This window comes from Roseibium sp. AWQ4_290, from assembly GCF_056160985.1.
This window is the reverse complement of the sequence record NZ_JBSWYG010000004.1, coordinates 115,344-173,014: the sequence shown is the minus strand read 5'-3', so window position 1 is coordinate 173,014 and position 57,671 is coordinate 115,344. Positions and strand designations below refer to the sequence as shown.

General features: G+C 61.0%; 43 protein-coding genes (2 of these 43 cut by a window edge). 23 read left to right on the top strand and 20 right to left on the bottom strand.

All coding sequences use genetic code 11. The features are described from left to right. Positions 1-845: the 5' portion of an NAD(P)H-quinone oxidoreductase gene (locus ACXAH0_RS05810; RefSeq protein ID WP_475189686.1), read on the bottom strand. It extends 160 nt beyond the left edge of the window; 845 of the gene's 1,005 nt are visible here — the first part of the coding sequence; the start codon lies at positions 843-845; its stop codon lies off the left edge, out of view. A 149-nt stretch (positions 846-994) separates the two neighbouring features. Here ACXAH0_RS05810 and ACXAH0_RS05805 point away from each other — a divergent pair, with 149 nt between their 5' ends. Both ACXAH0_RS05805 and rcdA read left to right on the top strand, forming a co-directional pair. Then, entirely contained in the window at positions 995-1,189 is a 195-nt protein-coding gene (locus tag ACXAH0_RS05805) for a DUF1192 domain-containing protein (protein ID WP_475189683.1), read from the top strand. A 416-nt stretch (positions 1,190-1,605) separates the two neighbouring features. Next, entirely contained in the window at positions 1,606-2,148 is a 543-nt protein-coding gene (rcdA, locus tag ACXAH0_RS05800; protein ID WP_475189682.1) for a protease adaptor protein RcdA, read from the top strand. 707 nt (positions 2,149-2,855) lie between these two features. Here rcdA and rpmE read toward each other — a convergent pair. Beyond that, positions 2,856-3,080 (bottom strand): 50S ribosomal protein L31, encoded by a 225-nt coding sequence (gene rpmE, locus ACXAH0_RS05795; protein WP_475173603.1) that lies wholly within the window; start codon positions 3,078-3,080, stop codon positions 2,856-2,858. 370 nt (positions 3,081-3,450) lie between these two features. Between rpmE and ACXAH0_RS05790 the strand changes: the two genes are divergently transcribed. After that, positions 3,451-5,283 carry an ABC transporter transmembrane domain-containing protein gene (locus tag ACXAH0_RS05790; protein WP_475173601.1) on the top strand — a complete coding sequence of 611 codons (1,833 nt, stop codon included), beginning with the start codon at positions 3,451-3,453 and terminating at the stop codon, positions 5,281-5,283. A 54-nt stretch (positions 5,284-5,337) separates the two neighbouring features. On the opposite strand, the gene ACXAH0_RS05785 is transcribed toward ACXAH0_RS05790, so the two are convergent. Both ACXAH0_RS05785 and ACXAH0_RS05780 read right to left on the bottom strand, forming a co-directional pair. After that, complete coding sequence (locus ACXAH0_RS05785) at positions 5,338-6,129, bottom strand: SDR family NAD(P)-dependent oxidoreductase (protein WP_475173599.1); 792 nt, start codon at positions 6,127-6,129, stop codon at positions 5,338-5,340. A 144-nt stretch (positions 6,130-6,273) separates the two neighbouring features. After that, entirely contained in the window at positions 6,274-8,181 is a 1,908-nt protein-coding gene (locus ACXAH0_RS05780; RefSeq protein ID WP_475189680.1) for a propionyl-CoA synthetase, read from the bottom strand. Positions 8,182-8,351: 170 nt separating this feature from the next. Between ACXAH0_RS05780 and ACXAH0_RS05775 the strand changes: the two genes are divergently transcribed. Together ACXAH0_RS05775 and ACXAH0_RS05770 are read left to right on the top strand one after the other, a co-directional pair. Continuing rightward, on the top strand, positions 8,352-9,116 hold the full coding sequence (locus ACXAH0_RS05775; RefSeq protein ID WP_475173594.1) for a sulfite exporter TauE/SafE family protein: 765 nt from the start codon (positions 8,352-8,354) through the stop codon (positions 9,114-9,116). Between the two features lie 106 nt (positions 9,117-9,222). Next, entirely contained in the window at positions 9,223-10,857 is a 1,635-nt protein-coding gene (locus ACXAH0_RS05770) for an acyl-CoA synthetase (RefSeq protein ID WP_475189678.1), read from the top strand. Between the two features lie 119 nt (positions 10,858-10,976). Here ACXAH0_RS05770 and ACXAH0_RS05765 read toward each other — a convergent pair whose 3' ends face one another. Further along, entirely contained in the window at positions 10,977-11,156 is a 180-nt protein-coding gene (locus tag ACXAH0_RS05765) for a YdcH family protein (protein WP_475173590.1), read from the bottom strand. A 364-nt stretch (positions 11,157-11,520) separates the two neighbouring features. Here ACXAH0_RS05765 and ACXAH0_RS05760 point away from each other — a divergent pair, with 364 nt between their 5' ends. From ACXAH0_RS05760 to ACXAH0_RS05750, 3 genes are all read left to right on the top strand, one after another. Continuing rightward, on the top strand, positions 11,521-11,718 hold the full coding sequence (locus tag ACXAH0_RS05760; RefSeq protein ID WP_475173588.1) for a YdcH family protein: 198 nt from the start codon (positions 11,521-11,523) through the stop codon (positions 11,716-11,718). 271 nt (positions 11,719-11,989) lie between these two features. Then, entirely contained in the window at positions 11,990-12,481 is a 492-nt protein-coding gene (gene purE, locus ACXAH0_RS05755) for a 5-(carboxyamino)imidazole ribonucleotide mutase (protein WP_475173586.1), read from the top strand. 23 nt (positions 12,482-12,504) lie between these two features. Then, positions 12,505-13,599, top strand: coding sequence for a 5-(carboxyamino)imidazole ribonucleotide synthase (locus ACXAH0_RS05750; protein WP_475189675.1), 1,095 nt, complete (start codon positions 12,505-12,507; stop codon positions 13,597-13,599). Between the two features lie 121 nt (positions 13,600-13,720). Here the strand turns inward: ACXAH0_RS05750 and ACXAH0_RS05745 are convergent, their stop codons facing one another. Continuing rightward, on the bottom strand, positions 13,721-15,118 hold the full coding sequence (locus ACXAH0_RS05745) for an MATE family efflux transporter (RefSeq protein WP_475173582.1): 1,398 nt from the start codon (positions 15,116-15,118) through the stop codon (positions 13,721-13,723). A gap of 394 nt (positions 15,119-15,512) precedes the next feature. Between ACXAH0_RS05745 and rpsU the strand changes: the two genes are divergently transcribed. Together rpsU and ACXAH0_RS05735 are read left to right on the top strand one after the other, a co-directional pair. After that, positions 15,513-15,740 (top strand): 30S ribosomal protein S21, encoded by a 228-nt coding sequence (gene rpsU / locus ACXAH0_RS05740; RefSeq protein ID WP_008188883.1) that lies wholly within the window; start codon positions 15,513-15,515, stop codon positions 15,738-15,740. Between the two features lie 219 nt (positions 15,741-15,959). Then, complete coding sequence (locus ACXAH0_RS05735; RefSeq protein WP_475173580.1) at positions 15,960-16,775, top strand: tetratricopeptide repeat protein; 816 nt, start codon at positions 15,960-15,962, stop codon at positions 16,773-16,775. Between the two features lie 40 nt (positions 16,776-16,815). Here ACXAH0_RS05735 and ACXAH0_RS05730 read toward each other — a convergent pair whose 3' ends face one another. From ACXAH0_RS05730 to ACXAH0_RS05710, 5 genes are all read right to left on the bottom strand, one after another. Next, positions 16,816-17,487, bottom strand: coding sequence for a pseudouridine synthase (locus tag ACXAH0_RS05730; RefSeq protein ID WP_475173577.1), 672 nt, complete (start codon positions 17,485-17,487; stop codon positions 16,816-16,818). A gap of 114 nt (positions 17,488-17,601) precedes the next feature. Then, a complete protein-coding gene (locus ACXAH0_RS05725; protein WP_475173575.1) occupies positions 17,602-17,883 on the bottom strand; it encodes an aa3-type cytochrome c oxidase subunit IV in 282 nt (93 codons plus the stop codon). Positions 17,884-18,023: 140 nt separating this feature from the next. After that, positions 18,024-19,403, bottom strand: coding sequence for an ABC1 kinase family protein (locus tag ACXAH0_RS05720; RefSeq protein ID WP_475189671.1), 1,380 nt, complete (start codon positions 19,401-19,403; stop codon positions 18,024-18,026). A gap of 110 nt (positions 19,404-19,513) precedes the next feature. Further along, on the bottom strand, positions 19,514-20,419 hold the full coding sequence (locus ACXAH0_RS05715; RefSeq protein WP_475189667.1) for a heme-dependent oxidative N-demethylase family protein: 906 nt from the start codon (positions 20,417-20,419) through the stop codon (positions 19,514-19,516). A 16-nt stretch (positions 20,420-20,435) separates the two neighbouring features. Next, positions 20,436-22,262 carry a M3 family oligoendopeptidase gene (locus tag ACXAH0_RS05710; RefSeq protein WP_475189663.1) on the bottom strand — a complete coding sequence of 609 codons (1,827 nt, stop codon included), beginning with the start codon at positions 22,260-22,262 and terminating at the stop codon, positions 20,436-20,438. Between the two features lie 188 nt (positions 22,263-22,450). Between ACXAH0_RS05710 and ACXAH0_RS05705 the strand changes: the two genes are divergently transcribed. The 7 genes from ACXAH0_RS05705 to ACXAH0_RS05675 all read left to right on the top strand — a co-directional run bounded on the left by ACXAH0_RS05705 (position 22,451) and on the right by ACXAH0_RS05675 (position 33,524). Continuing rightward, positions 22,451-24,106 carry a sigma-54-dependent transcriptional regulator gene (locus ACXAH0_RS05705; RefSeq protein WP_475173565.1) on the top strand — a complete coding sequence of 552 codons (1,656 nt, stop codon included), beginning with the start codon at positions 22,451-22,453 and terminating at the stop codon, positions 24,104-24,106. Positions 24,107-24,429: 323 nt separating this feature from the next. Then, the gene (locus tag ACXAH0_RS05700) at positions 24,430-26,265 is read left to right on the top strand and encodes a peptidoglycan L,D-endopeptidase MepK (RefSeq protein WP_475189771.1); all 1,836 of its coding nucleotides are present in this window, start codon (positions 24,430-24,432) and stop codon (positions 26,263-26,265) included. A 548-nt stretch (positions 26,266-26,813) separates the two neighbouring features. Beyond that, positions 26,814-27,656 carry a formate/nitrite transporter family protein gene (locus ACXAH0_RS05695; protein ID WP_475173563.1) on the top strand — a complete coding sequence of 281 codons (843 nt, stop codon included), beginning with the start codon at positions 26,814-26,816 and terminating at the stop codon, positions 27,654-27,656. Between the two features lie 68 nt (positions 27,657-27,724). After that, the gene (locus tag ACXAH0_RS05690; RefSeq protein ID WP_475189660.1) at positions 27,725-29,458 is read left to right on the top strand and encodes a bifunctional protein-serine/threonine kinase/phosphatase; all 1,734 of its coding nucleotides are present in this window, start codon (positions 27,725-27,727) and stop codon (positions 29,456-29,458) included. A gap of 9 nt (positions 29,459-29,467) precedes the next feature. Further along, entirely contained in the window at positions 29,468-29,917 is a 450-nt protein-coding gene (gene cynS / locus ACXAH0_RS05685; RefSeq protein ID WP_475173559.1) for a cyanase, read from the top strand. 70 nt (positions 29,918-29,987) lie between these two features. Next, positions 29,988-31,739, top strand: a complete 1,752-nt coding sequence (locus ACXAH0_RS05680) for a NirA family protein (RefSeq protein WP_475189656.1) — start codon at positions 29,988-29,990, stop codon at positions 31,737-31,739. A 27-nt stretch (positions 31,740-31,766) separates the two neighbouring features. Then, complete coding sequence (locus ACXAH0_RS05675) at positions 31,767-33,524, top strand: diflavin oxidoreductase (protein WP_475189654.1); 1,758 nt, start codon at positions 31,767-31,769, stop codon at positions 33,522-33,524. Here the strand turns inward: ACXAH0_RS05675 and ACXAH0_RS05670 are convergent, their stop codons facing one another. The 4 genes from ACXAH0_RS05670 to ACXAH0_RS05655 form a co-directional block, all read right to left on the bottom strand. Then, entirely contained in the window at positions 33,525-34,541 is a 1,017-nt protein-coding gene (locus ACXAH0_RS05670) for a ChuX/HutX family heme-like substrate-binding protein (RefSeq protein ID WP_475189769.1), read from the bottom strand. It lies immediately after the preceding gene. A 60-nt stretch (positions 34,542-34,601) separates the two neighbouring features. Then, positions 34,602-36,383 carry a diflavin oxidoreductase gene (locus ACXAH0_RS05665; protein ID WP_475189652.1) on the bottom strand — a complete coding sequence of 594 codons (1,782 nt, stop codon included), beginning with the start codon at positions 36,381-36,383 and terminating at the stop codon, positions 34,602-34,604. A gap of 15 nt (positions 36,384-36,398) precedes the next feature. Next, positions 36,399-41,900: a glutamate synthase-related protein gene (locus tag ACXAH0_RS05660; protein WP_475189648.1), complete on the bottom strand. Its 5,502-nt coding sequence runs from the start codon at positions 41,898-41,900 to the stop codon at positions 36,399-36,401. A gap of 188 nt (positions 41,901-42,088) precedes the next feature. After that, complete coding sequence (locus ACXAH0_RS05655) at positions 42,089-42,361, bottom strand: hypothetical protein (RefSeq protein WP_475173548.1); 273 nt, start codon at positions 42,359-42,361, stop codon at positions 42,089-42,091. Between the two features lie 809 nt (positions 42,362-43,170). Between ACXAH0_RS05655 and ACXAH0_RS05650 the strand changes: the two genes are divergently transcribed. From ACXAH0_RS05650 to ACXAH0_RS05625, 6 genes are all read left to right on the top strand, one after another. Next, on the top strand, positions 43,171-45,219 hold the full coding sequence (locus ACXAH0_RS05650) for a hypothetical protein (protein ID WP_475189645.1): 2,049 nt from the start codon (positions 43,171-43,173) through the stop codon (positions 45,217-45,219). Positions 45,220-45,285: 66 nt separating this feature from the next. After that, entirely contained in the window at positions 45,286-48,816 is a 3,531-nt protein-coding gene (locus tag ACXAH0_RS05645; RefSeq protein WP_475189644.1) for a hypothetical protein, read from the top strand. Further along, on the top strand, positions 48,813-49,634 hold the full coding sequence (locus ACXAH0_RS05640) for an FTR1 family iron permease (protein ID WP_475189642.1): 822 nt from the start codon (positions 48,813-48,815) through the stop codon (positions 49,632-49,634). The genes ACXAH0_RS05645 and ACXAH0_RS05640 overlap by 4 nt, the downstream gene beginning before the upstream one ends. 7 nt (positions 49,635-49,641) lie before the next feature. Further along, positions 49,642-51,072 carry an FAD-dependent oxidoreductase gene (locus ACXAH0_RS05635; RefSeq protein ID WP_475189640.1) on the top strand — a complete coding sequence of 477 codons (1,431 nt, stop codon included), beginning with the start codon at positions 49,642-49,644 and terminating at the stop codon, positions 51,070-51,072. Positions 51,073-51,097: 25 nt separating this feature from the next. Beyond that, positions 51,098-51,691, top strand: a complete 594-nt coding sequence (locus tag ACXAH0_RS05630) for a hypothetical protein (RefSeq protein WP_475189638.1) — start codon at positions 51,098-51,100, stop codon at positions 51,689-51,691. A gap of 74 nt (positions 51,692-51,765) precedes the next feature. Next, positions 51,766-53,154, top strand: a complete 1,389-nt coding sequence (locus ACXAH0_RS05625; RefSeq protein ID WP_475189635.1) for a hypothetical protein — start codon at positions 51,766-51,768, stop codon at positions 53,152-53,154. Between the two features lie 152 nt (positions 53,155-53,306). Here ACXAH0_RS05625 and ACXAH0_RS05620 read toward each other — a convergent pair whose 3' ends face one another. From ACXAH0_RS05620 to ACXAH0_RS05600, 5 genes are all read right to left on the bottom strand, one after another. Beyond that, entirely contained in the window at positions 53,307-54,173 is an 867-nt protein-coding gene (locus tag ACXAH0_RS05620) for a formyltransferase family protein (RefSeq protein WP_475189633.1), read from the bottom strand. Between the two features lie 598 nt (positions 54,174-54,771). Beyond that, positions 54,772-55,878: a hypothetical protein gene (locus ACXAH0_RS05615; protein ID WP_475189631.1), complete on the bottom strand. Its 1,107-nt coding sequence runs from the start codon at positions 55,876-55,878 to the stop codon at positions 54,772-54,774. Between the two features lie 519 nt (positions 55,879-56,397). Further along, a complete protein-coding gene (locus tag ACXAH0_RS05610; RefSeq protein WP_475173525.1) occupies positions 56,398-56,658 on the bottom strand; it encodes a DUF2312 domain-containing protein in 261 nt (86 codons plus the stop codon). Positions 56,659-56,838: 180 nt separating this feature from the next. Further along, a complete protein-coding gene (locus ACXAH0_RS05605; protein WP_475189628.1) occupies positions 56,839-57,135 on the bottom strand; it encodes a DUF1244 domain-containing protein in 297 nt (98 codons plus the stop codon). Positions 57,136-57,177: 42 nt separating this feature from the next. After that, a protein-coding gene (locus ACXAH0_RS05600) for an N-formylglutamate amidohydrolase (protein WP_475173521.1) crosses the window boundary here: on the bottom strand, positions 57,178-57,671 show its 3' portion. Its footprint extends 328 nt past the window's final position; the window shows 494 of its 822 coding nt (coding positions 329-822); its start codon lies off the right edge, out of view; it ends in the stop codon at positions 57,178-57,180.

The following is a 57,671-nucleotide window of genomic DNA, read 5'->3' as shown; positions in this document are numbered from 1 at the left end:
ATCGCTGTCTTGAAGGCATCGCTGCGCGGGCGCAGGGTTGAGCCCGTATGTACAAGCCGCTTCACCATGAGCCGGGAGAAATTGACGTTTTCAGAAACCCCGTTCAGCGTTGCAAGCTGACAGATACGCCCCTCCACGGCCGCGGCTTTCCAGTTCCGTTCCACATAGTCGCCCCCCACCATATCGAGGATCACGTCGACCCCTTTCCCGTCCGTGATCTCCAGAATACGTTTTTCAAACCTCTCTTTCCGGTAGTTGATCACATGATCGGCCCCTAGTGCCTTGACCGCCTCCGCCTTGTCTTCCGAGCCGACAGTGGTGAAAACCTCTGCCCCGAAGACCTTGGCCAGCTGGATGGCGGTTGTGCCGATCCCCGATGTGCCGCCGTGAACCAGAAAACGTTCGCCCGCGCTCAAGCCGCTCCGGTCAAAGACATTGGTCCAGACGGTGAAGAACGTTTCCGGGAGCGCTGCCGCCTCGATCAGGGACAGGCCTGCGGGAACCGGCAGTGCGTGCCCCTCCGGCATCTTGCAATAGGTGGCGTAGCCTCCCCCAGGGGTCAAAGCCGTCACCAGGTCCCCTGGCGCATAGCGGGTCACATGCGCCCCGCAGGCCACAACTTCCCCCGCCGCCTCAAGGCCCGGCAGATCGGACGCCCCGGCCGGAGGCGGATAGGCCCCTTTGCGCTGAAGCACATCCGGCCGGTTCACCCCGGCCGCCGCCACGCGGATCAAAATCTCCTCCGGCCCCAGGTCCGGCAGGGGCCGGATTTCCGGTTTCAAGACCTCCGGCCCCCCCGGTTCGGAAATCGCAAGTGCGGTCATGGTATCCGGCAGGTTTTGCATGGAGAGACATTCCTATGGTTCATTTTGGGACGGTCAGGCCCGCTCGCGCCTGATTTATGGTTAAGATATGGGCTGGTTTCCGAAAAGAAACCTTGCCATGGAAGGACACTTCGGTAGAGATGGGGTGTCACGCTTCAGGGAACGAGACAATGGGTCTTTTTGACGAAGATGTCCCCAAAAAATCCGGACCTGCAAAAATCAGCGTCGGAGACGATCTGTCGAGCCTGTCGGAAAACGAGCTTTCTGAACGGATCGCCGCCCTTGAAGCGGAAATTAACCGTACGCAGCAGGAACTGAAACAACGCAGCACTATTCGCGATGCAGCCAATTCCATTTTTAAATGAAGCCTTGTAAGTTGTTACATATTTTCTGAAAATCTACGTAAACTCCTTTTAACTTTCATGCTTCAAGTGGGTAAAATTTTACCTGTTTACCTACTGTTAATCTTTCCAAAGTATAAATGACCTCATCCAGACATCTGGATGTGAGTGGCTCCTGTCCACTCTGTTTGACGCCTCCCTGTTAAAGACTCAGAGCCGCATCTTCGCGGCTCTTTTTTTTGTCCGGGCGCCATAGTATCCTCACTTCATTCTGGTTAACCGCCTCCTCAGAAGCGGAACTGGCATACGGATTGCTCAACAATTGGCATGAAGACGCGCAGCGTTTCGAAACGGGACATTCGAGACAGAATGTTCCGGCCCGGGACAGAGTTTTAAAAATGCGCGGCACACCGGAAGACTAGTTTGAGGCGCAGTAACCCATGACGGAAGACATGAAAAAAGCCGGCGGCCCTGTAGACGCAGTTCACATTGCGCACCACCTCGCCAATTCGGACAACTTCCAGAACCTTTTTCAGGAAGGCATGTCGCTCGTTGAGGAAACCGCCATGTATCTGGATGGCGAGGGCCGCGAGGAAGCCAAGCACCTGCCCCGCCCCGCCTCCCTCGCCTACGCGACGGAATCCATGCGCCTGACCACCCGCCTGATGCAGCTGGCCTCCTGGCTGCTGCTGCAACGCGCGGTCAATGAGGGGGAAATGTCCCACGAGCAGGCTGGCAGCGAAAAGAACAAGGTGCGCCTGGACAAGCTCAGCAGTTCCATGGGCGGCCCCGCCTGGCAGGACCTGCCCGGCAACTTGAAGTCCCTGGTCGAACGCTCCACTCGTCTCCAGGAGCGCGTCGTGCACCTGGACAAGATGCTGTACCGCAAGGGCCTGGACGAGCATCCGGTCGAAGCGATCAATGACAACCCGGTCGCATCCCAGCTCAACCAGCTGCACGCCGCTTTCGGCAATCTCGGCTAGATCTAGCCCCACCTGCCAACCAGCTTCCAAGCCGCCCTCCGGGCGGCTTGTTGTGTTTAAAGGCAATCCATACCAAGCGCAGAACCCTGCGGAGATCCGGGACCAGCGCCCCTGCCTTCCCGGCCTTTTGCTCATACCAAGCGCACTTGATGATGACCTATTTGATGCCCCAATTCCGTTCAACGGCTAGGCGCATCGCGCGACCCGGTCTGGTTGACCGGACAAGCGGTGCAACGATGTCCGTTGGGCGGAATTGGGGCACCGGAGGCCGCGCTTGGAGGGACTCCGGACGTTGTCGCACGTCTGGCCCGATACCCCGTATCGGCCTGCGACGCGCTCCTAGCCGAAGACCATCCAAGCACGGTCAAATAGGTCATCATCAAGTGCGCTTGGTATCAGCCCGCTGAGCCCGGCCGCATCTGCGCCTTGGCTGCCAAATCGTTATGAGAGGCGGCAGCGTTTCTTCCTCTTAATCTTGAGGAGACCCAGCAGCCCCTCTCGAAAGATGCGCTGCGGGGTCTGAACAAGCGGCCAATGCTTCGAGACAGGCTGTCAGCCTTCCTAAAGATGAGGCAGCGCGGAGATTGGGCTTGAGACTTGCCGCCCGCTACGCCAACGAACGCCGCCAAGGCGCCTGCAAAACAGCGCCGGAAACGCAAAAAACCCGGCCAACGGCCGGGTTTTCAACATCTGACAGGCCGAATGGCTTAGGAGCCGAGGAAGCCTGCGAACTTGTTCTTGAAGCGGGACACCCGGCCGCCGCGGTCCATAAGCTGACGGTCACCACCGGTCCAAGCCGGGTGGGACGAAGGGTCGATGTCGAGCTGCAGGGTGTCGCCTTCCGCACCATAGGTGGAGCGGGTGGTGAATTCGGTACCATCGGTCATGACGACCTTGATGGTGTGATAGTCGGGATGGATATCCGCTTTCATGACCGGTCCTTTCAAGCGCTTGAACGCGTCTTTCCCTGAAAGCCTGCTCATCAGCGCAAAACGAGATTAAAGGCCGCCGATCCGGAAGCGGACGCAGCCCTCAGAAACATGAGGCGGGGATATACCCCAAGGCGGCAGGCAAGACAAGAGGCAAATTCCCGCAATCCATCTTTCCTGTCAAAGCATTTGTTGCAAGCCTCCGGCCTCCTTATCTGCCTCCCTGCGGCCATGTGTCCAGGTGGTGCAGCCGCCGCTCCGCCCCGCCCTGCCACCCGCCACCTCACGGGGCCATTGTGCCGCTGCGCGAACATGATAAGACAAGCCCGTTGCCCAAGGCACAGCCGCCGCCAAAACATCAAGGAGAGCCCCATTGGCTGACGCCCCAGGATCCGAACCGCAGCATGACCTGCAAACCGGCAGGGACCGGCCGCGCAGATCCTTAAAGCCGCTTGGCCGCCTGTTGCCCTATCTCATGAAGCACAAGGGCATGGTGCTGGCGGCCATCGCCGCACTCTTTGCGGCCGCTGTGATCACCCTTGTGCTGCCTGCGGCCGTTCGGCGGATGATCGACAACGGGTTCGGCGCCGGGGACCCGGCGCTGGTAAATTCCTATTTCGCGGTTCTGATCGGCGTTGTGTTGGCCCTCGCGCTCGCCAGCGCGCTCCGGTTCTTCCTCGTCATGTGGCTGGGCGAGCGGGTGGTCGCCGAAGTGCGCTCGGATGTCTTCAATCATTTGACCCGGCTCAGCCCGGCCTTTTACGACAGCGCCCGGTCCGGCGAAATCCTGTCCCGGCTCACCGCCGACACCACCCAGATCAAGTCTGCCTTCGGGGCCAGCGCCTCCCAGGCCATGCGCAACCTGATCATGTTTTCCGGCGCCGCCGTCATGATGGTTGTGACCAGCCCACGCCTGTCCGTGTTCGTTCTGGCCGCCATTCCCGTCATTCTGGTGCCCATTATCGGCTTTGGCCGCAATGTGCGCAAACGCTCGCGCTTTGCCCAGGACACCCTGGCAGACGCGTCCGCTTATGCGGGAGAAATGCTTGGCTCGGTGCGCACCTTGCAGGCCTTCACCCATGAACAGCGCAGTGCGGACCACTACAGCACCGCCGTGGAAGCCGCCTTTGCGGCCGCCCGCAAGGCCATCACCGCCCGGGCTGCACTGACCGGATTTGCCATCTTCGTGATTGGCTCCAGCATCGTCGCGGTCCTTTGGATCGGGGCCAGCGATGTGTTTGCCGGGCGGATCAGCGGCGGCGAGCTCAGCCAGTTCCTCCTCTATTCCATTCTGGCGGCCGGATCACTGGCCACCCTGTCAGAGGTCTGGGGAGAGCTGTCCCAGGCTGCAGGCGCTGCCGAACGGCTGGCGGAGCTACTGGAGATCGATCCGGAGATCACCGCTCCCGCCACCCCGGTGCCACTGCCTGAAAACGCTGCAGGAGCCGTTTCCTTTGACGCGGTTTCCTTTGCTTATGGGACCAGCAAGACCCTGCCCGTGCTCCGGGATCTGACACTGAAGGTCAAGCCCGGGGAAACGGTGGCGGTTGTCGGCCCTTCGGGGGCAGGCAAATCCACCCTGTTCAGCCTGTTGATGCGTTACTATGATCCGGTGACGGGCGCGATCCGCCTCAACGGTGTCGACCTGCGCCAGCTCGACCCGGCCGCCCTGCGCAGCCATCTTGCTCTTGTGCCCCAGGACACCGCCATTTTCGGCACGACCATTGCCGAAAATATAGCCTATGGCCGCCCCGACGCCACCCGGGAGGAGATCATTGCTGCCGCCAAGGCGGCTCAGGCCGCCTCCTTCATCGAGGAAATGACGCTTGGGTATGATACGCTGGTCGGGGAACGGGGCATCACCTTGTCCGGCGGGCAGCGCCAGCGAATCGCCATCGCCCGGGCTGTTTTGAGAAACGCTCCGGTGCTGCTTCTGGACGAGGCCACCAGCGCTCTTGATGCGGAAAGCGAGCATCTGGTCCAGAAAGCCCTCGACAGCCTCATGGAAGGGCGGACCACCCTTGTGATTGCCCACCGGCTGGCAACCGTTCTGAAGGCGGACCGCATCGTGGTGATGGAAAACGGGCAAATCGTGGAAAGTGGCACCCATGCCGACCTGAGCGCAGCCGGCGGTCTTTATGCCAAACTCGCGCGCCTGCAATTCGGCGCCAAACCGGACGCAGCGACTCAAAAGGCGACGGCGTAATTGCCATCGCCCTGTTGTGTCGTGATGCCGGAAAAAGCTCCGGCGGCACGCGTCTCAGTCGTCGTCCGGAACCGCAACCGTATAGTTGAGCGGCAGGCGGCCACCGTCGGCGAAGATGGTCTGGCCGGTGATATAGCCCGCATCGGCTGAGGCAAGGAACGCGGCCACACCAGCAATCTCGGCCGGTTCGCCAACCCGCAGCATCGGCGTGCGGGACATGACCCGCTGGCGGGCCTCCTTGTCACTGTTCACCGAGGCCAGCATTTCCGTCATGATCGAGCCCGGGCCGATGGCATTGACCCGGATCCCGTGGGGGGCAAGAGCCAGCGCTGTCGTTTTGGTCAGCTGGGACACCCCGCCCTTAGAGACGCAATAGGGGATCTGGCTCGGGATCGCGAGCACGGAATTGATCGAGGACATGTTGATGATGCAGCCTGGTGCTCCACCGGTCTCGACCGTCTCCACCATGTGGCGCGCAACCGCCTGGGAACACAGGAACGTGCCCTTCAGGTTCACGGACAGAACCCGGTCGAAATCATCTTCTTCCAGTTCCAGGAAGCTGGCCCCGCCGACAATCCCGGCATTATTGACCAGAATGTCGATATCACCATAAGCGTTCAGGGTTTCGGCGACCATGTTGCGCACATCAAGGCGCTCGGCCACGTTGCAGTGGATATACATGACCTCGCCATGGGTCTTCAGGTCCTCAACTGCTGCTTCGCCCTTGGCATCATCCACATCGGCGATCACAACCTTGGCCCCGTCCGACACAAATCGTTTGGCAACGGCAAAACCGATGCCCTGGGCTGCGCCCGTCACAATGGCGACCTTATTTTCCAAAGACACGAAAAACCTCACGGCTGAAAGACTGGAGTCCGCGCCAGGAAGGGACGCGGGCCGCTGCGCGGCGGCCCGACCTTAGTGCCAATGCCGGAAAATATGAAGCCTAGGGGCGCGTTATTGTGCTTGAAACGCGGCAGCAGGTGCGGTTCAGCTCGAAATTCCGTGGGTTTTCATGGCTTCGGAAATCTCGTCCAGAATAGCCGGATCATCGATCGTGGCCGGCATTTTATAGGCTTCCCCATCGGCAATCTGGCGCATGGTGCCCCGCAGGATCTTACCCGACCGGGTCTTCGGCAGCCGCTCCACGGTGATCGCGATCTTGAAGGCCGCCACCGGCCCGATCTTCTCGCGCACCAGCTTCACCAATTCTGCTTCAATCTCCTCATGCGGCCGCTCGACCCCGGACTTGAGCACCACGAAACCGCAAGGCAACTGTCCCTTCAGCGCATCGGCAATACCGATCACCGCGCATTCGGCCACGTCCGGATGAGTGGCGAGCACTTCCTCCATGCCGCCGGTGGACAGGCGGTGGCCTGCCACATTGATAATGTCGTCGGTGCGCGCCATGATCGACAGATAGCCGTCCTCGTCGATCACCCCCGCATCCGCCGTTTTGTAATAGCCCGGAAACTCAGCCAGATAGGCATCAAAGAAGCGTTTGTCCGCGTTCCAGAGCGTGGGTAGAACCCCGGGAGGCAGCGGCAGTTTCACCACAATGTTACCCAGGGTCCCGGCTCCGAGCGGATGCCCGGCATCATCCAGGACCTGAACGTCATAGCCGGGCATGGGCACCGTGGGCGAGCCCGGCTTGACCGGCAGCTGGCCGAGGCCCAGCGGGTTGCCCACAATGCACCAGCCGGTTTCCGTTTGCCACCAATGGTCGATCACCGGAACCTGAAGCTGATCAATGGCCCAGTTGACCGTCTCCGGATCCGCCCGCTCGCCGGCCAGAAACAGGGACCGGTACTGGGACAGGTCATAATTGCGGATCAGTTCTCCCTCCGGATCGTCCTTGCGGATCGCCCGGAAGGCGGTCGGAGCGGTGAAGAGAGACACCACCTTGTGGTCGGAAATCACGCGCCAGAACGCGCCCGCATCCGGCGTGCCCACCGGCTTGCCCTCAAAGACGATGGTCGTGCAGCCCTGCAACAGCGGCGCATAACAAATGTAAGAATGGCCAACCACCCAGCCCACATCTGAAGCTGCCCAAAACACTTCCCCCGGCTGCACATCATAAAGATTGGCCATGGACCACTTAAGCGCGACCATATGGCCGCCATTGTCCCGGACAACGCCTTTGGGCTGGCCCGTGGTGCCGGACGTGTAAAGAATATAGAGCGGATCCGTCGCCTTGACCGGAACGGGCGCAATCCGGCGCCCGGCGGCCTTTGCGGCGTCGGCCAGCTGGCCGAGATCGTGATCACGCCCTTCGATCAGGTCCGCTTCCTGGTCCGCGCGCTGAAAGACAAGGCAGCTTTGGGGCTTGTGCGCAGCAAGATCAATTGCAGCGTCAATCAGCGGCTTATAGGCAATCACCCGGCCCGGCTCGATGCCACAGGACGCGGCAATAATCGCCTTTGGCGTGGCATCATCGATCCGGGTCGCCAGCTCATTGGCGGCAAAACCACCGAAAACCACCGAGTGGATGACCCCGAGACGGGCACAGGCCAGAACCGCCATTACCGCCTGGGGGATCATCGGCATGTAAATGATCGCCCTGTCGCCCTTCTCAAGCCCCTGGTCGGACAGCACTGCGGCAAAGGCCTCCACCTCCGCCAAAAGCTCCGAATAGGTGTAGCTGGCCGTGCGGCCGGTGATAGGGCTGTCATAGATCAGCGCGGGCTGGCCCGGACGGCCCCGCTCGACATGCCGGTCCAGGCAGTTGTAGCAGGTGTTGCACTCCCAGCCGGGGAACCAGCGGCCATATTGCCCCTGATCCGGGTCAAACACCGTGTCGGTGGTGCGGACCCAGTCGATCTCCGCTGCCGCGCTCTTCCAGAAGCCGAGCGGATCCTCCTTCCAGCCCTGATAGACCTCATGATACCGGCTTGCCATGTTCTTTCCTCCCAAACAGCCGCCTCGGTATTTTGCCCCACAGTGCTGTAAGGAACGGTCCGGATGCAAGTGGGCAGGGATAGACAATTCGGAGGTCGGGACTTTACGTAATCCCTCTGGCGTGCTTGTCTCGCGCATCTTCTGTCTCGACCGCTTTGATTTTCCCGCAAATGATCCCAATTTCCGACCCCTGGTTCTATGCCGCAGCCCTTCCGGCCGTGTTTCTTGTCGGCCTGTCGAAAGGCGGCTTCGGTGGCACCCTTGCCATGCTTGGCGTGCCGCTCATGTCCCTGGTGGTGCCTCCGCTTCAGGCCGCCGGGATCATGCTGCCGATTCTGGTGGTGATGGATATCGTGGCGCTGATCGCCTACCGGGGCGAAGCCGACTGGAAGAGCCTTGCGATTCTTCTGCCCGCCGCCACGCTCGGAATCGGCCTGGGCTGGGCCACCGCCGCCTATGTGAATGACGATATCGTGACCCTGTTGATCGGCGTGCTGGCCCTGACCTTTGTTGCCGACTACCTGTTTTTGCGGCGGCGGAAGCCCCAGGCCGCCGGGCACAGCCTGCCCAAGGGCAGTTTCTGGGGCGCCATTGCCGGTTTCACCAGTTTCATCAGCCACACGGGCGGCCCGCCCTTTCAGATGTATGTGCTGCCGCTGCGCCTGGCACCGACCTTGTTTGCCGGAACGGCGGTCATTTTCTTCGCCGTGGTCAATGCCATCAAGCTGCCGCCCTATTTCCTGCTCGGCCAGTTCGACACGACCAACCTGACCACGTCCATCACCCTGTTCCCCGTGGCCCTGGTTGCGACCCTGGCCGGGGTGCGCCTGGTGCGGATCATCAAGGCGGAGACCTTTTACGCCTTTATCTATGTCTTCATGGGCCTGATCGGGGTGAAACTCACCTTTGACGGCCTTGCCGCCCTTATGGGCTGATAGGGGTGCGGAGCGGCCGCCCCGCCGCGGCCGGAGGCTGTGCAAGGCGTTGCACAAAAGCGGTTTAGCGGGTTTGATACGTCAACAAAATCAAGGGAGGATGGCCATGGATGCCGATGTCAGCCCCTACACCCATGGGCTTTATAAAAACACAGCAAATTATGCGGCGCTCAGTCCGCTCAGTTTTCTGGCCCGGGCGGCGGATGTCTTTCCGCACACCACCGCAATTGTCCATGGCAGCCGGCGCACCGACTATCGCAGCTTCTATCGCCGCAGCCGCCAGCTGGCCTCAGCGCTCACGGGATTGGGGGTCGGCAAGAATGATACGGTCAGCGTCATGCTGTCCAATGTGCCGCCCATGCTGGAGGCCCATTACGGGGTGCCCATGGCCAAGGCGGTGCTGCATTCCATGAACACACGCCTGGACGCAGCCGTCATCGCCTTCCAGCTTGACCATGCGGACAGCAAGGTGCTGATCACCGACCGGGAATACGCCCCCGTCGTCAAGGAAGCTCTGGCCCTGGCCCGGGTTGCGCCCATCGTGATCGACTATTCAGACCCTGAATTCCCGCAGGATGGCGAACGGCTTGGATCCCTCGACTACGAGGCATTTCTTCAATCCGGCGATCCGGACTTTGCCTGGAGCCTGCCCGATGACGAATGGGACGCCATTACCCTCAACTACACCTCCGGCACCACCGGCAATCCGAAGGGGGTGGTCTATCACCATCGCGGCGCCTATCTTCTGGCCCAGGCCAATGTGATCACCGCGTCAATGGCGAAACATCCGGTCTATCTGTGGACCCTGCCGATGTTTCATTGCAATGGCTGGTGTTTTCCCTGGTCCCTGTCCCTCGTGGCCGGCACCCATGTGTGCCTGCGCTGGGTGCGCGCCAAATCCATGTGGGATCTGATTGCCGACGAGAAGGTGACCCATCTATGCGGCGCGCCGATCATCATGTCGACCCTGTTGAATGCGCCTGACGGCCAGAAGCGGGATCTGGAGCGGGAAGTCGAGTTTTTCACCGCAGCCGCCCCGCCACCGGAAAGCGTTCTGGCGGCCATGAAACAGGCTGGCTTCAATGTGACCCATCTCTACGGGCTCACCGAAGTCTATGGCCCGGCGGTGGTCAATGACTGGCAAACCGCCTGGAACGCCCTGCCTCCGGACAGTCAGGCCCAGAAAAAAGCCCGCCAGGGGGTGCGCTATGTGGCGCTTGAAGACCTGAAAGTCCTCGACCCGCAGACACTTGAGCCCGTGCCCAGTGATGGTGAGACCCTCGGCGAAGTCATGTTCCGGGGCAATGTTGTGATGAAAGGCTATCTGAAGAACGAAGAGGCGACGCAGGACGCATTTGCAGGGGGCTGGTTCCATTCCGGCGATCTCGGGGTGATGTATCCGGACGGCTATATCCAGCTGAAAGACCGGTCCAAGGACATCATCATTTCCGGCGGCGAGAACATTTCCTCCATCGAAGTGGAGGAAGTGCTTTACAAGCACGCCGATGTGCAGGCCGCCGCCGTGGTGGCCCGGCCCGACGAGAAATGGGGAGAGACCCCATGTGCCTTTGTGGAATTGCGGCCGGGCAAAGATCTTACCGAAGCGGCGCTGATTGCCTTCTGCCGTGAGCATATGGCCACTTTCAAGGCCCCCAAGACGGTGGTTTTCTGCGAGCTGCCCAAGACCTCCACGGGCAAGATCCAGAAATTTGCCCTGCGCGAACAGGCCAAAGCGCTTTAGGGGGCGGAGAGTTCGCAGCCCCTGTCAGCCGCTTGCGCCAGAGCCCATCGTGCAAGGACAATCTGGCAACAAAAAACGCCGCGCAGAGCGCGGCGTTTCAACACTCTCAGGTAAGACGCTTAATGCAGCGTTTCACCTTGCCGTATTCGCTCAATCTCATCCTTGATCTTGAGCTTCTGTCGTTTCATGTCAGCCAATTCCAGGGAGTCCGTACTCGGGTGCATCAGAGCGGTTTCGATCTTGCGTTTCATTTCCGCATGACGGCGCTGAAGTTCTTCGAGATGCGACTGCATTGACATGGATATCCTCCTGTCTGTTGGCTCAACCCTACCATCGTGCCATAGGCCTTCCAGCCTTGTCGATTGCAGATTCCGCATATCTCTTTCGTTTCGCCGTCGAATAATGCATTTGTGCCGCCATGCTTGAGAAACCCTAAAAAAACAGGCGGAAAATTAAGCTCTGAAGGGTGATAAATAATACTCTTGGGAATTTTGCCAGCACAGCATCCTGCCCGCGCCGCAAGGACAGGAAAAGACCCCAGCAAGGCATCGCTAAAGACTTGTTTTCCCGGCTGCTTACAGCTAGGCAGAAGATGCTGTCTTGCCCGGCAGCCCGGAAATGGACTAGGACTTGTGTCCTGATTCAGTCTGATCGAGGACGTAGATGGACACCGAAGCTTTGCGAATGGAGCTAGCGCAGCTTCGTCAGGAACACAGGGACCTGGACGTTGCCGTTGAGGCGCTTGCAGCCACAGCAAACCATGACGTTCTGCAGCTTCAGCGCCTCAAAAAGAAAAAACTGATGATCAAAGACCGGATCTCAGTGCTGGAAGACCAGCTTTTTCCCGACATCATCGCCTGACCCTATTCATCTGGCCCCAATCAACTGACCCAACGCCAGATCTTCGGGCGGCAAATCCCTTTGTTCCCTTTTGGCACTGAAGACGCTCGCCAAAGACACTTTGGGGCGCGTTTCGAGCTTGCGATGCGCGCCGTGCTGCCTATACTCCGCGCCTTTCTGTACCTGGCTCGGCCACATTCGGTTGAGCACCGGGTGATCGCAGTCAAAAGGGGCGGGCATCTTGAGGCGTTGACAGAAACGCGGGATGTTCCGGCCAAATATGGAGCAAAGCATGGCGCAAGCGGATGTCGCAATCATCATGGGCAGCCAGTCGGACTGGCCGACAATGAAACATGCGGCGGACACGCTCGAGCAGCTCGGCGTTTCCCATGAGGCCCGGATCATTTCCGCTCACCGCACACCCGAGCGCATGTATGACTTTGCCAAGGGCGCCAAGGGCGAAGGCTTCAAGGTGATCATCGCCGGGGCGGGGGGCGCGGCCCATCTGCCGGGCATGACCGCCTCCCTGACCCCCCTTCCCGTCTTCGGCGTTCCGGTGGAAAGCAAGGCGCTGTCCGGCGAAGACAGCCTTCTGTCCATTGTCCAGATGCCCGGCGGCATTCCTGTCGGCACCCTTGCCATCGGCAAGGCCGGCGCCACCAATGCCGCGCTTCTGGCCGCAGCGGTTCTGGCCTTAAGCGATCCGGCCATTGAAACCGCCCTGGACGCCTACCGGGCGGAGCGCACGGCGGCGGTGGCCGGCGCGCCCAGCAACGACCTCTGACAGCGGCGGCAAAGGACAGAAGGATGATGGCATCAAAGAAGCTCCGCCCCGGCGATACGGTCGGCATTCTAGGCGGCGGGCAATTGGGGCGGATGCTGGCACAGGCCGCTGCCAGCCTTGGTTTGAAAACCCATATCTTCTGCCCGGACCCGGCCAGCCCCGCCTTTGACGTGAGCACCGCCCAGACTGTGGCACCCTATGAGGATCTTGCAGCGCTGGAGCGGTTTGCAAACGATGTGGATGTCGTCACCTATGAATTTGAAAACGTTCCCGGCGCCACTACCGCGCATCTGGACGCCCGTGTGCCCGTGCGGCCCGGCGTGCGCGCCCTGCAAGTCTCTCAGGACCGGCTGACGGAAAAGCAGTTCCTGTCCGGCACCGGTGTCGGCCTCGCCGGCTTTGCGGATATCACCTGCCAGGAGGACCTGGACACCGCCCTGGACCGGTTTGGCGGCCAGGGGGTCTTGAAAACCCGGCGCTTCGGCTATGACGGCAAGGGCCAGCTTATGATCCGCACGCCGGGGGACAGCGCGGGCGCCTTTGACCGGATTGGCTCCGTCCCCGCCGTTCTGGAAGAGCTGATCCCGTTTGACTGCGAAGTCTCGGTGATCGTTGCCCGGGATCTGAACGGCACCTGCTGCTGCTATGACATTGCCCGCAACCACCACGAAAATCACATCCTGAAGACCTCGACTGTGCCAGCAGGCGTTGCCCCGCAAACCTGCGCGGCCGCCCGGGACATCGCCGAGCGCATTGTCTCCGGTCTTGGTTATGTCGGGGTGATGGGTGTTGAAATGTTCCTGCTGCGCCAGGGGGCTGAGGAAACGCTGCTGGTCAATGAGATCGCCCCGCGCGTTCACAATTCCGGCCACTGGACCCAGGATGCCTGCCTGACCTCCCAGTTCGACCAGCATATTCGCGCGGTCGCGGGCTGGCCGCTGGGATCGGCCGAGCGCCATTCAGATGCGGTGATGGAAAATCTGATCGGCTTTGAAGCGGACCGCTGGGCCGAAATCCTGACGGCCCCGGAGGCCCGCCTGCATCTTTACGGCAAGGCGGACACCCGCGAGGGTCGCAAGATGGGGCATGTGAACCGCCTCACGGCTAAGACGGCCTAATACATAGCGTTTGCCCGACATCTGAGAGGACACCGCAAGAGACAAAGCGGTTTGGAGCCGGGTGAACGCGGCATGCTCAAGGCCCCGGCATTCGGAGCTCTTGTCAGCCCCCCCCTATCTGTCAGCCGCCCAGCAGTCCGAGGTCTTCCCGGCGCGCGAACCTGACATTTGCCATTAAGGCAACACAGGCGAGCCCCGCCGCAAGGCCGCACCAGACGCCAACTCCGCCCCACCCGGCCCCAAAGCCGAGGCCGAGCGACAGGGTGATCCCGACCACCCAATAGCCGAACAGCGCATAATAGAGCGGGACGGTGGTGTCCCCGAGGCCACGCAGATTGTTGACGCCGATGATCTGCCCACCATCGGCGATCTGAAACAGCGCCGCCACCAGCAGGAATGAAGCGCCATAGGCCAGCACCTCCCGGGCCTCCGGGTCCTCAAGATCCAGATAAAAGCCGACAAGCGTTTCCGGCAGGCTCCAGAACAGGACCGCAAAACAGGCCATGAAGGCCAGCGTGACGGCCAGCGAGGTCCAGCCGGCACGGCCCACCGCCACAGGATCTTTCCGCCCGGCCGCAAGACTGACACGCGTCATTGCGGCCACCGACAGACCAACGGGGATCATGAAGGTTAGCGAGGCGATCTGCAGCGCAATACCGTGCCCGGCCAGTGGTAACGCCCCCAGCCAGCCAATCATGATGGACGAAGCCACAAACAGGGACGCCTCGGCGATGATTGTGAGGCCGATCGGCGTACCCAGACGCAGGATCTGCAGGAACACCGGCCAGTCGGACCGCCAGATACGCCCCAGCAGCGTGTAGCGGCGCAGTTTCGGATGCCAAAGCGCATAGGCCAGCAGGAACAGAAAGGTTGCCGTGGCACTGATGACGGAGGCAATGCCGGCCCCTGCAAGTTCAAGGCGGGGAAAGCCGAAGGTCCCGAAAATCAGGAGATAATCCAGAACCGCATTGACCACGGCCCCGGCCAAGGTCGCCCATAGCACCACCTGGGTGCGCTCCATGACCGTAAGGAAGCCCCGCACCGCCATGATCAGCAGCGCCGGCATCAGCGTCCATTGCAGCATCGACATGTAGTGGCCGGCCAGGGCAGCCAAGCCGGGCTCCTGCCCAAGAAGCAGAAGGACCTGTTCGGTAAACGTCAAAAACAGCCAGGCCGGCAGGCTGAACAGTACAGCGACCCAAAAGCCCATGCGCACAGCCCGGCGCAGGTCACGGAGCTTGCGCTGACCGCGCGCCCGCGCCGCAAGCGGGATCACGGCCTGTAGCACCCCCATGCCGAAAAACCACAAAAGCGTATAAAAATTGAACGCCAGCACGGAGGCGGCAAGCTCCGGCGCACCCAGGCGGCCGATCATCAAAACATCTGTTGTGTTGATCGCCATCTGCGCCAGCTGGGCCCCGGCCAGTGGCATGCCAAGCGACAGGGTCGGCAGGATGTCGCTTCGCCACAAAGAGCTGCCCCCAGCCGAATCGGGCGCCCCTGACGCGTGTTGCGCCATTGTTTCCTCCAGCAAATCAGGGCAAAAACCGTCTTGCGCAGCCTAACGATCCCAGTCAGATCTTGGGCAGATGCCAGATTTAGGCGACGGCTCTGGCCCTGTCCATCATCTTGTCTTCTTTCCCGGCCAGTTCGGACCGGTTCCGTGAGGTTTATTTGCGAATGACTGTGGACAGGCCCGGATCGCTCTGGTATGAAGCCCGTCAATGTGAGCGACGCGTCAGCGGCGATCAGGTTTCTGCACACAAGTGAAAGCCCTGCAGCATGGTGACTGCAACGGTCTGACACTGCTTGCGGTCAGGACCCGTCGCAAATTCTGCTGACAATGCCTCTCTCAACTCATTGTCTAATTTGTCTGCGGATCGGCCGCTGGACATCAGAACGGGAAAAAACGCGTGCAGGTTTTGGTTCGCGACAACAATGTCGATCAGGCGCTGAAGGCGCTGAAGAAAAAGATGCAGCGCGAAGGCATCTTCCGGGAAATGAAACTTCGTGGCCACTTTGAAAAGCCGTCTGAAAAGAAGGCCCGCGAAAAGGCTGAAGCCATCCGTCGCGCTCGCAAGCTGGCGCGCAAGCGGGCTCAGCGTGAAGGTCTGCTTCCGGGCAAGTCCGCTCGCCGCTAATCCGGCTGGAGTGCTCCCGGCGGTCAGAACCGCTTCTGCCAGCAAATCTGCCGTAGGCCGACCGACTCACCGGTCGGCTTTTGGCGTTTTGCAGCTCCCCTAGCGAAGATGGGCTTGTCGATAAGGTCATCTCTGCGGTTCATAGCCACATTACCGCCCAATTGGCAGCGGATGAACGGCGTGTCCAACTGCTTGACCTTAAGAAAGCTAATGTGCCGCATGCGCAAGACCCTGCCTCACGCACTTTTGTTCAGCCTGGCAACCTTGCTGGCTGCATGCAACACGTCCGGCGTTTATGAGGATGCCCCGGTCAACCGCTCTGCGGGCTCGTCCTCCAACATCGCCTCGTTGACGGCGGTTATCGATTCCAATCCGTCCGACGCGACCGCCTACAGCACCCGCGGTATTGCCTACGGCCAGGCCGGCAAGCTCGACAAGGCGATCGAGGACTTCAACAAGGCCCTGCAGCTGAACCCGCAAGCCTACCAGACCTATGCCAACCGGGCACTTGTCTTCCGGCGGCTTGGCAAGAACGAGCAGGCCATCTCCGACTACACCCGGGCCATCAACATCAAGCCTGACTATGATGCAGCCTATGTGGGGCGCGGCAATATCTACCGCCAGCAAGGCAACTACAATGCCGCCCTTGCCGATTTCAACTCGGTGATCACACGGGACAGCAGCGACGCGCGTGCGTTCTACAACCGCGGCCTGATCTATCAGGCCCAGAAGCAGGACAATAAGGCGATTGAAGATTTCGCCACCGCCATCGGCCTCAACCCGAAGGCCAGCGCGCCCTATATTGCCCGCGGCATTTCCTATCTGGCGATCAACGATCCCAATGCGGCCTTCTCGGACCTGTCGATGGCTGTCAATCTCGACCGGGAATCCTCCATTGCCTGGGCCAATCGCGGTCTGGCGCTTGAAATGCTGGGCAAGCCCAAGGACGCGCGGCGCAATTACACCCGCGCAATGACCCTGGACAATTCCAACAAGATCGCCCGCGAAGGCCTCGGCCGCGTCGGCCAGGGCTGACCAGCCCCACCCTTCCGGTCATTTTACGGATCCAGGCAGTTCAGAACGGGCAACCAGTCGTAAAGACCACCCGCTCGCCGCCATCCGGGTGGTGCAGTTCCAGACTTTCCGCATGCAGCGCAAGCCGGTTTGAGGCGGCCAGCGCCTCTCCGCTGGCATAAAACCGGTCGCCGATGATCGGATGCCCCAAGGCCAGCATATGCACTCGCAACTGGTGGGAGCGCCCCGTATGGGGAAAGAGATGCAGGCGCGTTGTCCGCTCTTTCCGCTCCAGCACCTGCCAGCGGGTCAGGGCCGGTTTGCCATGTTCAAAGCTGACCATCTGGCGGGGTCGGTTCGGCCAGTCGCAGACAAGCGGCAGATCCACCTCCCCCGCCTCGTCCGCCAGGTGCCCCCAGATCTCCGCTACATAGACTTTCCGGGTTTTCCGCCGCTCAAACTGCAGCCCCAGATGCCGGTGCGCGGCCGGGGTCCGGGCCAGCACCATGACGCCGGAGGTATCCATATCGAGCCGGTGCACGATCCGCGCTTCCGGATAGGAGGCCTGCGCCCGCGCTTCCAGACAGTCCGAATGCTCTTCCGCCTTGCCCGGAACACTCAACAGCCCGCTTGGCTTGTCGGCAACCAGCAGGTCCTTATCGGCATGAAGAAGGCTCAGATAAGGCTCCAGGGGCGGAGCATAGATGAAGGGGCCGGGCGCATGTGCTGACATGGCGCGCTTATAGATCCAAAAACCTGGCATCCCAACACAAAAAGGCGCGGATCGGGCCGCGCCGTTCTTCAGAACCGTTGGCTAAAAAGGTCTGATCCGCTTCAGACGGACCCGTCAGACGGTCAAAATCGCCAGGATGCCGGTCAGGACAAAGATGGCAGCGGGCGGAACCCAGCCTTTTTCGCCAAGGGCAAGACCGATTGCGGAGGCGACGATCGTTCCGATAAGCATCAACCAGCCGAAGACATGGGCAACTGTGCCGCCAAAGCCGAACAGGATCAGGCATAGCACAATGTTCAAAACAGCCACGGTGCCGACTTTCGAGAAGTTGATGAACCCCTCATACGTCCGCTCGTGTGCGTCATAGTCCATTGCAGGTGCGTTGTCGTCTGCCATCAATTCCTCCCAGAAACGGTCAGTCGCTTGAAACCTTCATACAATAGAAATTGCCTGTTCGGCAATCTCGGTCACCTTACCAAGAATGCCCTTAAGGAAAGTTTTCGCACTCTCAGGGTGTCTGCATTGACCCTGGCCCGTCAGGCGGCGTTTGACACGCCCCCAAGCCCCGCCGCCGCAAGCACTCTGTCCTGGCGTGCGCGCACGGTTTCAGCCTCGAAGCCCTCGATCTGCTCGTTGAACAACTGAAAGAAGTTCAGCTCCGCCCGCAAATGCAGGAACACCCCGCCAAGGCCAATGGCGGCCCGGTCCATGAAGACAAATTCCTGCGGCACGGTCACCGGTCCGAGTTCCTTCAGCGCCGAATGTACCCGGAAGGCTTCCTTGCGGCCATATTCGGCGGCCGACACGCCGTCGGCAATGGACCGAACCCGGTCGCTCAGGAGCGGGCCATAGATGAACCGTGCCCAGATATTGAGAACCTCGATGGTCTCTTTTTTCAGATTTTTAAAACCCCAGCGCTCATAGGCGGAGATCACCCGGTCCGCGTCCTCTTCCAGAAGCCCCTTGTAGAGGTCGACGACCCCTTGCACGAAGCCTTCGGGAAACACGCGGATACAGCCATAATCGAGCAGATTGATGCCCCCCGGGCCGCCATCTTGTTCAAACACTGTGTAATTGCCCAGATGGGGATCCCCGTGAATGACGCCGAAATGGCTGAAAGGGTGCCACCAGGCATGGAACATCGTTCTGGCCAGCAGGTTGCGCTCTTCAAGACTGTGGTCCTTGAACGCCAGCAACGGCCTGCCGGTTAGCCAGCCCATGGTCAGTAGCCGCTGGGTGGACAGGTCCTCCACCACCTGCGGCACCCGGATCATATCCGTCCCGGCAAGGATCTCCCTGTACATGGCAATGTTGCCGGCCTCCCGGGTGTAATCCAACTCCTCGCGCACCCGGGCGCTGATTTCCTTGGCAATTTCCCTGGTATCAATGGCCGGGCTCATGCGGCGGTGCAGGGAAAACAGCATTTGCAGCTGCTTCAGATCCGCCTCGACCGCAGAGGCCATGTCCGGATATTGCAGCTTGCAGGCCAGCACACGGCCGTCATGGCCCGTGGCCCTGTGCACCTGCCCGAGGGACGCGGCGGCCGCCGGTTCCCGGCCGAACTCCTCGAACCTGTCCTGCCAATTGCTCCCGAGTTCCGCCCGCATCCGGCGTTTGACAAAGGCCCAGCCCATGGGCGGGGCGCTGGCCTGAAGTTTGGCCAGTTCGGTGGTGTATTCCGGCGGCAAGGCATCCGGTATGGTTGACAGCAGCTGGGCCACCTTCATCAGCGGCCCCTTCAGCCCGCCAAGAGCCTCCGCCAATTCAGCCGCATTCTTGGCATTGTCCAGCTCCATGCCAAACAGCTTGGCGCCCGCAAATTTCGCCGCAATTCCGCTCATATTCGTGCCCACACGGGCATAGCGGCCCATGCGGGCACTCAAACGGTTGCTTTCGCGGTCCTTGGTCTTCGGCATACCTTGGGGCGCTCCTTGAACAAACGATCAGATGCTGACGTCTAAATATGCGATCTGGCCGGGATATCCAGCCCGCAGACCCGCGCGGGGGTCTGCCCCTTACCCGCCAGTCAGGCGGGGACAGCCGGACAGAACCCTTCCAGCACCCCGGCCAGCGTGTCCCGGACGCCGGTCAGGCCCTTATACGCCAGTTGATCCGCGTCCAGATCAAGCATCTGGCGGCGCAAACCGGCGGCAATCTCAGCTCGGTTGTCCTGCTGTTCCAGGGCAGTCAGCGGGTCATGGTGGATCTTGATGGTAAAGAGGATATCGCCCGTGCCTTCCAGACGGCGCAGCGTCTGACGCTCAACCCGCAAGAACAGGCCGGCCAGGGCGTGCGCCTCCATATCCATCCGGATCACCCTGGGTTCGGGATGGTGCAGACCGCTGCCCTCGTGGAGCGACCAGTTAAAACGGCAGACCAACTGTCCCGGCTTCAGATTGTCGAACAGGCGCGCAACCATCATGCCCATACGGCTGCCATTGAAGCCGGGCACCGTTTCGTGAATGCCGGTCATGGACTGGCCGAATTTCTCCGCCAGCGACCAGGACGAGGGAAAGCAGAGTGACGCGGCGGCCAGGCGGTATCCTTCCGGGGACGGACTCATGATCACCAGATCTTCCTGCACGAGACGCGACGCGGTCAGAAGGGCATCCCCTCCTGCCATCCGGACCGGCTCCTTGAGCCCGTTGATAAAGACAGTGGCCCCTTCCATCCTGTGGGTCTTGCCGTGAAACCGGCGCAGATTGCCCACAACAAGCTCCAGCACCTCCTCCTGCGACGGACCTGTCTCCAGTCCGGCCCGGAAGACCGCATCGGGTCTGGACCGAAACAGAAGATCCTTGTTCGCCAGATGCCGGGCAAGAAACGGATCGGGCTCCAGCCAAACATCCTCCGGAATGGGTTTCAGCCCGACCGTGAACGGGCTGCTGGAGCCGTCATAAGGCGTGTGCTGAAAGGGCGGTGCAGAGGACATCTGAAAGCGGTCCCGGTCAGGCCCGGTCAAGCTCTTCCAGCTCGTCAATAATCCGCTCGATCACCGCCAGACCCTTTTTCCAGAAATCCGGATCGGTCGCACTCAGGCCGAAGGGCGCCAGCAGATCCGAATGGTGCTTGGTGCCGCCCGCCTTCAGCAGATCGAAATATTTCTCCTGAAACCCGGTCTCCGCATCCTCGTATACCGCAAACAGGGAGTTCACCAGACAATCCCCAAAGGCATAGGCATAGACATAGAAGGGCGAGTGGATGAAATGCGGGATATAGGTCCAGAAAGTCTCATAACCTTCGTTCAACCTGATCGCCGGACCCAGGCTTTCGCCCTGAACGGACATCCACAATTCGCCGATCTTGTCAGCGGTCAGCTCCCCATTGCGACGCTCGGTATGGACCTTGCGCTCAAAGCTGTAAAAGGCGATCTGGCGCACCACCGTGTTGATCATGTCCTCGGCCTTGGACGCCAGCATGATCTTGCGGGTGCGCGGATCTGCGGCCTTGGCCAGAAGCGACTTGAAAGTAAGCATTTCGCCAAAGACGCTGGCGGTCTCTGCAAGGGTCAACGGTGTTGGCGCCATCAGGGGGCCATTGTGGCCTGCCAGCACCTGATGCACCCCGTGGCCCAATTCATGGGCAAGCGTCATCACATCCCGGGTCTTGCCCTGATAATTGACCAGCACATAGGGATGCGCGCACGGCACGGTGGGATGCGCAAAGGCGCCTGGCGCCTTGCCAGAGCGTGCCGGAGCATCGATCCAGCCCTTGTCGAAAAAGCGGCCCGCAATCTCCGCCATGTCGGGGGAGAAAGTGTGATAGGCAGACAGCACCGTGTCCTTCGCCTCGTCCCAGGGGATGACCCGTGTGTCCGCATCGGGCAGCGGCGCGTTCCGGTCCCAGCTGTTCAGCTGATCCTTGCCCAGCCAGCCGGCCTTCAGTTTGTAATAGCGGTGTGACAGGCGCGGATAAGCCTCCCGGACGGCGGCCACCAGCGCATCAACCACCTCCCGCTCGACCCGGTTGGCCAGATGGCGGCTGTCGGCGATATCCTTGAAATTCCGCCAGCGGTCGGAGATTTCCTTGTCCTTGGCCAGAGTATTCGTGATCAGTGTGAAGGTGCCCAGATTGTCCGAAAACGTCCGCCGCAGCGCCTCAAAAGCGGACTGGCGTTTGTCCGGCGCCGGATCGACCAGAAGATTGAGCGTCGGCTCGATCGCAAGATTTTCGCCGTTCACATCAAAGGTCAGTGAGGCCATGGTCTCGTCGAACAGTCGGTTCCAGGCGTTGCTGCCGGTTACCGACTTTTCGTGAAAGAGTTGCTCGACCCGGTCTTCCAGCTGATAGGGTTTGCCCTTGCGAAGATCCTCGATCCAGGGCCTGTAGCGGTCCAGCTGCTCATTATTGAGAGCCGCCTCGATCAGTCCGTCCTCCACCGTATTCAATTCCAGAGTGAAGAACAGAAGATGGGAACTGGCCGTGGTGATCTGCTCCTGCACATCCCCATAAAATTTCTGCGCCGCCGGATCGATTGTGTTCCCGGCATAGACGAGACCGGCAAAGGAAATCAGTTTGCCCATAAGTTCTTCGAGATCCTCATAGGCGCGGATAGCAGTGATCAGAGCCGGAATATTGCTTTCCGCCATCTCGGCGAGCCGCCCCTTGTAGGAGGCTTCGAACGTCTTGGCCCGGTCAAGGCTCTCTTTCAGGTCCTGGGCCACTTCCGGCGCGTCCAGGGCCGGGTAAAGATCACTCAGGTCCCATTCCGGCAGAGCGCCCAGATCAGAGGCAGCAGTGGTATCGGGCGCATGGACGGGACGCGGCAGGGGCATTGTTCACTCCGGTGGCAGATTGCCCAAGGGGCAAGGAACACGTTTAGTCTTTGTTTTAGATAGGACGGGCGGCAAGGACCGCGCAATTCTGAAAACCGATTTTTTTAACCGGCCTTGGACGATTTATTTACCCAAGTGCGACCATACTGCGTCGAAACGAGACATTTTGAAGCGAATTGATCCAGCCCATGCAAGCGACAAACGGCAAAATCCTTATTGTTGACGATGATCCAATCCAGCGCCGGCTTCTGGAAGAAGCAGTGCGTAAATTCGGCTATCGCTCGAAAACAGCGGAAAATGGCCTTGAGGCCATGCGCATCATGAGCGGGCCGGAAGCCAGCGAAATCGACCTGATCATTCTGGACATGGTGATGCCGGAACTGGACGGGCTCGGTGTGCTGGAGCAGCTGCGCGCCAACAAGACAGCCACGCCGGTGATCGTGCAGACCGCCCATGGCGGCATCGACACGGTGGTCAGCGTCATGAATGCGGGCGCTCAGGACTTCGTGGTCAAGCCGGTCGCGCCGGAACGGCTGAATGTCTCCATCCGCAATCTTTTGAAAACTTCGGCCCTTGAGGACGAGATCACCCGGTTCCGCAAACAAGCCTCCGGCACGCTGACCTTTGCCGATATCATCACCCATTCCGCCGCCATGGAGCGGGTGATCGATCTAGGCAAGAGGGCCGCCGCCTCCAACATCCCGATCCTGATCGAAGGGGAAAGCGGCGTCGGCAAGGAAATGATCGCCAGCGCCATTCAGGGCTCCAGCGACCGCCGGTCCAAGCCGCTTGTGGCGGTGAATTGCGGCGCCATTGCCGAAAATCTGGTGGAATCCATCCTGTTCGGCCACGAGAAAGGCGCCTTTACCGGTGCGGTCGACAAGCATGTCGGCAAGTTCCAGGAAGCCCATGGCGGCACCCTGTTTCTGGATGAGGTCGGGGAACTTCCACAGGACGTACAGGTAAAGCTGCTGCGTGCCCTGCAGGAAAACGAAATCGACCCGATTGGCGCCCGCCGTCCGGTCAAGGTGGATTTCCGCCTGATTTCAGCCACCAACCGGCGCCTGATCGATCAGGTCAAGGAAGGCGTCTTCCGTGAAGACCTTTATTACCGGCTGAACGTGTTTCCGATCTGGATCCCGCCCCTGCGGGACCGGCGCGAAGACATTCCCGCCCTCACCCGGCATTTCCTGGCCCGTTTTGCGGCCGAAGAAGGCAAGCCCCAGGTGGCCGGTGTTGCCCCGGACACCTTGGCCCTTTTGCAGGCCTATCACTGGCCAGGCAACATCCGCCAGCTTGAAAATGCAGTCTTCCGGGCTGTTGTCCTGTGCGATGGCGCCCAGCTGACGGTAAACGATTTTCCGCAGATTGCCGCCGCCGCCGACCAGCCTCTGGGCGGCCACCAGACCCCGGGCTTTCAGTCTTCCGGCAGTCCTGGACCCGAGGTCCAGAGCCCGGCCGCAACCCAAACACCCCCATCACATCAGGCGGCTTCGCATCAGGCAGCCCAGCCCCAGGCAGCTCAAGCGCAGGCTGCCGCCCGGACAGGGACCTCCCACACGGAGATGGCCCAGCCCCCTGCCCCCACCGCGTCGCAGCCCCATCCAGCGCCCCAGGCAGGGTTCGAAGGCGGTGCGCCCTTCGGCTTCATGCGCAATCTCGACCGGGAAGGCCATGTGCGCAAGCTCAACGATGTGGAAGAAGAATTGATTCGCGCTGCAATCAATCACTATTCCGGCCGCATGACAGAAGTCGCCAAGCGCCTTGGCATTGGCCGGTCCACACTTTACCGCAAGCTGAAGGAATATGGCCTGGAGGATGGCGACAAAAACGCGGCAGCGTGAGCCCTGTGTCCTGACGGACGGGGAAATCCTGCCCATAAGGCAAACACGACGATTTTTTGACGTATTCTGCCCCTATCCAACGCTGGGGAAGGTTTTTGAGACGTGCGCCTTGCGAGTTGTAATTTTGTCACATTTATCAAGCGCGCGAAAATAGGGTAAAAACTTCTTAACTTGCACAGATTAGACTGTTGCTCCTGCTGGGGAGCACAGGATGGGTGAAAGCCATCAAAACGGCGAGACAAAGATTGCAGAACCGCTTAGTTGATTTCAGCGTCGTCGGTTGGATGTGGCGCGCGGCCAAAGCTGCGGGCCTGATCGTGATCATGTCCGCGTGTTTTATCACGGCGGCTGTTGCCGAAACCCGCACCCTCAAGCTTTACAATACCCATACCAAGGAACGGGTCTCCATCACGTTCAAGAAGAACGGCCGCTATCTGCCGGCAGGCCTTCGGGAAGCCAACCGGTTCTTGAGGGACTGGCGCCGCAACGAGATCATCAAGATCGATCCGGAACTGCTCGACCTCGTATGGGAAGTCTACCAGCAAGTGCGTGCCAAGGACTATATCTACGTCGTCTCCAGCTACCGGTCTCCGGCCACCAACAACATGCTGCGCAAGCGCTCGCGCGGCGTGGCCAGGAACAGCCAGCACACGCTTGGCAAGGCAATGGATTTCTACATTCCCGGCGTCAATCTGGCCAAGCTGCGGGCCACGGGCCTGCGCAAGCAAGTGGGAGGTGTCGGCTATTACCCACGCTCCGGCTCGCCATTTGTTCACATGGACACCGGCAGCGTGCGCCACTGGCCGAAAATGAGCCGGTCCCAGCTGGCCAAAGTGTTTCCCGACGGCAAGACCTTGCACATTCCCTCTGACGGCAAGCCGTTGAAAGGCTACAAGATCGCTTTGGCAGAATCCAAATCCGGGAAGCGCCGCACCTCCAAGCCGACGCTGGTTGCCGACAGCAGGCCGAGACCGAGCAGCAACGCTCCCAGCACCCGCGACCAGAGCCTGACCGCGCCGGGCAAACCGATTCTCTCCAGTCCGGCCTCCAGCACCCCGGCTGCGCCCGCACCACGGACCGCAAAACGGAAAGAGACCAAACAGCCGGCAGGTGGCAATCTCTTTGCCGGTCTCTTTGGCGGCGGCCAGACCCGGGACCGGAACCAGGCGAACCGGGCCGGAGCCGTGGGGAATGCGGCCCCGGCACAGACTGCAGATGCTTCTCTAACCTTCGACAACCCTCCGGTACCGGCCAGGAAAGTGCTGGCCAGCGGGGCGTCTCCCGTCCCCCCCGCACAACTTGTGGTGGCCAGTGCGGATACGACGGGTGCGCAAGCCCAGTCCCCGGTTCCGGCCGGGACACGGCTTACACCGCCCGGACCGACACCACCTGCAACGGTCGGCTCCACACCTGCGGCCAATACACTTGATGCCCAGCGTTTTGCCCTGGAAAACGGCCAGCCGGTCTTCCGGCCCCAGCCGGTGGCCAATCCAGCAACGCCGAACGAGGCCATTGACAGCCGCTTCCAGATTGCTGCCGCCCCAGCGCTGAAACCGAAACATGGCCTGAGCGATGCGGCCAAGCTTGCCGCCGCCGAGCTTGGCATTACGAATGCTGCGGCCGGATCCGTTCCGGTGCCCCGCACCCCACCGGCTAATGATCCGGTGGCCGCCATTGCTGCGGCCACAGGCGCTGGCACACCCTCACCGGCCCCGGCCCCCCGGCCCGAAACAACCCTGGCCTATGCCTCGGCTTCTGCCATACCGGCCAGCCTGACCAGCGCTTTGCGCCCGGCCGCTTCCCTTAACCGCTCCGAAGCCGCAGTCCGCCCCGGCGCAGCCTCCGAACCGGCCCGCGGTGCAAGCCGCCAGCCGTCCCTGTCCGGCCGCATTCCAAGTGAAGAGATCCTTGATCCCATGGCCGGCTTTGCCCGTCTTCCGGACAAGTCGGAACCTGCGCTTCTCTCCGGCGCAGGCACCACCCGGCACAAGGCTTTCGCGCTTCTGAGCCATCCGAACCAGCGCGCTTTGAAAAACGTGATAATGCCGGGGAACCGGTTTGTCGCCTCCAGCTTTGCCGCGGCCCCCTATGGCACCTTGCGCGCCGACCGCTTCGCCGGTCCAGCCGTCGTCATCCTCCCGGTCCGCTACGCCCGCTGACGGCAGAAGCGTCTTTCCAAACATACACAGCCTCTAAAGGCGGCGCCCTCAGAAGGGTCAAAGCGCACCGCACCGCCTCAAAGACGCATTCCTTGTGCAGGTGCCTGACTAATTTCTAAGCACACTCACCCGCAGCACCAGGCAAACGCACTGTTCAGAATTTTAACACTCTGATTTCATTAAAATTTCTCAAAACTCCTGATCTGGCACGGTTTCTGCTTTAGTAATATCCGGTTGAAACCCGATCAATACTGCGTCCAACGGCGGACGCAATGGCAGTGTTGCCATGAGTGTTTCGCTCCGCCCGCGCCCCTTTTGCGCCGTGGCGGGGCGGATCGTCTGAGCGCCGCATACTCCTGCGCCCGAAAAGTTTTTGCACTGGTCATGCCGCGCTGTGTCTTGGGCACACGCGCCCGGATGCGGTCCAAGCGGTCAAAGACGTGCCGGCACTCATCCACCACTGCCATTTCCTTCCCGGGCCCAGTTTCCTGCCGGTCCCAGGTCCTCCCAAGGCTGCGCGCCTGGACAACTTCTTGAAAGGACGTTCCATGTCATATGTCTCACCACAGGAATTCGCCACGAAGATGATCGAGGCCGGCGAAGCCAAGGTGTTCATGTCCACCAAAGACACCCTGATCCGGGCCTATATGGCCGGGGCCATTCTGGCGCTCGCCGCTGCCTTTGCGGTCACGATCGCAGTCAATACGGGCAACTTCCTGATTGCCTCTTTGCTGTTTCCCGTGGGATTCTGCATGCTCTATCTGCTGGGGTTCGACCTTCTGACCGGGGTGTTCACCCTGGTGCCCCTGGCCCTGTGGGCCAAACGGCCGGGGGTCACGGTCAGCGGCATGTTGCGCAACTGGGGCCTGGTCTTCCTTGGCAATTTCGCAGGTGCCATGACCACCGCCATCTTCATGGCCGTGATCTTCACCATGGGCTTCAGTCAGGAGCCAAATGCCGTCGGCCAGAAGATCGGCGTTATCGGGGAGGCCCGCACGGTCGGCTATGCGGCTGCCGGCTGGGCCGGTCTTCTGACAGTCTTCATCCGGGCGGTGATGTGCAACTGGATGGTGTCCACCGGAGTGGTCGCGGCCATGATGTCCACCTCCGTCTCCGGCAAGATCATGGCCATGTGGATGCCGATCCTGGTGTTCTTCTATCTCGGCTTCGAACACTCCATCGTCAACATGTTCCTGTTCCCGTCCGGCATCATGCTCGGCGGTGATTTCACGTGGTTCGACTACATCGTCTACAACGAAGCGCCTGTGATCCTGGGGAACCTTGTGGGCGGTCTGACCTTTGTCGGCGGCATGATCTACGCCACCCATTACAAGACCTCTCCCAAGCGCAATGCCGGCTATGAAACCCCGGCGGCAACCCCGGCCGAATAAGCCGTTCCGTCCGGCTCCCGCCGCAAGCCGGCGGGAGCCTTTTTCATGACACCAGCACACCGGGCCCGATGAAACCACTGGCGCACCATTTGAAGGTCCAACTGGGGCAGTTTTCCTCGGCCGGCGTGAAACCTGCCAATCAGGATTTCCACGGGGCCGTGGTGCCGGAAGACCAGACGCTCGTGCACAAGGGCATCGCGGTTGCCTTGGCCGACGGGATTTCCAGCAGTCCGGTGGCACATATTGCCGCTGAAACAGCAGTCAAATCCTTCCTGACAGATTACTACTGCACGTCCGATGCCTGGAGCGTTCGCACCGCCGCCTCCAAGGTGATCCGCGCCGCAAATTCCTGGCTCCACAGCCAGACGAAGCAGGCCGCCACACCCGACAAGGGCTATGTCACAACCTTTTCCGCCCTCGTTCTGAAGGGGCGGCAGGCGCATCTGTTCCATATCGGTGACAGCCGGATCTGGCGTCTCGCCGGGCAGAGCCTGGAATGCCTTACGGAAGATCACAGGCTCCAGCTGTCGGCCTGCGACCACACGCTCAACCGGGCCCTTGGCCTGTCACAAGCCCTGGACATCGACTCCCGCGCTCTCGATCTGCGGCCGGGGGATGTGTTCATTTTGACCACCGATGGCATTCATGAGGTGCTCTCCCCGGCCCATCTGGCAAAAGCCGTCTCCCAGATGCCCGATCCGGAAACGGCCGCACGGTTGATTGCCGAAGAGGCCATGGCAGCGGGCAGCACCGACAATCTGACCATTCAGATTATCAGGGTCGTCAGCCTGCCCGATGCGGGCCTAGAAGACATGCTTACCGGCGAGGCCGGTCTGCCGCCCGCACCCCTTCCCCGCGTACCGGGCACCCATGAGGGTTACCGGCTGCTAAGGCTGCTGCAGGCCACCAGCCGCAGCCATATCGTTCTGGCCGAAGATCCAGAAAGCGGCCACAAGGCCGTGCTGAAATTCCCTTCCCAGGATCTGCGCGAAGACCCGGGCTATCTGCGCCGTCTCACCCTGGAAGACTGGATTGCCCGGCGGCTGTCATCCCCCCATGTCCTCAAGGCGGCCCCCCAGCGCCAGCCCAAACAAACGCTCTTTGTGGCCACCGAATTCATCGAAGGGCAAACCCTGCGCCAGTGGATGACGGATCATCCCCATCCGGATCTGGAAACCGTGCGCGGGCTTCTTGAACAGATCGCAAAGGGACTGCGCGCGTTTCACCGCAAAGACATGGTGCATCAGGACCTGAGGCCTGAAAACATCATGATCGATGCGGCCGGAACGCTGAAGATTATCGATTTTGGCTCCGTACGGATCGCCGGCGTCATGGAAGCAGCCCCATCGCTCAACCGGGCAGAGATCCTGGGCACCCACCAATATTCCGCGCCGGAGCTTTTTCTGGGCTATCTGGGCACCGCCCTCAGCGACCAGTTTTCCCTCGCCGTCATTGCCTATGAAATTCTGACCGGACAGCTGCCTTATGGCAGCTCTGTTGCCCGCGCAGACACGCCCAAAGCCCAGTCAAGACTGACCTACCGGCCCGCTGCCGCCTTGACAGCGCGTGTGCCCGACTGGGTCGACGGGGCACTGGCCAAGGCCCTCCATCCAGTACCCGGCAAGCGCTATGAAGCGTTGAGCGCCTTTCTGGAAGACCTGCGCCGCCCCAACCCGCAGTTCCAGTCAGAACATGCCAGACCGCTTCTGAGCCGCAACCCGGTCCTGTTCTGGCAGCTTCTCAGCGCCGGCCTGGCGGTCCTGTGCCTCGCCCTTTTCTTTCACCTTTTCCCCCCAAAATAGGAGATCCGAATGTCCCCCCTCACACGCGAAGACATCACCACCTTGATCCTGTCGGCCAAGCGCCAGGCAGGTCTGACCTGGGAAGGCCTTGCAGAGCAGATCGGCATGTCCCCGGTCTGGACCCATTCGGCCGCCATGGGCATGAACGCCATGCCCGAGGACAAGGCCCTTGCCCTGACGCAGGCCCTCGGCCTGCCCCAGGAAGCCGCGCTGATCCTGCAGGAAAGCCCCACCAAGATCTGGGAACAGACCGTTCCGACCGACCCGTGCATATACCGCCTTTATGAGATCGTCGGCGTCTACGGCCCCACCATTAAGGCGCTCATCCATGAAAAATTCGGCGACGGCATCATGTCAGCCATCGATTTCGACATGAGTGTGGAGAAGGTCCCGCACCCGAAAGGCGACCGGGTCAAGGTCGAGATGAGCGGCAAGTACCTGCAATACAACGCCTGGTAATCGCGGGGCCCGGGACCCACTGGGCCCGCCTCCGCAAAGTCAGTTTAAAAGGACGCAGGGAGAGAGAGAAATGCATGCGCCTGTCGAAAAACGCGGGTTCAGCGAGGAGCAACTCGCCTACCTGGCAGACATCGTCGCCAAGTTCGGCCTGGACAAGGCGTTTCAGGCCGGCCCTGCCACCGGCAATGGCAATGTCACGGAGACTGTCTATGGCACTCCCCTGGAGGATCTGTGCAAGGAAGAAGTCGCCAAGTTCAATCTTCATCCGCTGGATCTGAGGGCGCGGATTGAACGCTGGACAGACCGCAATGAAATGGCGACCGGGCTGGACCAGTTTCTTCTGCGCCATTGGGGCTTTTTCAACGTGGAACCCAACAGCCCAGGATACATGGTTCGCCTGCGTCTGCCGGCTTGCAAATTGCGCGGTGATCAACTGGTCGCGCTCGCGGAAATCGCCGAGACCTATGCGGGCGGCTATGCCCATGTGACAACGCGGGGCAATTTTCAGCTGCGGGAAATCCAGCCGAAAGATGTGCTCAATGTCATGTACGCCCTGGACCAGGCGGGCCTGTCCTGCCATGGCTCGGGTGCCGATTCCGCACGCAACATGACCGCCTCCCCCACGGCCGGCTTCGATCCGCAGGAGCTGATCGATCTTGCGCCATATGCGATCCGGCTATCCAACCGGGTGCTCAACACGCGGGAGCTGCAAGGCCTGCCGCGCAAGTTCAACATTTCCTTCGACGGCGGCGGCACCATTTCCACCGTCAGCGATTCCAACGATATCTGTTTCCAGGCCATCAAGGTGGCCGCCAATGACCGGGGGCTGGAGCCGGGCGTCTATTGCCGGATCCTATTGGGCGGCATTTCGGGCCACCGGGATCTGGCGCGGGACACGGGCCTGATCTGCACACCGGAGGAAAGCGTTCTGGCAGGCACGGCCATGCTGCATGTGTTTGTTGAACATGCGGACAGGACCAACCGCAAAAAGGCCCGGCTGAAATATCTTCTGGATGCCAAAGGCCTGGACTGGTTCCTGGAGCGCACCCAGGAAAAACTGGACAGCCTTGAAGCCGGGTTCCGGCTGACCCCGCTGTCAGCAGAGCACGACCTGCCACGCCCGCCCGTGCTCCGCCAGGCCCATATCGGCGTCCACAAGCAAAAGGCAGCGGGTGAGAATTACATTGGTGTTGCTCTGGAAATGGGCCGTCTGTCGCCGGACCAGATGCGGCTTGCCGGTCAGATCGCCCTGGCAAGGGGCAGCAACGACGTCCGGTTGACCGTATGGCAGAACCTGTTGATTGCGGGCGTAAAAGACGCGGACATTGCCGCCACGGTTCAGGAGCTTGAGGCCAGCGGCCTGCCCACCAGGGCCACGGCCTTCGCCGCCGGGGCGGTGGCCTGCACCGGCCGCTGGGGATGCAAGCTCGGCCTTGCCCACACCAAGGAAAGCGGCACCAGCCTGGTGCGCCATCTGGAGCAGAAATTCACCCTCGACCGGCCGATCAACATCCATCTGACCGGTTGCCCCAATTCCTGCGCCCAGCATTATATTGGCGACATCGGCCTTGTTGGCACCACCTTGCCCGATGGCGGCGAAGGTTTTCATGTGGTGGTCGGGGGCGGCAGCGACCAGGATTACGGCATTGCCCGCCCGCTTTGCGGCCCGGTTCCGGCTGAGGATGTCAACGCCCTCGTGGAAACCATCATCGGCAACTACCTGAAGCGCCGCGTTCCGGGAACAAGCTTCCTGGACTTTGTACGCGCCCTCTCCGACGCAGACCTGCCCACCCTTCTGGACGGCGCCGCCCTCGCCGCCTGATCCCCTGTCAAGGAAAGACCCGAGCCCATGAGCCAGCATGACAAAGCCTTTCTGGAGAAGATCTCCGGGGCCTCATTGAAGGAAGAGCCTCAGATCCCGGCCGATTTTCTGCCGCCCGATGCACCTTTTGACGGGGCACAGAGAGAATGGCTGAACGGGATGTTCACGGGCCTGTTTGCCGTCACCAATGCAGCGGCGAGACAGGACCATGACGCCGTACCGGGCACCGCCCTGCAAATCCTGTTCGGCTCCCAGTCGGGTACGGCGGATGCCCTGTCCAAGGACTTGAGAAAATACGCCAGGACCCAAGGGTTTGAGGCCGCCATCGCCGAACTGGATTCTGTTTCCCCTGCAGATCTTGCCGCCGCCCATCATGTGCTGATCATCGCCGCCACCTTTGGCGAGGGTGAACCGACGGACAATGCCAGGAGCTTTTACGACAAACTCATGGCCGACGATGCCCCGCGCCTTCCCGAAAGCCTTCATTTCAGCGTCTGCGGGCTTGGGGACAGCAGCTATGCGAAATTCAACCAGGTAGGCCGGGATCTTGACCGGCGCCTTGGAGAGCTGGGAGCGACACGGGTTCAGGATCTGGCCGCCTGTGACGTGGCCTATGATGATGATTATACGGACTGGAAGACAGCCGTGTTTGAGACAGAGCCCTTCAAATCCGCCGCTGGGGCCGCACAGGCCGCCGAGCCCGAGGCACCGGGAGCAGCATTTGACAAGAACCACCCCTTCATCGCCACCCTTCTGGACTGCCGGTGCCTGAATGCTCCCGGCTCCGCCAAGACCGTGAACCATATCGAGCTTTCCCTGGCTGGCGGCGGCGAGGATCTGGACTATGTTGTGGGCGACGCCCTGGGCCTGTGGCCGGTCAATGATGCGGCCGAGGTGGACGCCCTGCTTGAGGCGGCCGGATTTTCAGGCCGGGAAACGGTTGAGCTCAAAAGCGGTCCGAGCAGCTTGCGTGCGGCCCTGCTGATCCGGCTGGATCTCAGCACAATCCCGCCGAAGACTCTCGAGCTCTGGAACACGCAAAAACCGTTTGAGGCCGCGCAGATCATCGATCTCCTGCCCCTTGCTCCGTCCAGCCTGACCCCGCAGCGGCTCGTGGACGGGCTGCGCCCGTTGCAGCCGCGCCTCTATTCCATTTCCTCAAGCCCGAAAAAACATCCGGGCGAAGTTCATCTGACGGTGGGAGAAGTGCATTATGAGCTGGAGGGGGCCGCGCGCAAAGGCGTTGCCTCCACCTATCTGGGCAACCGGCTCGCCCCCGGAGGCAATGCCGGCGTCTATATCCAGCGCTCCAGCCATTTCCACCTGCCGGAAGACGACAGCGTGCCGCTGATCATGATTGGCCCGGGCACCGGGATTGCGCCTTTCCGGGCCTTTCTGGAAGAACGCGAAATGCGCGGAGCGGCGGGGGAGAACTGGCTTTTTTTCGGCGACCAGCACAAGGCCACAGACTTTCTTTACCGGGATGATATCAGCGCCTGGCAGACGAGCGGCCTCTTGACAAAAACCAGCCTTGCCTGGTCCCGTGACGGGGCAGAAAAAGTCTATGTCCAGCATCTGATTGAACGCGAAGGCGCTGGATTCTTCGATTGGCTGCAGCGGGGCGCTGCGATCTATATTTGCGGTGATGCCTCCCGCATGGCCCAGGATGTCGATACGGCACTGCGCAAGGTCATTGCCACGCACGGCAATCTGGACGCAGCCGGGGCGGACGCCTATCTCGCCGATCTCGCCAAATCCGGCCGCTACCAACGGGATGTCTATTGATCAGCGCCTGAGAACCGGCAAGGACCTGAGGATCTGCATCCAGGACAGATTGAACGGGCTGTCAGCTGCCCGGTCCTGGGCCAGCACCAGAACACAGGCCCCGGATCTGGAATAGGCTTCCAGAGACAGGCTGTCCCTGCTGCGCACGATCCAGAATGTCTCGATAAGCGCCGGATCGGCGAAGATCCGGCACGATCCGCTGGCAAGTTCGATCAGACCGCCATGGCGGGTGACGCCGTCGAGACGGCCGGATATCAGCTGCAGGCAGGCAGCGCTTGGAACGCCAACAGTCACGGGTTGGCGCATTTCGCACAGATAGCGCAGCATATGGGGAATGACCTGGCGGTCGACCTGCCAGGCCTGATCCCGGTCCAGGATTTCAAGCCGGTCATGACGGCCCCGGCCCTGATCCAGCAGACAGGCATCCAGGTTTGAGGTGATCCCGCTGGCACTGAAGGCTTGCTCCGGCGCGCGCCTTTGCAAAGTCAGCGCTCCCTCCCGCTGGCCACCAAAAGCCTCAGGCAGATAGGCGGCCAGATCCTTTTCCCTTGTGCCATACATGAGCACATCAAAGGCAAGTTCGTCTGACAGGGACGCGATATAGCATTTATGCGCTGCCCGCCCCAGATCATCAAACACCTGCAGGGACGGCGCCTCCCGCTGCGCCTCATCCCCTTCCACCGCCACCAGCGTTTCGATCCCGTCCGGCAGCAGCCGGAGAGCAATGCCGCTATTGTCGAAGGTCAGCACTTCACCTGCCAGCATCGGCTTTTGATACATGCCGAGATCGCTCATGACGGCGGCTTCGTTCAAGGTGGTCGCGATCACCCGCACGAAGCCGGGCAACCAGTCCCGCAGCAGATCAATCCCCTCATCCAGCCCGCGCGCCCTCCGGCCCGCTGACAGGAACAGATCGGCCAGATCACAGGACCGGTCCTGAGGCGCCCGGGACAGGGGCTCCGGCCGGGTCCCGTTGTCCACCACCAGCCTGGGCCCAAACCTGTACCCCTTTACCATCTTGTTCACGAAGGACGGCTCCCCTGCCGGATGTCATGCCAATCTCAACTGATAGAGACGTCAGTAAACGTCGCGGAGATAGCGTTTTTCGCGCTTGAGATTGGCTACATAAGCCTGCGCTCCGTCTTGCGAATGGCCGCCAAACTCGGCAATGACCTGATGCAGTGCCCGGTCCACATCCTTGGCCATGCGGGTGGCATCACCGCAGACATAAAAAGAGGCCCCCTCTTCCAGCCAGGCATAAAGATCCTTGCCGTTTTCCTGCATCCGGTGCTGCACATAGACCTTCTGGTCCTGGTCGCGCGAAAATGCGAGATCGAGCCGGTTCAGGACGCCCTGTCGGCTAAAGGTGCTGAGCTCATCCTGATAGATGAAATCATGGGCCTTGTGCTGATCGCCAAAGAACAGCCAATTCGGCCCCTTGCCCCCTGCTGCACGGCGCTCTTGCAGGAAAGCGCGGAACGGGGCAATTCCCGTGCCCGGTCCGACCATGATCACCGGCCGGTCCGTGTCCTGCGGCAAGCGGAAGCTGTTGTTGGGGGACAGGAAGATGCCCGCGCTGCCGCTGTCCTCCACCCGATCGGCCAGGAATGTGGAACAGACCCCGCCATGGTCGCGGCCATGGCTGCGGTAACGCACGCTGGCAACGGTCAGATGAATCCGGTCCGGCACCTCCAGAGGGCTGGAGGATATGGAATAGGCCCGGTGCTGCAACGGCTTCAGCAGCTTTGAAAATGCGCCCGCAGACAGGCTTTGCGGTGCGAGCAGATTGAGCAGATCCAGAGTGTCCCGGCCCCAGAGCCAGGCCTCCAGAGCTTCCTTGTCCCCATGTTTGACGATGTGGCTGAGTTCCTCGTTGCCGACCCGCTTTTCAACTTCGGCAACAAGGTCCTTAGACGGCGTAACAATTTCAAGCCGGTGCTGCAATGCGTCGCCGAACGGCCCGTCAATTCCCTCGACTGACGCATCATGATCCACCCCAAGCCAGGCCAGAAGGCTGGCAACAAACGCAGCGTCATTGACCGGCATCACCCCAAGCGCATCGCCCGCCTGATAGGTGATGCCGCTGGTGCCGAGGTCAAACTCGAAATGACGGATTTCCTTGCTCGACCCGTCCCCGGACAGGAGCCGGTTCACCGGCATTTGCGCCAAATAAGGGGACTTCCGGGTCCATTTCGGCCTGGCCGCCGCGCTTCCCGCGTCCGGACCGGCCACCGGTGCACCACCACCGGCGGCCGGTCCGGCCTTGCGCTCGCCAGCCAGCTTCGGCAGAGCCTCAGCTATCCAGCCGGCAGCAGCATCTTCAAAATCGATATCGCAATCCACACGGGGCAGCAGACGGCGGGCACCCAGCTGTTCCAGGCGCGTGTCGATCAATTTGCCCGCCTGGCAGAAGTCGTCATAGCCCGTATCCCCAAGGGCCAGCACACCGAAACTCAAGTTTTCCAGGCGCGGCGCGTTTTCAGCCGACAGGGCGTCCCAGAACAGCTGGGCGTTGTCCGGCATCTCGCCTTCGCCGTAAGTGGAGATCACAACCACCAGATCAGTCATGGCCTGCAAGGCGTCCAGGTCAACATCATCCAGCGCCTTGACCACCGGGGCCAGACCATTGGCCTTCGCTGCGGCCGCTGCATCCATGGCAACGGTTTCCGCATTGCCGGTCTGGGTGCCGAACAGGATATGCACCTCTGCTGGCCCGGCTCCCGTTTGCGCCGCCGGGGCGGCCGCAGCAGCAGGTCCCTGCAGGGCCAGGCGCGAATGCAGACCGGCCAGGAACCCGGACAGCCAGGAGCGCTGATCCTCGTTGAAGGGGGCATCTTTCGGAATGAAGGGAATTTGCATTGTTCTTGTCTCGTCTCAGCGCGCATGGGCGGCCGTGAAGGCCATCAGGTCGTCAAGGCTGTGCCGTGCGAACAGTTCCTCGAAACTGGGCAGGGAGCCGACAAGCGCGCGGTTCTTGGCATTCTGGAACAGGATCCAGCCATAGGTGCCCGGACTGTCCATGGAAAGGACATTCCGGCGGGCAAGCGCGGTCTTGTAGTCCCGCAGCCGTTTGTCCGCGATCAGCACGGCCAACTCCTGATCGTCATATTCGCTGACCGCCGTGCGCGCTGCACTCTGCAGCTTTTTCAACAGTGCAAAATCCTCCGTCAGCAGGAGATTGCGGGCCGCCTTGTCCACTGCCTCGTCGGTAATGCTCCGACTGCCCTGCACCCGGCCTAGCGCAAGCGACTGGGCCGTGGACATGACCAGATAGTTGTTCAGAAGAACAAACATCTCCTCAGTGTCCGTCTCGCCATAGCCGGGCACCGCTCCGTCCAGAACCGGTGCGCCGGATTTCAGGGCTGTCTTGAATTTCTGCATCTGGTACGCCACCAGCGCGCTGCTCAGTTCCTCAATCAGCTCCTTGCGCGAATGGGCCGCCAGGATCGCATCACTGTCCTGATAAAGCCGCAGGGATTTCGGCATGGCGTAGACGAAATTGCGCCGCTCGCTCTCCCAGTTGTCCAGAAGCCAGACGGCCTTGGCCGAGCCGGTTGCCTCCGCATGAAGGCTCAACAGGAAATGGACCGCATCCGCATGTATCCGGGCCAGCGGCGCCTCCTCGCCGAGGGCGCCCAGATCCACCGAATCGTGACTGACTTTGGAGCCAAGCTCACCGTAAGGATCGTACTGGTAGGCAAAGCCGCCGCTCATGCCATTGGCAAAGCCCTTGCCAAAGCTGCCAATGTTCAAGACCGCACCATTGGTCATGTATTCGCAGCAGAATTCGCCAACCCCTTCAACAACGGCCGTTGCGCCGGAATTGCGGACTGCGAACCGGTCCCCGGCCTGCCCCTCAATAAAGGTGCGACCACCCGTGGCCCCGAACAGGGCGAAATTGCCGATCAGGACATTGCCGCCAGCATCCCCGGACCCGCCGCCGGGAGAGCGCACGATTAAGGTGCCACCACAGGCGCTCTTGCCGACCCCGTCATTGCAGGTGCCGCTGTGGTCGAGGCGCATGCCGTCATTGCAGAAGGCGCCGAAAGACTGGCCAGCGGCGCCCGATGTCTCAATCCGCACCGTGTCCGCATCCAGATAACGGCGGCCCCGGTCATCCTGCAGCACAGCTGGAGACAACTTGCCGGACAGGGCCTCGCCCTCGTGGTTCAAAAGGCGCTCAATGTCGATGGCCAGCTGACCGGCCACCGTCTTGTTGCAGGTGTTCAGCTGTGCGTTCGGCCGCAGCCATACGGTCTGTGCGCCGTCTTCCAGAAGCTCCTTGCGGACTGTCTCCGCAAAGCGGTCATCCAGCTGAAAGTCCTTTTCCAGATAGACCGGGTCCTCAACCTGCCTGTCTTCAACACAGGCCAGCATGGAGGTCAGATCCAGATGTCCCACCTGGGCCGCGTGGTCGATCAGGTGCAGAAGATCGCCCCGGCCTCGCGCCGCCCTAAGAGACGGCAGGCCGAGCCCGGCCAGGATTTCCCGGGTCTCATGGGCAATGTTCAAGAGATACTGGGCAAGCGCGCGCGGATCGCCATCAAACACTTCCGGATTGGTCGTCAATCCGGCCGGACATTTGACATTGCAGTTCTTGGCCATGACGCATTTCAGCATCATCAGCGCGGTGGTGCCGAATTCAAAGGAATCCGCCCCGAGACAGGCCGACTTGACCACATCGCTGGCGGTCTGATGGGCCCCGGAACAACGCAGCACCACCTTCTGGCGAATGCCGTTGGCGCATAGCGCCTGATGCACTTCGGCAATACCGATCTCGGCGGAGCGGCCGGTATATTTCAGGCTCGTCACGGCCGCCGCCCCGGTGCCGCCGGTGTTTCCGGCCACATTGATCACATCGGCCCCGGCCTTGGCAACGCCCACCGCAATCGTGCCGATGCCTTCGGAAGACACCAGCTTGACGATCACCCGCACCCGCGCCGCTTTCGCATCATGGATGAGCTGGGCCAGATCCTCAATGGAATAGGTGTCGTGATGGGGGGGCGGCGATACCAGCTCCACGCCGGGCGTACCGCCCCGGGCTGCCGCAATTTCCACCGTCACCTTGGGCGCAGGCAGCTGCCCGCCCTCGCCCGGCTTGGCGCCCTGGCCGATCTTGATCTCGATTTCTTCCAGGTTCGGGTCAGCCAGATAGCCCGCCCAGACGCCGAAGCGGCCAGAGGCAAACTGCTTGATCTTGGAAGAGCGGATGGTGCCGTAGCGCGAAATATGTTCCCCGCCCTCGCCGGAATTGGACATGCCACCCGCCATGTTGGTGCCATGGGCCACCGCCTCATGGGCCGCAGCCACCAGCGCTCCGTGGCTCATGGCCCCGCTGGCCAGAAGCGGGGTGATCGCGCTGGCTGGCTGGACCTCCCGAAGGGCAATGCCATCGGGCGCAGGGCAGATCCGGCTCAAAAAGGCCGCAGCCTTGCCCTCAGCACGCACCTTGAGGTGGCTGTCTTCCAGCCAATGACCCTGGATCGCCCCGCCAAACCGGCGCACAAGCGCCTCGGCCAGATCAGAGCGCCGGGTCAGTTCATTGCCGCCAGCCCCGGTCAGGGCCAGTTTGAACCTATCCTCCGCCTCCCGGGCACAGGTCAGGCCCCGGATCTGGAAGGACGTATTTCCAGCAAGGGAAAAGCGGCGGAACTCGCGTTCAAATTCCGGTGCGGAGGCCGCGAACGAAACATCCGCCGGAAAGTCCAGAACATCGCGCAAGGCGGCCGGGCGGCGCGCCCGCTCCTCCACCATCATGCGCGAAAAGGCCCGGTAGCCCGGAGTGACCGTAAACGCGTCGATCATCTGCGGGGTCAGCGTGTCGAAATTCGTATAGGTATAGGCGGTTTCGTCCAGCCCGAACGCATCCTGCAGCCGGTCAACCGGCAGAAGGCGCAGATAGTCGTCCTCCGCCCCCGCATCCGGATTGCCATTCAGCTGCACAGCTTCCTCGGTCATGTCGACAAAGCCGCGCACCGCGGTGGTGCCATAGGAATGGCCGGCCCCTTCCGCCCGCTCCTTGAAGAGGCCCAGCAGCGGAATGTCCTTTTCGCCGCTGACAGTGCGCGCGCGCTCATGCCAGTCATGAACGGCGGCTGCAATCGTCTCAAAGCCGACCCCGCCCACCGGCGTCTTCACATTGGGGAAATAGCGTTTCAGAACCGGATCCTGCGTGTCCAGGAAGTTGGGCTCGAAAAATTCCCCGCCAATATAGCTTTCCGCCGTGCACAGGCCGACCTTGCCCATAGTCTTGAGCAGCGACTTTTCCGCCGCCTTGGCAAAGCGCCTGAAGGCCGCGTCCGCGTCTTCCGGGAAGGTTTCTTCCGCCCGCAGCTGGACCGCCAGCGGATAGACCGCAGACGCGCCGAACCCAAGCGCGATGGCAATATGATGGGCCGAAGAGATCTGGCCGCTTTCCACGATCAGCGAGGCCTTGAGCCGCAGCCCTTCCTCAATCAGCTTCTGGTTGACCGCCGAGACCACCAGCGCCGTCGGCAGGGCCGCACGGCCGGAGGCAACCTGGCGGTCGCTCAGGATCACGATGCCGCCCTTGTCCGCCACATGCTCTACCACATCTGAGCAAAGCGCATCGATCGCCGCTTTCAGGGCAGACGCATTCGCCGCCGGGTTGCCTGACACCGGACAATAGAGCATTTCCGCGACCCGGACCGGCGTCACGGTCTGGGTGCGCAGCCATTTCATGTCCGTGCGGGACAGGATCGGGCTTTCGATCACCACCTGTTTGTGGTCCGACCCGGTAAAGCTCGGTTTGCTGCCCAACGCCACGCGCAAGGTCATGCCATCGGCTTCGCGGATGGAATCGAGCGGCGGATTGGTCACCTGGGCGAAGCGCTGGGAAAAGTATTTCGCAACGCCGCCTTCCCGGTCGGACAGGGCATTGATGGCGGCGCCATAGCCCATGGCGGAGATCTTCTCCGCCCCGGTGGCCAGCATCGGGTCCATGAGAAAGCGGAAGCTTTCCTGATTGTGGGAATATGCAACATAGCGCTGGTGCAGTGACAGGTCGCCCTCATAGGGCACAAGCCGTCCGGGGATCTTGATCGGCTCGCCCCGCTCCTCGGCAAGGTTCAGCCGCGCTTCGGCCAGAAGCGCCATGTAATCCCGCTCCGACGCCAGCCGTTCCAGAGTGTCGCGCGTTTCCCAGAGGCGCTTTTCGCGATGGTCATAATAGAGCATGCCGCCAGCTTCGATCCGCCCGCGCCGTAAAATATCTTCCGGCGGGAAGTTGATCTGCCCCGCCTCGGACATGACGGTCAGATATTCGGCCGTTTCGGTGGAGCGCAACGGGCGTAGGCCCAGCCGGTCCAGCCGGGCTCCGACAATCGTGCCGTCGCTGAAGATCAGCGCCGCCGGGCCGTCATTCTTCTCCTCATAAAGAGAGAAATATTCCAGCATTGCCCGCACATCCGCGGAAAGCGAAGGATCGTTTTCCCAGGCGGGCGGCATCATTGAGACCACAGCGGTCACAAGATCCAGCTCGTCCTGCAGCACACGGCCCTGCAGGGTCTGGTCCAGACGGCAACTGTCCGACTGGCCACGCGGGCGGATGATGCTGGCGTTTTTCGCGCTCGCAACGGCCGCTTCCGACAGCCGGTTCTTCTTGTCCGTATTGAGTTCCCCATTATGCGCCATCAGGCGGAACGGCTGCGCCATGCTTGGATGGGGATCGGTGTTTGTGGAAAACCGGGTATGGAAAAACAGGGTGTGGACCTTGTGCGCCGGGTCGCGCAAGTCGGTAAAATAGGGTACCAGCTCATAGGAATTCAGCCGCCCCTTGAACACTTGCGTGCGGGCACTGAGCGACAGCGGATAAAGCCCGTCCAGCGCGGCATCCGTATAGGCCTTGGCCTCAATCGCAAGCAGGGCCTGGTGCACGGTTTTGTCGCAGATCACAGGCGTGCGCTCGTCAGCAGACACGAAAACCCATTGCCGGATCGGCAGCTGATAGGGCACGGCGCGCGGGCGCAGGGCGGCATTGTCCACCGGCACATCCCGCGTCAGGATCACCTCAAACCCATGCAATTGCAGCACGGTCTCCACAAGGGCTTCCGCCGCCGGATATTCGGCAGGATCGTTGGGCAGAAAGAAATTGCCAACGCCGAATGTGCCGGGTGTGAGCGTGTCCCGGCCGGTCAGCTGGCGGAAAAACGGTTCGGACAGATCAATCGACACACCAGCGCCATCGCCAACCCCTTCTGACGACATGCCGCCGCGATGGGGGACCGCACACAGGGCCTCATGGGCCAGCTCAAGGACGTCATGGGTCTGGACACCGTCCTTGCGTGTGATGAAACCAACCCCGCAGCTGCTCTTGGCGTCCTGCGGGTCGTATAATCCGAACTCACCCTTATGCACCTATATGCGTCTCCTCAATCTGTTGACCTTCTGCCGCCTGCCTTGTCCGTCGCGCGCACCGGCGCATGCAAAACCCGGCCGGACCGCAAACGCGGACCGTGCCTTGTCAAAGGTTCTGAACATTCGGGATATTTGGGCTGACCCGGACCTCCCGGTCTGGGCTGGCGGAACCTTAGGCCACTTGGGTATTAAACTTGACTAAAAGTTTCAAGTTTATTTTTGACAACGCGGAAGAACCGGAGAACCTGCAGAGCCGGACGGCGGATCTTTGTCAGCTTGACCTTTTCCCAGCGGCGCGGGTTTCCCTTGGGCGAGATGGAGGCTTTGGCCGCCGTTGCACAAAACAGGTTCAGGCAGATTTTTTTTGAAGCGATCAAGGCCCGCAAAGCGCTGCGGATCGAGCGATACTCTAAAAGAGTGCGAAGGGCTTCTCGCAGCAAATAGAAGCTGGAAAGGCCCACTCATCCGGAAATTCTGCAGAAAACGGCTTCAAGAGCCCATCCGTTCCAGAGGCGCTGTCCCCTCCATCGTTCATAATTAGCTGGCAGCCGGGTTCAGTCTTGACAATATGCCGGTCAGGCGGCGCGCGGATCACACCCAAAGTGCAATATCCGGCCGGACCTTTTTGTCAGAAGACACCCTAGAAAAGTTTTGGCACTTCTTAAATTTACTTAACGTCATTATTTGCCGGAAAATAAACCCCGACCGTGCACCGGATCAATTCTGAACAGAAGTTAATTTGACCTTGCATAGCCCTCTCCACATGTATGGGAACGTAATCGTTGCACATGTCTCCCGGTCGGGGCTTTGACCGGGGTTCGCCACCGCCAGTCATGTCTTCACACATACCGTTATTGGGCCGGGGTCTCCGGTCTTGTGCTTCCTGTTCGGGTTGGAGCGAATACTATGGCGAACATAGATCACGTGCGGACGTGCGCCAGTCCTTTTGGACCTGACGTGCTGCCCGCAGGGTTTTTAACACAAAAAGGGTGCTCCCAAGCCCTTGCCCGGATCACATGCCCAACTTTGCATTCTCGCCTGAAAGCACCGTTCCCGCTCCTGCGGGACACCGCCCAGCCCCATAGCCGCATCCAAAAGCCCTCCCGCCAATCCCCCTGCAAAACAATACCCTGGCAGACCTGCCGATTGACCCCTGTGCCGCCCGCAGCCGGTCTTCTGCAAGACCGCGCATGTCTTGAAACTCCGGCGCTGAGGCGCCAGGAGCCGCGCCGCTTCAGGTCCGGTTCCGTCCAAATTCAAAGGTAGCCCGATGTCACGAATCACAAAGTCACTCGCCCATGTGCTGATCGGATCAGCCGCCCTCACGCTTGGCACCCAGGCCCAGGCGCAGGATGTCACGTCAAAGGTCATCGACGGGTCCTGGGACACGCCTGCCGGCTTTTTCGCCTATGTGGAATATGAATTGTCCGGCGAGCCGCTCGCGGAAGGGCTTGGCCTCAATCTCGACGTTCTCGACCCGGACCAGGCCAACAAGCCGGATCCGTTCGATTTCAGCGCCGGGATCCTGTCCTATGAAATGTCCGAAGAGGCCATGTACTCGGTCTATTACAAGTCTGGCCTGGGTCCACATCTGGCCAATGGCCCGGTCAACCTCAAGCGGGCTGGCAAGGGCAACCCTATGGAAGCGCTTGGCAAGCGGGTGGTGGATCTGGCAGCTGCAGCGGGGGAAACACCTGCCGACCTGCCGCAAAATTTCTATCCGATCACGTTCCCCTTTCCCAAAAGCACGCCGCAATTCGCCAAGCCGGTGGACGTAGCGGTTCAGGCCACAACACCGATGGATGTGCTCACGGATGCCGGCCATGCCAGATCGATCCAGGCGGTGCTGCCGGCCTATTTCCGCGACTACAAGACCCTGCGCTGGACCGGTCAGGGCGCTGTTCATGCCTTTACGCCGGAAACCGCCGGCATGGGTCTTTTGAAAGACGTGCTTTGGGCCCAGGATTACATGCGCCAGATGCATAAAGTGTCCACGGATGAGGCCCTGGACAATGTCAGCGGCCCCCAGGCAGACAAGGACCCGGATATCGCTCTTGGCGATGTCGGCTCGGACGGCTTCAACGGAAACATGCTGACGGAAATTTCCTGGGACGCGCTGACAATGATGCGTGATCAGTTTGCCTATGACGGCACAAAACTGGGCGCCAGAATCCCGGTGGACTATGATGCCAGCGCCTCTCCGGTCTGGTTCCCCAACCGCATCCATGTGGACATGACCCGGAAAAACGGCGTCTCAGCAGTCGGCAAGGCCACAGTGGAAGACGGCAGCTCCAGCCTGCGCTCGCTCTGGTCCATGCTGTGGCCACTCGGCGAATTCTACGGCTTTGCCGATCAGCGCACGGTCAATCACAACAAAAAACCGGAATTTGAGGCCGTCTTTGATGGCGCCCCCTTCCCGGCCGCTCCGAAGGAAAATCTCGGCACCGGCCCGTTTGCCAAAAAACCGGCGGATGATCCTTTCACCATCGTGCAGGAACTGACCCGCCTGACCTCGCAAAACCTTCTGACCCTGAACTACGACAAAAAGGACGGCATTTTCCTCGACACCTGGAAAGACGGCAAACAGGGCACCAAAAGCACCACCTATGACGCGGCCTATGCCATGGTGGCCCTGCGCATCTATGAGCGGGCAATTGACGCTTTGCCGGTGGGCTACGCCTCGGCCAGCAGCGGCAAGTCCCTGGAAACAGCGGAAGGCAAACAGGCGCTGAAGGCGATCCGGTCCGAAGCCGATTTCATGCTCACCAAGCTGATCGGCAAGGAGGGCCTGATCTCCGACAGCTATGACACGGTCAAGGGCCCGTCCGGCACCCACTCGCTTCTGGCCCAGTTCGCGGCCCTGCGCGGGCTCAGCGCCGCATATCTGGCAACGGGAGACGAAAAATACCGCGACGCAGCAAAATCTCTCTATTTGGCCGCAGAAGCCCATTTCTTCGATCCCGCACTCGGTATATTTAACAATCATCCGGGATCATCGTTCGACGTTGATCCGAGAACAGCAGGAGTTGTCAGCGGGGGCCTTCGCGAGTTGATGCTCAACCTTGTTTCACGCTCGGATCCCTCAGATCCGAAGCTCAGCCTTGCCCATCTGTCCGAGCGCTATGCGGCCTGGTTCAAGACCGTTGCGCTGAAGCTGCAGCTGGCCGAATGGCTGAACGACACCGGTGAACACATGACCGCCAAGAATGATACCGGTGATGTGAACGAAAACGGCGTGAAATCGGTCACCTTTGCAGGCGGCCCGAACGGCACGGCAGCCGTCATGGCTTCCAAGGTCGAGATAAGCCCTGCGAACTAGGCCGGACACCGGCGCATATTGGGCAGATGGCCGGGCCGCCGGCCATCTGGGAGAGGACAAGCTGGATTGAACCGCGTGGACGAGGCCTTGACATCCAACCCGGCACCAACCGGAGCGCAATCCGGCACACGGCATCAGCCCCGGACCCGGCCGGCGGCTGATGCGCAGCCTTTGTCCCGCTCCGGTGCACCTTCCCCCTTCCAGCGCAGGCTGCGCAGCCTCGCCCGTTTGTCCATGAAACTCATCCGTCCGGTGGAAGCCTGTCTTGTGCTGTTGCTGGCCACCGGCCTGATGATCACCGAATACACCCACGTGCCCTGGGTTATGAAACGCTGGGCGCTGACCGTTCATCTGGCCGCTGCACTCGTGCTGTTTCCAGCCGTCATTCTCATCTTCTGGGCCCTGCACCGGGGCCATCTGGCCGCCAGCCGGCGCCCCCGGTTCCGCCGCACCGGCCGGACCATCGAAATCCTGTTGCTGGTCATGGTGCTCTGCGGCGCATGGCTGTTGTTCATTGGCGAGAATTTCTCGGCCATCGGCACCGCCGCCCATCTCATTCATCTTCTTCTGGCCGTGCCACTGATGGCCGTGGTGCTGTGGCATTCCTGGCCCCGCAGCACCTTGCGCACCCTGCTCCGCCGTCTTGGACTGACCTCCCTGACCGCGGCGATGATGGCTCTCTCCTCCGCCGGCAGCGAGCTTCACGCAACCCCGGCAGCGCCTTCAAAGGCAATCGCCAGCACATCGCTTTTGTTGAGTGCGGACAAATCCGTTCTCTACAGTGCCAATTTCGAGGCAGGCTCAGTGTCGAAAATCCGCCGCAAGGACGGCAAGCTGCTCGGCGAGGCCCAGCTTGGACGGGAGATCCGCACCGTCGCCCTCAATGACGACGAGACCCTGCTCGCCGTTACCGACCATGGCGGCGACATGGTGCATATCCTGGATTCCAAAACCCTGAAGACAAAGGCGTCCCGCCACCTGGCCAGCAAACCCTATGGGGTGATCTTCGATGCCAGAAATCAGCTGTTCTGGGTGAGCGCGGGAGAAAGCCACACCCTTTACGGGCTCGACACGGATGCCCGGATCAAGGTGACGCTGAATGTGGAAGACACACCGCGCGGGCTTGCGCTGCTGCCCGATGGCCGCCTGCTGATCACCCATGCGCTGACCGGCGCAGTGTCGATCTATGACACAATGGTGCTGCCGCCCAGGCTTGAAAAGACCATCCGACTGGCCAAAAGCACCAATGCCGATCCAACAAAGTCCCAAGGGGTCCCGAGAGCGCTCGACCGGATCGTGCTGAGCCCGGATCTGAAACAGGCCTGGCTGCCGCACCACCTTTGGAACTTCACCCATCCCTTCCAGTTTCAGACCAACCTCTTTCCCGCGCTCTCCGTGCTCTGGCTGGAACAGGGCAAGGAGCACGAGCTGGTCAACCGGCGCAAACAGCTGTTTGCGCAGATCAACGTGATTGACGCGGGCAATGTCCAGCGGATCGTGTCAAACCCTTATGACGCGGCCTTTTCGGAAGACGGCTCCAAGGTCTATGCGGTGATGGCCGGGAGCGAGGACCTGGTGATCTTTGATCTGTCCCGCGCTCCCAAAGCCTCTGGGGACGAAGATGCCAAAAGCGGCACGCTCGGCGCCATGGCCTCCAAAGTCTTTGCCCTGCCGGGTGAGAACCCGCGCGGGATCGTGGTGGATGGCAACGATATTCTGATCCAGAACGCCATGGGCCTTGACCTCTCGCTGATCTCCGCAGGCGGCGGCGGACCGTTTTCGCAAATGTCCGTCACCAGCCCGAGCTTTGCAAAACTGGTCAGCAAGGACCCGCTTGACCCGCATCTGCGCCGGGGCTTGAGGCTGTTTCATCTTGCCAAAACCGCAGCCTTTCCCGACGCGCCCATGGCCGGGCGCAACTGGATGAGCTGCGCCAGTTGCCATTTGACCGGGTTCAACTACACCAATGGTGCGCTTTTCCGGGACACGTCCCGGGACATCACCCGGAACGCCGTTCCGGGCCACTTCAGTCTCAAATCCTTCGTCAGCGGCAATTTCGTTGGCGAATATATCCGCATGGCCCAGCAGACCCAGGGCGGCATGGGTGCAGATCCCCAAAGCACTTCACCAAAAATCGACCCGGACAACCCGCCGCCGGAGGTTGCCGCAAGGATGCGGGATCTGCATGCCTATGTGACCTCGGATTACAATCTGCCACTCCTGTCCACATGGCTGCGCGGGGAAGACGGCTCCGGAGCGGTCGATCACAAGGACTGGATCAATCCGGCCCTTTGCGGCACGTGCCACAGCAAAATCTATCAGGAATGGACTGGCTCGATGCACCGTCTCATGGGCGAGTCCAATCCTTATTATGTGGTTTTGGAAGACCTGGCTGCGAAATCGATTGGCGAGCCCTTCCGGGTCTGGTGCATGGGCTGCCATGCGCCCCAGGCGCTGCTGTCGGGCAAACGCAAGACCGGTGGCGGCCAGGGCGTTGCCCAGTTGTTTGAAACGGACGGCAAGGCACTTGAGGCACGGCTGAAGCACTATGTTCATGCCATTGACGAGGGCACAGGCTGCGTCTTCTGCCACCGCACGAAAAAAGTGGAACTGGCGGGCCCAACCGGCGGCGGCAACGCGAGTCTCCAGATCTCCTTGAAAGACCGGCAAACCTATCCAGGAGAAGCCTCCTCCTCTCCGGCGGTGCGCTGGCTGGCCGAGCGGGCGATCCGGGCAGAGCCGGAAGAACATGCCCGCTCCTTCAGCCCGCCAGCCCTGAAAGGCCCGGAATTCTGTTCCGCCTGCCACGAGGAATTCACCCCCGGCTTAGGCGCGCAAACCACCTCCACCTACTCCGAATGGCTCGCCTCACCGTATCACGACAGAGACAATCCGGCCGCCTCCACCACCTGCAATGACTGCCACATGAGCCTGAATGTCACCGGCAGCGATCCGGCGCCGGGCATTGCCACCGATGGCGGCCCCGTCTCGCCCCGCTACCGGTCGCACAATTTTGTCGGGGCCCAATATCATCTGGCCGGGCTGCGCAGCCCGGAGCGCCGCCGGATGACAATCGAACACTTGAAGAGCGCTGCGGAGCTGGAGACCTCTTTCAAGGCAGAAGCAGATGGCAGCGGCGATGTGGTGGTGCGGGTCAAGAATGTGGGCGCAGGCCACAATCTGCCGACCGGCGTTTCCGATTTCCGTCAGCTCTGGCTGGATGTGAGCGTCTGGGACGCCACGGGCAAGGAAGTGGTGCACTCCGGCAAACTGGCTTCGGACGGAACTCTGGATCCGGACGCCCATCTGTTCCGCGATGTTTTCGGCGATGCCAAGGGCCATCACCTGCTGTTAAAATTCTGGGAGCACCGGAAAATGCTTCAGGACACGCGCATCCCCCCCGGCGGGTTCCGCGATGAACTCTACAAGGTGCCGGCCTCGGCCCGGTATCCCCTCAAGGTCGAAGCGAAACTGATGTTCCGGACATTCCCTCAAAAGGTTACGGATCTAGTCCGCGAACGTTTCCCCGAAATGCCGCCTCCGGAAGCCATCGAGCTGGAGCATGTCACCCAAATCCTGGAAGGCCGTGAACCATGATCGGAACGTTTTTGATTGTCTTCCGCGAAGGCCTTGAAGCCTTCCTTCTGATCGGCATTCTGCTGGCCTATCTGCGCAAGCTGGAAGCGGGGCGGTACGCGGTCTGGATCTTTGCCGGCGCCCTTGCCGGAGCCATCGTTGCCCTTGCCGCCGCCTTCGCGTTCGAATTCGCCGTCAACGAGTTTTACAGCAAGACCTATCGCCTGATCTTGACCGGCGCGATCATGCTGCTCGCCGCCGCTGTCCTGACCTATATGGCTGTGTGGATGGAAAAACAGGCTCGGGAAATGACCGGCTCGGCCAAGGCGCATTTGCGGGACTATATCTCCACCGGCAATGTCATCGGCATCGCCTTTCTGGCCTTTGTCTCCGTCTGGCGCGAATTTATGGAAACCATCCTGTTCCTGTCCGCACTGATGTTTTCCGGGGTTGAGATTTCCTGGACCGGGGGCGCTTTGGGGGCCGGGCTTGCAGCCCTGCTGGTATGGCTGATGATGCGGGGCACACGCCATCTGCCCATTGGACGTTTTTTCCGCTGGTCCAGCTTTCTGATCCTGTTCATTGCTGCTGGCCTGTTGTCGTCTGCAACGAATATCTTCCAGGGGCTTGGCTATCTGCCCGGCCCGCTGACACCCCTTTTCGACCTCTCTGCAGTGCTGCCGGACACGAGCGGGGTGGGCCAGTTTCTGCGCGGGCTGTTCGGCTATTCCGCTTCGCCCAGCCCGCTGCAGTTTGCAGTCTGGTTCGGGTTCTTGAGCCTGTCATTGACCCTGTGGCACCGCGCCTATGCCACTTCAGCCACCCCCAAAAACGCATGAGAGCCTGATGCTGACGCCCCCAAAGTCCGGGCCCGCCCGCCCAAGTTCCCTGCGCCATGTGGTGGTGATCGGAGCCGGACCGTCCGGTCTGATGGCTGCCTATACACTTGCCAGGGCCGGGACAGCTGTCACGGTGCTGGAAAAGCGCGATGGCACCGGCGGGCTTGGCGGCACGACGGTGTTTGACGGCAAGGCCGGGCGCTACCGGTTTGACTTTGGCGGCCATCGCTTCATCACCAGCAACCAGGACCTGCTGAACCTGGTGGAAACTCTGGTGGGCGCTGATCTTCTTTATGCCGAACGGCGCTCCGTCATCCGGCTGGGCGGGCGCACCTATGACTATCCCCTGTCAATCGGGAACCTTCTGGCAACGGCGCCGCCCTCTCTTCTGGCAGGGGCTGCAGGCGATCTTGCCGGAAAGCTGCTCACACGGGAGCAACCGGACGGGACGGCGGATTTTGAAACCTGGACAAAGGCGCGGTTCGGGCCAACGCTCTACAAGCGGTTTTTTGCCGGCTACACGGAAAAGCTCTGGGGCATTCCCCCGTCCGAGCTCTCCGGCGACTGGGCCGAACAGCGTATCAGCCTGATCGATCTGAAGGACGTCGCCCGCCGCCTTCTGCCCGGCAGCGGCAAGGGTCTGCGCACCTATGCCAGAACCTACCGCTATCCGCGCCTCGGGTTCGGCATGCTGTTTGACCGCCTCGCCCGGCATGTGGAAGCGCTGGGGGCAGACATCCGGACCGGAACCGGCGTGACCGGGTTTCAGATGAGCGGGAACAGGATCAGCAAGGTGGAGACCGAAAACGGCTGTCTGGCCTGCGATGCGGTGATTTCGACAGTTCCCCTGCCCGACATGGTGCGGCTGACCGGCGGCCAGTCGGCGCTGACCTTCCGGGGCCTGAGGTTTTTCAACATGCTGATGGATGTGGAGGATATCTCCCCCAACACCTGGCAGTATCTGTCCGATCCGCACATTCTGGCGACCCGCCTTCAGGAACCCAAGCGGCGCTCTGCCGAAATGGCTCCGCCCGGCAAAACGTCGATCATGCTGGAAATTCCCTGCAACCCCGGACAGGCGGTTTGGGAAATGCCCGATGATCAGCTTTTTGCCACCTTGTGCCTGCAACTGGCCGAGTTGGGCATCGATCCGGCCATGGCCAGCGGCGAGTATTTTTCCACCCGTGCGGCCAAGGCCTATCCCTTGATGCGCCAGGGCTATCAGTTGGAGCGGGAGCGGGCCTTTGCCCATCTGGGCCAGATCGAAAACCTGACCCAATGCGGCCGGCAGGGCAGCTTCCGCTATGTCTTCACCGACACGGCCATGGAGATGGGCCAGATGGCAGCGGAGGCGCTGCTGGACGGCCGGGACCAGCGCCGGGCGGTGCGCGATCACCGCAACGAACGGGTCGTCATTGAAACCGAAAGCATTGCCTGAAACAGAGGCCGGAAGGACCCTGCCCATGAGACCCCAGCTGATCTTTGCCGCCCTTTTGAGCCTCACCCTTTTGGCGGTGGCCCCGGCACAAGCCTATACCTATGCCTCCCCCCAATCCGATCCTCTGATTGCCGGACGTGAGGCTTTTCTTGCCGCCGTCAATGGCGGAGATTGGCCGGCGGCTGAACAGGCCGCCGCCACCTTCAAGCCGGATCTGGATCTTCTGGAAAAAGGCGAGGAGAGTTTCAAGGGGGACCCGGGCATTTCCGAGGCCTTCACAAAGGCCCTGGCGGCGAAAAACGCTGATGCCGCAAAGGCGGCACTGCGGCGCGCCACCATTGACCAGATCGACCGGCGCCTGTCCTCCGCCTCCCAAAACATCACCACCTACCAGACCGCCTCGACCCTCATTGCATCCGCCCTGGCCTTTTTCTCCGCCCTTGAGGGAGACCTTCCGGCAGACACCCGCCAGACCATTTCCGCCGAGCTTCAAAAGGCGCTGGATGCGGTCGGCAAGCCGGGCGTTTTTGGCTATGGCGCACAGGATCCAGACCCTGCCGCCCTCGCCGCCGCCCATGACAAGATCCTGAGCGCCCTGCGCGCCGCGCCCCAGAAGTGACGCAGACCCTTCTGTCACAAGGACCCCCCACTCCCAAAGGGCGACCGCCACACGGGGTGGCGTCCCTCAGGACGATGGGGGGCGCAAGAACTCAGGCAGGGCTGACCCTCGCGCTTGCGCTCGCGTCTGCGGCCTATCTCGTCTGGCTCGCACGTTTCCTGCTCGCCCTGCCGCCCGACCTGTCCTGCGATGATGCGCTGTTCTTTTCCAGGGCGCTGACACGGTTTTCAATCCTCGATTATTCGCCCCACTTTCCAGGCTATCCCGCCTTTGTCGGCCTCGGCCGTCTTGCCCTTCATGTCTGGCCGGATCCGGCGGCAGCGCTGATCCGCACAAGCCTCTTCACATCACTGGCCCTGCCCGGTGCCGCAGCCCTGATCACCTGGCGCTGGACACGCTCCGGTGCCCGCGCTGCCCTGTGTTTTGCACTGGTTCTGGCCCAGCCTTTTTTGCCGCTTGCCGCACTGTCCGGCCTGTCGGACAGCACCGGCCTGCTGTTTTTTCTGATGTTCTTTGCCCTGTTGCCGGATCAGACGGACGGGGCTTCGAATGGTCTGAAAGAAGACGCCCAGACCTTTCTGGCAGGCCTTGCCCTTGGCCTGTCCGCCGCCGCAAGGCCCTCGGACGGGCTGGTTCTCGCCGCAGCCTTTGCTCCCATTGCCTCCAGCTCCCGGCGCACGGCACTGGCGCTCAGTGCAGGTGCCCTTGCCGCCGCGCTGCCCGCCCTCTTAGCTCTGATGGCGCTGGAAGGCTGGGGCTATTTTGCCGAAGGCTGGCGCTTTTTCGAAGGTCATATGCTCGGCTGGGGCAACACGGTCCTCAGCCGCCACCCTCACAGCGGCTGGTCCCAGGTCCTGACCCATGGCGCTGTTCTGGGCGGCCTTGTTCTACCCTATGCTGCCCTGCTCCTGTGCTGCCATCTGCCCCGGGGCAAAGACCGGCGCTCCGCGGCATTTCTGGCCAGCCTGCTGGTGGCGGCCCTGTGGACCCTCCTCTTCCAGAACCCTGAGCACCTGCGCCATCTGCTGCCGGTCACCACCCTTCTGGCCGTGGCTGTCTCACACCATCTGAAACACATACGGGCAGGTCTCGCCGCCGGACTTGGCGCGCTAATGATTGCCAGCATCCTGCTGCATCCACCTCTTGGATCTGCTGAGCCAGCACCAGCACACGCGCCCCTTCAGGCTGCTGTTGAGACCATCAACAGGCTGGGACCGGATGTTGTGGTTCTGGCGCAAGACCGCCTTGCGCTCTTGCGCGCCCGGCTGACCCGGGCCCGTGTCTATGACCTCACCTATCCGGCCAGCACTGCGGCCTCCCTCAAAGGCAAGACTGCGGTCTTCGTGAAGATCAGTGCGCAGCGCGGACCAAAGTGCAGAAAGGCCCGCTTTCTGCCCGGCCGGGTTCCGGGCGAGCAGGGCCTCTGGCTCTGCCAGCCGGAGCGCTGGCCGCCGGACAGCTGACGGAAGATTGGCCCGTTCCAACACACCCGCGCGGACCGGACTTCTTACATACCACAATTCCGGCAGCCACTCTCCTGAGCCTATGATGCGGGGGCGGAGCAATGGCCCCAAAAGGCATGGAAGAAAAGCGCCCGCCGGTATTGCGCTATGTATTACAAAGGCTGAGCGAGACGTTTGACCAGATCCTCTTCAAGGCGCGCCTGGAAGTTGATGCTTGAAGGCACCGCTTCAAACCGCAAAAGATCGTCGATCAAGATCGTGGTCAGTGCCGGAACACACATGGCCATCCGCTTCAGAAAAGCCTGCCCCGGAGCCGTCACCCGGCCTTTTGCGTCTCCCACAAAGATGGGACAGGACGTTCCAAGAGGCGGCCCGGCATCAAGATCCGTTGTCATCTTGTGGACGGTCCAGCGCGTCCAGGGATCGTTGCGCTCCTGAAGATCCCTATAGGGCTGCGCGCCAGCGCCATGGCCTGAGGGCAAATCAGCGGGATGAAAATTGATAACCCCAAATCTGGGGACTGCCAGAAGCTCCGCATCAAAAAGCTGGCCACAACCGCAGACCAGAATGACATCGGGTGTCCATTCCAACAGCTGCCGGCGGAACCAGTCAATTTTCAACTCTCCCGTATAGACCGGCAGCCCGGCCATCAGGCCTGTCTCGATCACCTCTTCCGTCATCGTGAACCGCGCTTCGGGCTCGAAAAAGCGCCAGACCCGGCGGCGCCTGCTGATTTTCGCCACATCTTCGACCGCATCGTCCGTGCACACCGCAACCAGCTGAAGGTCTTTGGGCCGTTGCTGCTCAAGGGAGAGAAGCGTCTGCAGCATCTGCTCACCGACCTGAAAGGCCGCTACGGCAAGAACCTTGAGCCGCGCCGCCGCACGGGACTGCCGCTCCCGAGGCGCTGGCAGGATCAGCTCTCCCCAGCGGGAGCCATCGACATATTGAAATTCGCGGCCCGGCTGGTCATGACGAAGTGTCCGGTTCAAACGGTCCTGACTGATATCAACGGCCATGCGGCTCTCCCACTCGAATGCAGGCCAAGGACGGCACACCCAAGAGCTGAAGGACCAGTTTCAGGTCACGTGCGCCAAAGTCAAGCCAACGCAGAGGCCGCCTATACCAACCGCACTTAACAGGACCCCATCTGATGGCACGTTCCGGTTCGCAAGCAAGGCGCGTTGCGCAGGACGGCCTGGTTGGCCGTTCAAGCAGTGCAACGCCGTCCGGCGGGCCGGTACGAGCCACCAGAGGCCGTGTTTGGAGCCTGTTTGGCGGCGTCGCGCGCCTTGGGGCGAAATCGTACGTTTAGGTCCGCACGCCCCGCCCGTGAGGGGATCGTCCATCGTTCCAGTCACAAAACCACAGATTTTGCCTTCAGACACGTTTCATTCAGCTGGTACGGCGACTGTCTCGGGGCCGGGGCCCTTTTCGGACACCTGCCGTTCGCTTCAACCGGCGTGAACTGGCGAGAGGTGGACATTTGAGACATTCATTTGATAGTGCCAAAGATCTCAATCGGGCGGAGAACGGTCATTTGTTGCGGTAGGAACGAATGGCCATACTGCGGACGAAGCGGACGTCGGTGCAGTTGCATCAATGTCTGCTTAAGCGTCATGAAAAGCTTTGAAGCTTAGAAAGGAACGCAACCGTCGGCGACTTAGAGCGCATGATCTTCTGACGTTCAGCGTGCACATCGAGCCCAGATTTTAGCAACGAAAGGCCAGCCGCTGCTAATGAGCCGACCAAAAGGCCGCCCGGGACCCCGACGAAACTCAGTGCTAGTGCTGCAAGCCCGCCGGCCGCAAGATTTTTCTCAGGGGCTTCAACTAACTTCGGCCAAAATTTATCTCTGACGCTCATCATTTCGTTTCGATACGCTTGAAGGTCCCGCAATAAACCCGTTTCGATTTCGCGACAGATAGAAAGTAGTTCGCGCGCATTGGCTGGTTGTGATTGGCTTTGAGTAAGTTGAGTAATTTCAGCAATAGCTTCATGCCGTATCGCGCGCGTCTCTTGTCGAAATCGCATGATCTGTTCGAAACTGACATCCTTCAGACTTGATTGCGGCACCAAAGACTTGAGAACCATGGAGGTGACGATCCCTGACAAGTTCCTTTCGACCTCCTCGACCCCAAAAATGTCTTCCTCGGCAGCCCTGTTTGCTGCCTTGCTCACTAAAAGACGATGATGAAGAGGACTATCTGTGACGGGGGCCAAGTTAAGTTTCTCTGCCGCCGCAATATGCATGTTCGTTGCGATAGACGAACCCGCAGCATAGGAAAGAGTCCAAGCGAAACGATCCCCACCGTCCACAAACAGGTGCTGATCGCAAAGGTCACGTGATGCTTCTAAACCTTCGATGAAATCCGTTGGTAGCTTTGGCCGAAAGGCAAACCATGTTGGCGTTTTTCCGTCATCGGCTATCGAGTGGGGCATCTCAAACTTTTGTGGGCGATTTGCGTAGTCGACCCATTTAGAGTCATTTAGATCGCTCAAAGAAGCCGCCGACGCCAACAAGCGATCGTCATTACTTAGGATGTCCGTAGAGTATTTTTTAATCGCCTCTTCTTCCAAGAGCATTGGAAGCGCGGCATCAAGATTTTTGTACTCGTCAAATACATCTCCTTGCCGAGCTTTCATGTCAATCAGCAGCTTTCTTCGCCACTGGTCATCATCAACAGGGTCAAAAAAGCCGACGCTATCGAATACGAGCATCATTTGCTTGACCGCTTCGACCTCAAGGGGGCGAGAAAATGGGAAATATAGCCCAGCGAAGCTCTCGTCATTTGGCGTGAGGCAATCCACCATCCTAAAATGAACTTATCAAAATTTCTCGAAGTCCATGGGAAGAGTATCCTACAATTTAGAAGCCTCCAAGATGACGTGAATGAAGTCCAGACATTCGCGCCCTACGCAGCATTGGTCATTTTGGACTAAGAGCTGACCTACGCTGCGCCTTGCATTAATGTCCGCTCAAAGCCGTGAGCCACAGACCTAGCCGGAAGCTGGAGCCCAAGGAAGGCCTCTTCCTCCTCCTTCGCCGCATGATGCGCGAAGGCCTGTTTTAACGCTCGCGTCCGATCTCGCCCCCAGCCGTAAGCGGCCCGGCGCACGCCCCACAGCATAAACACACAAAGCCCCGCCACCGGAGACCCGGTGATGGGGCTTTGAAAGCGGTCCGCCCCATGAGCCCTCTAGAGGGCAGGCCGGACGGGTCTGAACAACTTTATAGGCGGCTTAGCCTTCGGCTGCGCCAGCCATGCCAAGCGCGTGCAGGTAAAGGTCGAGAACGGCCTCTTCCTCTTCCCGCTCATGGGGCTGCTTCTTGCGCAGGGACACCACCTTGCGCAGGATCTTCACGTCATAGCCGTTGCCCTTGGCTTCCGCATAGACATCCTTGATGTCGTCGGAAATCACCTTTTTTTCTTCTTCCAGACGCTCGATACGTTCCACAAAGGCGCGCAGCTGATCGGCTGCCACTCCACCCGGATCGGACATGAATTTCGTACTCCTTGCTTCTTCTTCTTTCTCGATCAAAACAGGTTCCGGAGATGAGCTGCCCCTCCGGGAAACCAATTAGGGACGTGCCGTGCCAGACTTGAGCGAGCCCGTCAAGCACACGGGCCCGACAGCAGGCGCTCCCGCGACAGGACCCGTTTCAGGTGTTGCGGCCCGGCCTCAGTGCTGCGGCTTGGCCTTTTCGAACGCCGCTTTCTGCTCGGCCGTGGCTTCGCTCTGGTATTGGGCTTTCCACTCGTCATAGGGCATGCCGTAGACGATTTCGCGCGCCGCCGCCTTGTCCAGATCAAGGCCCTTTTCTCCGGCCGCATCCTGATACCAGTTGGACAGGCAGTTGCGGCAAAATCCGGCCAGGTTCATCATGTCGATGTTCTGCACATCGGTACACCCTTGCAAATGGGCGACCAGCCGCCGGAACACAGCTGCTTCCAATTCCAGTTTCGTCTGCTCATCCATCACACGAACTCCCTCATTTCTTGCGTCCAACGGGCCTGCCGTTCACTCCGTCTGCGTCCTTGAAGCGAAATGGCGCACGCTCCGGCACTCGGGCCGCTCCCGGATCCGGCGCAGAACCGGTTCCAGCCGATCCGCCCACGCGGCCTGACCGGCGGTGTCCGCAATCAGGTCCTGGCGCACTTCCAGAAGCGCTTGCGCCAGACCCCGGCGCGTGGCGTGCCGGTACATTGTGTCGTTTTTGAGAGCCCCGTCATAGGGCTCGTTGTCCCCCACGACAAGATCCTCCTGCGCCCTGAGCCCGGCCAGCATCGGCGCCACCGCCCGCAGGTCGCTGTCCCACAGCACCGTCACATGCCAAGGCCGGGGCACCCCTCGCCAGACGGGGGTAAAGCTGTGCATGGAAATGATCACCGGCGGCGGGCCAGCCTCCAGCATCCGGTCCAGCGTGGCATCGATCAGGTCATGATAGGGCTTGTGAAAGCGTTCGATGCGCCGCGCCCGCTCCTTGGCGTCCACCTTGGCGTTTCCCGGCACCA

What these genes read in the sequence shown, in the direction of transcription:
- ACXAH0_RS05675 (WP_475189654.1), top strand. Translation starts at nt 31,767, where the DNA reads ATGAGCCAGCATGACAAAGCCTTTCTGGAGAAGATCTCCGGGGCCTCA.
- ACXAH0_RS05610 (WP_475173525.1), bottom strand. Translation starts at nt 56,658, where the DNA reads ATGTCCGATCCGGGTGGAGTGGCAGCCGATCAGCTGCGCGCCTTTGTG.
- ACXAH0_RS05700 (WP_475189771.1), top strand. Translation starts at nt 24,430, where the DNA reads ATGTCCGCGTGTTTTATCACGGCGGCTGTTGCCGAAACCCGCACCCTC.
- ACXAH0_RS05680 (WP_475189656.1), top strand. Translation starts at nt 29,988, where the DNA reads ATGCATGCGCCTGTCGAAAAACGCGGGTTCAGCGAGGAGCAACTCGCC.
- rcdA (WP_475189682.1), top strand. Translation starts at nt 1,606, where the DNA reads ATGACGGAAGACATGAAAAAAGCCGGCGGCCCTGTAGACGCAGTTCAC.
- ACXAH0_RS05765 (WP_475173590.1), bottom strand. Translation starts at nt 11,156, where the DNA reads ATGTCAATGCAGTCGCATCTCGAAGAACTTCAGCGCCGTCATGCGGAA.
- ACXAH0_RS05750 (WP_475189675.1), top strand. Translation starts at nt 12,505, where the DNA reads ATGATGGCATCAAAGAAGCTCCGCCCCGGCGATACGGTCGGCATTCTA.
- ACXAH0_RS05640 (WP_475189642.1), top strand. Translation starts at nt 48,813, where the DNA reads ATGATCGGAACGTTTTTGATTGTCTTCCGCGAAGGCCTTGAAGCCTTC.
- ACXAH0_RS05780 (WP_475189680.1), bottom strand. Translation starts at nt 8,181, where the DNA reads ATGGCAAGCCGGTATCATGAGGTCTATCAGGGCTGGAAGGAGGATCCG.
- ACXAH0_RS05620 (WP_475189633.1), bottom strand. Translation starts at nt 54,173, where the DNA reads ATGGCCGTTGATATCAGTCAGGACCGTTTGAACCGGACACTTCGTCAT.
- ACXAH0_RS05725 (WP_475173575.1), bottom strand. Translation starts at nt 17,883, where the DNA reads ATGGCAGACGACAACGCACCTGCAATGGACTATGACGCACACGAGCGG.
- ACXAH0_RS05720 (WP_475189671.1), bottom strand. Translation starts at nt 19,403, where the DNA reads ATGCCGAAGACCAAGGACCGCGAAAGCAACCGTTTGAGTGCCCGCATG.
- ACXAH0_RS05745 (WP_475173582.1), bottom strand. Translation starts at nt 15,118, where the DNA reads ATGGCGCAACACGCGTCAGGGGCGCCCGATTCGGCTGGGGGCAGCTCT.
- ACXAH0_RS05710 (WP_475189663.1), bottom strand. Translation starts at nt 22,262, where the DNA reads ATGCCCCTGCCGCGTCCCGTCCATGCGCCCGATACCACTGCTGCCTCT.
- ACXAH0_RS05630 (WP_475189638.1), top strand. Translation starts at nt 51,098, where the DNA reads ATGAGACCCCAGCTGATCTTTGCCGCCCTTTTGAGCCTCACCCTTTTG.
- rpmE (WP_475173603.1), bottom strand. Translation starts at nt 3,080, where the DNA reads ATGAAAGCGGATATCCATCCCGACTATCACACCATCAAGGTCGTCATG.
- ACXAH0_RS05730 (WP_475173577.1), bottom strand. Translation starts at nt 17,487, where the DNA reads ATGTCAGCACATGCGCCCGGCCCCTTCATCTATGCTCCGCCCCTGGAG.
- ACXAH0_RS05775 (WP_475173594.1), top strand. Translation starts at nt 8,352, where the DNA reads ATGATCCCAATTTCCGACCCCTGGTTCTATGCCGCAGCCCTTCCGGCC.
- ACXAH0_RS05805 (WP_475189683.1), top strand. Translation starts at nt 995, where the DNA reads ATGGGTCTTTTTGACGAAGATGTCCCCAAAAAATCCGGACCTGCAAAA.
- purE (WP_475173586.1), top strand. Translation starts at nt 11,990, where the DNA reads ATGGCGCAAGCGGATGTCGCAATCATCATGGGCAGCCAGTCGGACTGG.
- ACXAH0_RS05605 (WP_475189628.1), bottom strand. Translation starts at nt 57,135, where the DNA reads ATGGATGAGCAGACGAAACTGGAATTGGAAGCAGCTGTGTTCCGGCGG.
- ACXAH0_RS05625 (WP_475189635.1), top strand. Translation starts at nt 51,766, where the DNA reads ATGGGGGGCGCAAGAACTCAGGCAGGGCTGACCCTCGCGCTTGCGCTC.
- cynS (WP_475173559.1), top strand. Translation starts at nt 29,468, where the DNA reads ATGTCCCCCCTCACACGCGAAGACATCACCACCTTGATCCTGTCGGCC.
- ACXAH0_RS05705 (WP_475173565.1), top strand. Translation starts at nt 22,451, where the DNA reads ATGCAAGCGACAAACGGCAAAATCCTTATTGTTGACGATGATCCAATC.
- ACXAH0_RS05635 (WP_475189640.1), top strand. Translation starts at nt 49,642, where the DNA reads ATGCTGACGCCCCCAAAGTCCGGGCCCGCCCGCCCAAGTTCCCTGCGC.
- ACXAH0_RS05735 (WP_475173580.1), top strand. Translation starts at nt 15,960, where the DNA reads ATGCGCAAGACCCTGCCTCACGCACTTTTGTTCAGCCTGGCAACCTTG.
- ACXAH0_RS05615 (WP_475189631.1), bottom strand. Translation starts at nt 55,878, where the DNA reads ATGATGCTCGTATTCGATAGCGTCGGCTTTTTTGACCCTGTTGATGAT.
- ACXAH0_RS05715 (WP_475189667.1), bottom strand. Translation starts at nt 20,419, where the DNA reads ATGTCCTCTGCACCGCCCTTTCAGCACACGCCTTATGACGGCTCCAGC.
- ACXAH0_RS05690 (WP_475189660.1), top strand. Translation starts at nt 27,725, where the DNA reads ATGAAACCACTGGCGCACCATTTGAAGGTCCAACTGGGGCAGTTTTCC.
- ACXAH0_RS05665 (WP_475189652.1), bottom strand. Translation starts at nt 36,383, where the DNA reads ATGCAAATTCCCTTCATTCCGAAAGATGCCCCCTTCAACGAGGATCAG.
- ACXAH0_RS05650 (WP_475189645.1), top strand. Translation starts at nt 43,171, where the DNA reads ATGTCACGAATCACAAAGTCACTCGCCCATGTGCTGATCGGATCAGCC.
- ACXAH0_RS05770 (WP_475189678.1), top strand. Translation starts at nt 9,223, where the DNA reads ATGGATGCCGATGTCAGCCCCTACACCCATGGGCTTTATAAAAACACA.
- ACXAH0_RS05695 (WP_475173563.1), top strand. Translation starts at nt 26,814, where the DNA reads ATGTCATATGTCTCACCACAGGAATTCGCCACGAAGATGATCGAGGCC.
- ACXAH0_RS05760 (WP_475173588.1), top strand. Translation starts at nt 11,521, where the DNA reads ATGGACACCGAAGCTTTGCGAATGGAGCTAGCGCAGCTTCGTCAGGAA.
- ACXAH0_RS05670 (WP_475189769.1), bottom strand. Translation starts at nt 34,541, where the DNA reads ATGGTAAAGGGGTACAGGTTTGGGCCCAGGCTGGTGGTGGACAACGGG.